This is a genomic window from Streptomyces sp. NPDC032198 (assembly GCF_040636975.1).
In the GTDB taxonomy this organism is placed as follows: Bacteria; Actinomycetota; Actinomycetes; order Streptomycetales; family Streptomycetaceae; genus Streptomyces.
The window spans coordinates 166178-220502 of the sequence record NZ_JBEZVL010000004.1 but is presented as its reverse complement, the minus strand read 5'-3'; the positions used below and the strand labels follow the sequence as shown (position 1 = coordinate 220502).

56 protein-coding genes and 1 pseudogene (2 of these 57 cut by a window edge) are annotated in these 54325 nt (G+C 70.8%); 31 read left to right on the top strand and 26 right to left on the bottom strand.

Annotation, left to right across the window (positions count from 1 at the left end; translation table 11 throughout):
• A protein-coding gene (cynR, locus tag AB0E78_RS11955) for a transcriptional regulator CynR (RefSeq protein WP_361830912.1) crosses the window boundary here: on the bottom strand, window positions 1-645 show its 5' portion. 243 nt of this gene lie to the left of the window's left edge; 645 of the gene's 888 nt are visible here — the first part of the coding sequence; its start codon is at window positions 643-645; the stop codon falls past the left edge of the window.
• 132 nt (window positions 646-777) lie between these two features.
• On the opposite strand from cynR, the gene AB0E78_RS11950 reads away from it, so the two are divergent.
• Together AB0E78_RS11950 and cynS are read left to right on the top strand one after the other, a co-directional pair.
• Window positions 778-1371, top strand: a complete 594-nt coding sequence (locus AB0E78_RS11950) for a carbonic anhydrase (RefSeq protein ID WP_361830909.1) — start codon at window positions 778-780, stop codon at window positions 1369-1371.
• A 55-nt stretch (window positions 1372-1426) separates the two neighbouring features.
• Entirely contained in the window at window positions 1427-1897 is a 471-nt protein-coding gene (cynS, locus tag AB0E78_RS11945; RefSeq protein WP_361830906.1) for a cyanase, read from the top strand.
• Window positions 1898-1907: 10 nt separating this feature from the next.
• Here the strand turns inward: cynS and AB0E78_RS11940 are convergent, their stop codons facing one another.
• Window positions 1908-2447 carry a GNAT family N-acetyltransferase gene (locus AB0E78_RS11940; protein ID WP_361830903.1) on the bottom strand — a complete coding sequence of 180 codons (540 nt, stop codon included), beginning with the start codon at window positions 2445-2447 and terminating at the stop codon, window positions 1908-1910.
• A gap of 82 nt (window positions 2448-2529) precedes the next feature.
• Window positions 2530-3849: an aminotransferase class I/II-fold pyridoxal phosphate-dependent enzyme gene (locus AB0E78_RS11935; protein ID WP_361830900.1), complete on the bottom strand. Its 1320-nt coding sequence runs from the start codon at window positions 3847-3849 to the stop codon at window positions 2530-2532.
• 68 nt (window positions 3850-3917) lie between these two features.
• Between AB0E78_RS11935 and AB0E78_RS11930 the strand changes: the two genes are divergently transcribed.
• On the top strand, window positions 3918-5228 hold the full coding sequence (locus AB0E78_RS11930; protein ID WP_361830897.1) for an MFS transporter: 1311 nt from the start codon (window positions 3918-3920) through the stop codon (window positions 5226-5228).
• A gap of 86 nt (window positions 5229-5314) precedes the next feature.
• On the opposite strand, the gene AB0E78_RS11925 is transcribed toward AB0E78_RS11930, so the two are convergent.
• Window positions 5315-6382, bottom strand: coding sequence for a YncE family protein (locus tag AB0E78_RS11925; RefSeq protein WP_361830894.1), 1068 nt, complete (start codon window positions 6380-6382; stop codon window positions 5315-5317).
• 211 nt (window positions 6383-6593) lie between these two features.
• On the opposite strand from AB0E78_RS11925, the gene AB0E78_RS11920 reads away from it, so the two are divergent.
• Window positions 6594-8096, top strand: a complete 1503-nt coding sequence (locus tag AB0E78_RS11920) for an alpha/beta hydrolase (protein ID WP_361830891.1) — start codon at window positions 6594-6596, stop codon at window positions 8094-8096.
• An 18-nt stretch (window positions 8097-8114) separates the two neighbouring features.
• Here AB0E78_RS11920 and AB0E78_RS11915 read toward each other — a convergent pair whose 3' ends face one another.
• From AB0E78_RS11915 to AB0E78_RS11900, 4 genes are read right to left on the bottom strand one after another with little or no spacing between them, the layout of a single operon-like run.
• A complete protein-coding gene (locus AB0E78_RS11915) occupies window positions 8115-9062 on the bottom strand; it encodes a phosphotransferase (RefSeq protein WP_361830889.1) in 948 nt (315 codons plus the stop codon).
• Window positions 9059-10003 (bottom strand): aldo/keto reductase, encoded by a 945-nt coding sequence (locus tag AB0E78_RS11910; RefSeq protein WP_361830887.1) that lies wholly within the window; start codon window positions 10001-10003, stop codon window positions 9059-9061. The genes AB0E78_RS11915 and AB0E78_RS11910 overlap by 4 nt, the downstream gene beginning before the upstream one ends.
• Before the next feature lie 45 nt (window positions 10004-10048).
• The gene (locus AB0E78_RS11905) at window positions 10049-10963 is read right to left on the bottom strand and encodes an adenosine kinase (protein ID WP_361830886.1); all 915 of its coding nucleotides are present in this window, start codon (window positions 10961-10963) and stop codon (window positions 10049-10051) included.
• Window positions 10964-10984: 21 nt separating this feature from the next.
• Window positions 10985-12025 (bottom strand): LacI family DNA-binding transcriptional regulator, encoded by a 1041-nt coding sequence (locus AB0E78_RS11900; protein WP_361830884.1) that lies wholly within the window; start codon window positions 12023-12025, stop codon window positions 10985-10987.
• A gap of 345 nt (window positions 12026-12370) precedes the next feature.
• Here AB0E78_RS11900 and AB0E78_RS11895 point away from each other — a divergent pair, with 345 nt between their 5' ends.
• From AB0E78_RS11895 to pulA, 7 genes and pseudogenes are all read left to right on the top strand, one after another.
• A complete protein-coding gene (locus AB0E78_RS11895; RefSeq protein WP_361830881.1) occupies window positions 12371-13642 on the top strand; it encodes an extracellular solute-binding protein in 1272 nt (423 codons plus the stop codon).
• On the top strand, window positions 13643-14653 hold the full coding sequence (locus AB0E78_RS11890; RefSeq protein WP_361830878.1) for a sugar ABC transporter permease: 1011 nt from the start codon (window positions 13643-13645) through the stop codon (window positions 14651-14653).
• Between the two features lie 101 nt (window positions 14654-14754).
• A complete protein-coding gene (locus AB0E78_RS11885) occupies window positions 14755-15561 on the top strand; it encodes a carbohydrate ABC transporter permease (protein WP_361831740.1) in 807 nt (268 codons plus the stop codon).
• A 65-nt stretch (window positions 15562-15626) separates the two neighbouring features.
• Window positions 15627-17276: a glycoside hydrolase family 13 protein gene (locus AB0E78_RS11880; protein WP_361830876.1), complete on the top strand. Its 1650-nt coding sequence runs from the start codon at window positions 15627-15629 to the stop codon at window positions 17274-17276.
• The gene (locus AB0E78_RS11875) at window positions 17273-18340 is read left to right on the top strand and encodes a LacI family DNA-binding transcriptional regulator (RefSeq protein WP_361831738.1); all 1068 of its coding nucleotides are present in this window, start codon (window positions 17273-17275) and stop codon (window positions 18338-18340) included. Before AB0E78_RS11880 ends, AB0E78_RS11875 begins: the two co-directional genes overlap by 4 nt.
• A 374-nt stretch (window positions 18341-18714) precedes the next feature.
• Window positions 18715-20112 (top strand): annotated as a pseudogene (locus tag AB0E78_RS11870) (alpha-amylase family protein); the annotation flags it as partial.
• 168 nt (window positions 20113-20280) lie between these two features.
• Window positions 20281-22986: a pullulanase-type alpha-1,6-glucosidase gene (pulA, locus tag AB0E78_RS11865; protein ID WP_361830873.1), complete on the top strand. Its 2706-nt coding sequence runs from the start codon at window positions 20281-20283 to the stop codon at window positions 22984-22986.
• Between the two features lie 26 nt (window positions 22987-23012).
• On the opposite strand, the gene AB0E78_RS11860 is transcribed toward pulA, so the two are convergent.
• Both AB0E78_RS11860 and AB0E78_RS11855 read right to left on the bottom strand, forming a co-directional pair.
• The gene (locus AB0E78_RS11860) at window positions 23013-23447 is read right to left on the bottom strand and encodes a GNAT family N-acetyltransferase (RefSeq protein WP_361830870.1); all 435 of its coding nucleotides are present in this window, start codon (window positions 23445-23447) and stop codon (window positions 23013-23015) included.
• A complete protein-coding gene (locus tag AB0E78_RS11855; RefSeq protein WP_361830867.1) occupies window positions 23444-24400 on the bottom strand; it encodes an MBL fold metallo-hydrolase in 957 nt (318 codons plus the stop codon). The genes AB0E78_RS11860 and AB0E78_RS11855 overlap by 4 nt, the downstream gene beginning before the upstream one ends.
• Before the next feature lie 129 nt (window positions 24401-24529).
• On the opposite strand from AB0E78_RS11855, the gene AB0E78_RS11850 reads away from it, so the two are divergent.
• The 6 genes from AB0E78_RS11850 to AB0E78_RS11825 all read left to right on the top strand — a co-directional run bounded on the left by AB0E78_RS11850 (window position 24530) and on the right by AB0E78_RS11825 (window position 28977).
• Window positions 24530-24739, top strand: a complete 210-nt coding sequence (locus AB0E78_RS11850) for a hypothetical protein (protein ID WP_361830864.1) — start codon at window positions 24530-24532, stop codon at window positions 24737-24739.
• On the top strand, window positions 24726-26114 hold the full coding sequence (locus AB0E78_RS11845) for an amidase (protein ID WP_361830861.1): 1389 nt from the start codon (window positions 24726-24728) through the stop codon (window positions 26112-26114). The genes AB0E78_RS11850 and AB0E78_RS11845 overlap by 14 nt, the downstream gene beginning before the upstream one ends.
• A 54-nt stretch (window positions 26115-26168) precedes the next feature.
• On the top strand, window positions 26169-26729 hold the full coding sequence (locus AB0E78_RS11840; RefSeq protein ID WP_361830858.1) for a TetR/AcrR family transcriptional regulator: 561 nt from the start codon (window positions 26169-26171) through the stop codon (window positions 26727-26729).
• A 208-nt stretch (window positions 26730-26937) separates the two neighbouring features.
• Window positions 26938-27822: an MEDS domain-containing protein gene (locus AB0E78_RS11835; protein WP_361830855.1), complete on the top strand. Its 885-nt coding sequence runs from the start codon at window positions 26938-26940 to the stop codon at window positions 27820-27822.
• The gene (locus AB0E78_RS11830) at window positions 27822-28250 is read left to right on the top strand and encodes an ATP-binding protein (RefSeq protein WP_361830853.1); all 429 of its coding nucleotides are present in this window, start codon (window positions 27822-27824) and stop codon (window positions 28248-28250) included. Before AB0E78_RS11835 ends, AB0E78_RS11830 begins: the two co-directional genes overlap by 1 nt.
• 196 nt (window positions 28251-28446) lie before the next feature.
• Window positions 28447-28977: a GNAT family N-acetyltransferase gene (locus AB0E78_RS11825; protein ID WP_361830850.1), complete on the top strand. Its 531-nt coding sequence runs from the start codon at window positions 28447-28449 to the stop codon at window positions 28975-28977.
• On the opposite strand, the gene AB0E78_RS11820 is transcribed toward AB0E78_RS11825, so the two are convergent.
• Entirely contained in the window at window positions 28946-29614 is a 669-nt protein-coding gene (locus AB0E78_RS11820) for a class I SAM-dependent methyltransferase (RefSeq protein WP_361830848.1), read from the bottom strand. The genes AB0E78_RS11825 and AB0E78_RS11820 overlap by 32 nt on opposite strands.
• Window positions 29615-29697: 83 nt before the next feature.
• On the opposite strand from AB0E78_RS11820, the gene AB0E78_RS11815 reads away from it, so the two are divergent.
• Window positions 29698-30318 (top strand): helix-turn-helix domain-containing protein, encoded by a 621-nt coding sequence (locus AB0E78_RS11815; RefSeq protein WP_361830845.1) that lies wholly within the window; start codon window positions 29698-29700, stop codon window positions 30316-30318.
• Window positions 30319-30326: 8 nt separating this feature from the next.
• Here the strand turns inward: AB0E78_RS11815 and AB0E78_RS11810 are convergent, their stop codons facing one another.
• Window positions 30327-32384, bottom strand: a complete 2058-nt coding sequence (locus AB0E78_RS11810) for a phosphocholine-specific phospholipase C (protein WP_361830842.1) — start codon at window positions 32382-32384, stop codon at window positions 30327-30329.
• A 189-nt stretch (window positions 32385-32573) separates the two neighbouring features.
• Here AB0E78_RS11810 and AB0E78_RS11805 point away from each other — a divergent pair, with 189 nt between their 5' ends.
• Window positions 32574-33740 carry a damage-control phosphatase ARMT1 family protein gene (locus AB0E78_RS11805; RefSeq protein ID WP_361830839.1) on the top strand — a complete coding sequence of 389 codons (1167 nt, stop codon included), beginning with the start codon at window positions 32574-32576 and terminating at the stop codon, window positions 33738-33740.
• 255 nt (window positions 33741-33995) lie between these two features.
• Here the strand turns inward: AB0E78_RS11805 and AB0E78_RS11800 are convergent, their stop codons facing one another.
• From AB0E78_RS11800 to AB0E78_RS11790, 3 genes are all read right to left on the bottom strand, one after another.
• A complete protein-coding gene (locus AB0E78_RS11800; protein ID WP_361830836.1) occupies window positions 33996-34451 on the bottom strand; it encodes an RDD family protein in 456 nt (151 codons plus the stop codon).
• A gap of 137 nt (window positions 34452-34588) precedes the next feature.
• Window positions 34589-35149 (bottom strand): DoxX family protein, encoded by a 561-nt coding sequence (locus AB0E78_RS11795; protein ID WP_361830833.1) that lies wholly within the window; start codon window positions 35147-35149, stop codon window positions 34589-34591.
• Between the two features lie 85 nt (window positions 35150-35234).
• The gene (locus AB0E78_RS11790; RefSeq protein WP_361830831.1) at window positions 35235-35645 is read right to left on the bottom strand and encodes a hypothetical protein; all 411 of its coding nucleotides are present in this window, start codon (window positions 35643-35645) and stop codon (window positions 35235-35237) included.
• Window positions 35646-35765: 120 nt separating this feature from the next.
• Here AB0E78_RS11790 and AB0E78_RS11785 point away from each other — a divergent pair, with 120 nt between their 5' ends.
• The gene (locus AB0E78_RS11785) at window positions 35766-36134 is read left to right on the top strand and encodes a hypothetical protein (RefSeq protein WP_361830828.1); all 369 of its coding nucleotides are present in this window, start codon (window positions 35766-35768) and stop codon (window positions 36132-36134) included.
• A 27-nt stretch (window positions 36135-36161) separates the two neighbouring features.
• Here AB0E78_RS11785 and AB0E78_RS11780 read toward each other — a convergent pair whose 3' ends face one another.
• A complete protein-coding gene (locus AB0E78_RS11780) occupies window positions 36162-37733 on the bottom strand; it encodes an alpha/beta hydrolase (protein ID WP_361830825.1) in 1572 nt (523 codons plus the stop codon).
• An 89-nt stretch (window positions 37734-37822) separates the two neighbouring features.
• Window positions 37823-38662, bottom strand: a complete 840-nt coding sequence (locus AB0E78_RS11775) for an AraC family transcriptional regulator (RefSeq protein ID WP_361830823.1) — start codon at window positions 38660-38662, stop codon at window positions 37823-37825.
• Between the two features lie 125 nt (window positions 38663-38787).
• Between AB0E78_RS11775 and AB0E78_RS11770 the strand changes: the two genes are divergently transcribed.
• From AB0E78_RS11770 to AB0E78_RS11755, 4 genes are all read left to right on the top strand, one after another.
• Entirely contained in the window at window positions 38788-39168 is a 381-nt protein-coding gene (locus tag AB0E78_RS11770; protein ID WP_361830820.1) for a cupin domain-containing protein, read from the top strand.
• A gap of 311 nt (window positions 39169-39479) precedes the next feature.
• Complete coding sequence (locus tag AB0E78_RS11765; RefSeq protein ID WP_361830817.1) at window positions 39480-40751, top strand: aminotransferase; 1272 nt, start codon at window positions 39480-39482, stop codon at window positions 40749-40751.
• A 528-nt stretch (window positions 40752-41279) separates the two neighbouring features.
• On the top strand, window positions 41280-41921 hold the full coding sequence (locus tag AB0E78_RS11760) for a hypothetical protein (protein WP_361830814.1): 642 nt from the start codon (window positions 41280-41282) through the stop codon (window positions 41919-41921).
• Between the two features lie 187 nt (window positions 41922-42108).
• Window positions 42109-42735, top strand: coding sequence for a type 1 glutamine amidotransferase (locus AB0E78_RS11755; RefSeq protein ID WP_361830812.1), 627 nt, complete (start codon window positions 42109-42111; stop codon window positions 42733-42735).
• A 21-nt stretch (window positions 42736-42756) separates the two neighbouring features.
• Here AB0E78_RS11755 and AB0E78_RS11750 read toward each other — a convergent pair whose 3' ends face one another.
• Both AB0E78_RS11750 and AB0E78_RS11745 read right to left on the bottom strand, forming a co-directional pair.
• A complete protein-coding gene (locus tag AB0E78_RS11750) occupies window positions 42757-43365 on the bottom strand; it encodes a GNAT family N-acetyltransferase (protein WP_361830810.1) in 609 nt (202 codons plus the stop codon).
• Window positions 43366-43465: 100 nt separating this feature from the next.
• Window positions 43466-43783, bottom strand: coding sequence for a helix-turn-helix domain-containing protein (locus AB0E78_RS11745; RefSeq protein WP_361830807.1), 318 nt, complete (start codon window positions 43781-43783; stop codon window positions 43466-43468).
• 156 nt (window positions 43784-43939) lie between these two features.
• Between AB0E78_RS11745 and AB0E78_RS11740 the strand changes: the two genes are divergently transcribed.
• Complete coding sequence (locus AB0E78_RS11740) at window positions 43940-44260, top strand: putative quinol monooxygenase (RefSeq protein ID WP_361831736.1); 321 nt, start codon at window positions 43940-43942, stop codon at window positions 44258-44260.
• A gap of 34 nt (window positions 44261-44294) precedes the next feature.
• Here AB0E78_RS11740 and AB0E78_RS11735 read toward each other — a convergent pair whose 3' ends face one another.
• Complete coding sequence (locus AB0E78_RS11735) at window positions 44295-44864, bottom strand: helix-turn-helix domain-containing protein (protein ID WP_361830804.1); 570 nt, start codon at window positions 44862-44864, stop codon at window positions 44295-44297.
• Between the two features lie 70 nt (window positions 44865-44934).
• Between AB0E78_RS11735 and AB0E78_RS11730 the strand changes: the two genes are divergently transcribed.
• On the top strand, window positions 44935-45828 hold the full coding sequence (locus AB0E78_RS11730) for an NADP-dependent oxidoreductase (RefSeq protein WP_361830801.1): 894 nt from the start codon (window positions 44935-44937) through the stop codon (window positions 45826-45828).
• A gap of 82 nt (window positions 45829-45910) precedes the next feature.
• On the opposite strand, the gene AB0E78_RS11725 is transcribed toward AB0E78_RS11730, so the two are convergent.
• The gene (locus AB0E78_RS11725; protein ID WP_361830798.1) at window positions 45911-46795 is read right to left on the bottom strand and encodes an NAD(P)-dependent oxidoreductase; all 885 of its coding nucleotides are present in this window, start codon (window positions 46793-46795) and stop codon (window positions 45911-45913) included.
• Between the two features lie 169 nt (window positions 46796-46964).
• Here AB0E78_RS11725 and AB0E78_RS11720 point away from each other — a divergent pair, with 169 nt between their 5' ends.
• Entirely contained in the window at window positions 46965-47561 is a 597-nt protein-coding gene (locus tag AB0E78_RS11720; protein WP_361830795.1) for a TetR/AcrR family transcriptional regulator, read from the top strand.
• 77 nt (window positions 47562-47638) lie between these two features.
• Here the strand turns inward: AB0E78_RS11720 and AB0E78_RS11715 are convergent, their stop codons facing one another.
• The 3 genes from AB0E78_RS11715 to AB0E78_RS11705 all read right to left on the bottom strand — a co-directional run bounded on the left by AB0E78_RS11715 (window position 47639) and on the right by AB0E78_RS11705 (window position 49318).
• Window positions 47639-48082 (bottom strand): STAS domain-containing protein, encoded by a 444-nt coding sequence (locus AB0E78_RS11715; RefSeq protein WP_361830793.1) that lies wholly within the window; start codon window positions 48080-48082, stop codon window positions 47639-47641.
• A gap of 194 nt (window positions 48083-48276) precedes the next feature.
• Window positions 48277-48540 (bottom strand): hypothetical protein, encoded by a 264-nt coding sequence (locus AB0E78_RS11710; protein WP_361830790.1) that lies wholly within the window; start codon window positions 48538-48540, stop codon window positions 48277-48279.
• 124 nt (window positions 48541-48664) lie between these two features.
• Window positions 48665-49318 carry a hypothetical protein gene (locus AB0E78_RS11705; protein WP_361830788.1) on the bottom strand — a complete coding sequence of 218 codons (654 nt, stop codon included), beginning with the start codon at window positions 49316-49318 and terminating at the stop codon, window positions 48665-48667.
• Window positions 49319-49631: 313 nt separating this feature from the next.
• Here AB0E78_RS11705 and AB0E78_RS11700 point away from each other — a divergent pair, with 313 nt between their 5' ends.
• Together AB0E78_RS11700 and AB0E78_RS11695 are read left to right on the top strand one after the other, a co-directional pair.
• On the top strand, window positions 49632-50141 hold the full coding sequence (locus tag AB0E78_RS11700; RefSeq protein WP_361831734.1) for an N-acetyltransferase: 510 nt from the start codon (window positions 49632-49634) through the stop codon (window positions 50139-50141).
• 149 nt (window positions 50142-50290) lie between these two features.
• Window positions 50291-51253, top strand: coding sequence for a GNAT family N-acetyltransferase (locus tag AB0E78_RS11695; protein ID WP_361830785.1), 963 nt, complete (start codon window positions 50291-50293; stop codon window positions 51251-51253).
• Window positions 51254-51296: 43 nt separating this feature from the next.
• On the opposite strand, the gene AB0E78_RS11690 is transcribed toward AB0E78_RS11695, so the two are convergent.
• Window positions 51297-52235 (bottom strand): oxidoreductase, encoded by a 939-nt coding sequence (locus tag AB0E78_RS11690; RefSeq protein ID WP_361830782.1) that lies wholly within the window; start codon window positions 52233-52235, stop codon window positions 51297-51299.
• Window positions 52236-52322: 87 nt separating this feature from the next.
• On the opposite strand from AB0E78_RS11690, the gene AB0E78_RS11685 reads away from it, so the two are divergent.
• Together AB0E78_RS11685 and AB0E78_RS11680 are read left to right on the top strand one after the other, a co-directional pair.
• Window positions 52323-52943: a TetR family transcriptional regulator gene (locus tag AB0E78_RS11685; RefSeq protein WP_361830779.1), complete on the top strand. Its 621-nt coding sequence runs from the start codon at window positions 52323-52325 to the stop codon at window positions 52941-52943.
• Between the two features lie 67 nt (window positions 52944-53010).
• Window positions 53011-53697, top strand: a complete 687-nt coding sequence (locus AB0E78_RS11680) for a ribonuclease H (protein WP_361830776.1) — start codon at window positions 53011-53013, stop codon at window positions 53695-53697.
• 3 nt (window positions 53698-53700) lie between these two features.
• Here the strand turns inward: AB0E78_RS11680 and AB0E78_RS11675 are convergent, their stop codons facing one another.
• Window positions 53701-54325, bottom strand: partial view of a penicillin-binding transpeptidase domain-containing protein gene (locus tag AB0E78_RS11675; protein WP_361830773.1) — the end only. It continues 1028 nt past the right edge of the window; 625 of the gene's 1653 nt are visible here — the last part of the coding sequence; the start codon falls outside the window, past its right edge; it ends in the stop codon at window positions 53701-53703.

Below are 54325 nucleotides of genomic sequence, written 5' to 3'. Positions count from 1 at the left end.
GTGCGTGGCGAGGTAGCCGTCGATGTGTCCGCGCGTGGCGAAGTCGCCGCTGAGCAGGGCGAGTTCGACGCCGTCCGCCATCTCCCGTACCGGTAGCGCCCCCGCGCGCCCGCTGTGCGGGTGGCGGGAGCCGACGACGAGGCCGAGGGTCTCGGTGAACAGCGCCGTGGCGGCGATCCCGGGGAGGTGGTCCGCGCTGAAGGCGATGCCGAGGTCGAGTTCATCGGCGAGCAGCGCGGCTTCGATGCCGTCCTGGTTCATCTCGCGCACGTCGAGGCTGATCGCGGGATGACGCTCGTGGAACCGCGCGACGAGCGGGCCGATCAGGTAGGCGGTGAACGTCGGCGTCATCGCCAGGCGCAGATGACCGCGGCTCAGGTCCTGTACGTCGAGAACGGCACGTTCGGCGGCGGCGAGGTCGCGCAGGGCGCGGCGCGCGTGCGGGACGTAGGCCTCACCGGCGTCGGTCAGGCGCACGGTGCGGCCGGTGCGGTCCAGGAGCTGGACGCCCAGTGACTTCTCCAACTGCTTGATCTGCTGGGAGAGGGTCGGCTGCGAGATGCGCAGGTCCTCGGCGGCGCGGGTGAAGTTGCCGTGTTCGGAGACGGCGAGCAGATAGCGCAGGTGACGCAGTTCCAGAGCCATGACCCCAACTATAGATGTCATCGATGGCAGGCATGGGAAATGCGTCTTGGACGCTATAGGTACAGGTCATGCATGGTGGATCTCGTCGGACCCGCCGGGCCCGACGCCCCCACACAACTGAAGGGAGTGACCATGCAGGACCTCACCGAGGGTGTCGCGCGCTTCCGGCGCGACGTCTTTCCGGCGAAGGCGGACCTCTTCACCCGCCTCGCGGGGAACCACCGGCCGACGACGCTCTTCATCAGCTGCTCCGACGCCCGCGTGGTGCCGGAACTGCTCACACAGAGCGAACCGGGTGAGCTGTTCGTCATCCGGACCGCCGGCAACCTCGTGCCCGCCTACACGCCCGGTGCGGACGGGGTCGCGGCGAGCATCGAGTACGCCGTCGCCGTCCTGGGAGTCTCGGATGTCGTCGTCTGCGGACACTCCGCCTGCGGTGCGATGACCGCCCTCGCCGAACAGCACGACCTGAGCGGGCTGCCGGCCGTCGCCGACTGGCTGCGGCACGCGGACGCCTCCCGGGCCCGCGCCACCGGGGACGCGGCCGGTCCGGAACTGACGGGTGACCTCGTACGGGAGAACGTGCGCGCCCAGCTGGCCAACCTCGCCACCCACCCCTCCGTGGCCCGCGCCCTGCTCAGGGACGCGCTCACGCTGCACGGCTGGGTCTACGACATCCCCACCGGCACGGTCGAGGAACTCGACACGGCCGCTCGCGCCGCCTGAGCACCACGTCACGAAGTCACCACCTCACCACCCCACCACGTAAGGAAGTCTTCTCATGCAGCACGCCCAGTTCGACCCCGCCGCCCGCCAGACCCTGGCCGTCACCGCCGTCGAGGCCAAGGTGCGCAAGGACCTGTCCTGGCAGCGGATAGCCGATGTCACCGGCTACTCGGTGGCCTTCGTCACCGCCGCCGTGCTCGGCCAGCACGCCCTGCCGAAGCCCGCCGCCGAGGCCGTCGCGGAGCTCCTGGGCCTGGACGCCGACGCGGCGACGCTGCTCCAGACCATCCCGACGCGCGGCTCCATCCACGGCGGTATCCCCACCGACCCGACGATCTACCGCTTCTACGAGATGCTCCAGGTCTACGGCACCACGCTCAAGGCGCTGGTCCACGAGGAGTTCGGCGACGGCATCATCAGCGCGATCAACTTCAAGCTGGACGTGAAGAAGGTCGCCGACCCCGACGGCGGTGAGCGCGCCGTCATCACCCTGGACGGCAAGTACCTGCCGACCAAGCCTTTCTGACGGGCCGGACTCAGAGCTCCGGGCGGTCGATCCGGTAGAGGTAGTGGGCGCGGTCGTCGATGGGGTTGTCGGGTTCCAGCGACACATCGGCGACCCGCCGCAGGCCCGCCTTCTCCAGGATGCGCCAGGACGCGCGATTGCCCACGTGTACGGGTACGAGCACCGTGGTGGCGTCGGGGTGGTCGGTCCAGGTGGCCCGGACGACCTCCTGGATCATGCGGGTGCCGAGCCCCTGACCGATCCGCTGCGGGTCCCCGATGAGGTAGTCGACGGACATGGCTTCCTGAGGGATCTCCGCCTGGTGGGCCAACTCGCGCAGGTCCTCGGCGTAGTCGGCGAATCGGTAGCGCTGGACGAGGCCGAACGGTTCGCCGTCGAGCAGCATGAGCAGGTCCTCCGATGGCTCCTCGCCGCGGGCCGCCGGGCCGAAGTCGCGGGCCACCGCCTCGGGCGAGGTCTCGTGGTGCCACCAGCGCGCGACGTGCGGCTGCCGCAGCCACTGCCGCAGCAGGGGGAAGTCCGTTTCGTCGAGTCGACGCCAGCTGATCATCGGGCACCTCGGGGGTCGGGCTCGGGGGAGTGGAACGGTGGCAGCTGCGTCCATTGTCCCGTCCCCACGGCCCTGACCGCCCTCAACCCCCGTACGTGGCCTCGGACTCGCCGAGTACCGCGGCGAAGTCATCCGCGAAACGTGCCGCTTCCGCCACTTCGAGCGTGGCCGACGTGACCCGTACGGCCGTGGGCGTCGCGATGCGGAAGCGTGAGCCCGCGGCCACCCACCACCCCCGCGAGCGCAGTCCGTTGACCACCGCGGACTCGTCCCGCACCGGCACGGACACGTTCAGCCCGCTCGCGCCGTGTGCGGCGATCCCGCGCCGCGTGAGCTCACCGGTCAGCGCCTCGCGCCGCTCGGTGTAGACACGCGCGGCCCGCCCCACGAGCGCCCTCGCCGAAGGATCGGTCATCGTACGCTCGACCGTCTCCTGCAGCAGATGACTGACCCATCCCGAGGTGAGCAGCATCCGCCCCTCGTGCCGGGCCAGCGTGGTCGCGTCGCACGCCAAGGCCGCCCAGCGCAGGTCGACGCTCAGGTGCTTGGACACGGTCCGCACCTGGGCCCACCGTTCGAGCCCGCCGGACGCCAGCGAGTGCGAGGGCGCCCCCGCGACCTCCGCGTTGTGATCGTCCTCGATGACCAGAACTTCCGGGAAGCCGCCGAGTGCTTCGAGCAGGGCGTCGCGCCGGGCCTCCGAGAAGCAGCCGCCCACCGGGTTCTGACCGCGCGGGCTGCACACGACCGCCCTGACGCCCGCCCGCAGAGCGCCGCGCAACGCCTCCGGCCTGATCCCCTCGTCGTCCACCGCGACCGGCACCATGCGCAGGCCCAACGCCGGTACCAGGTCCAGGAGATGGTGGAATCCCGGGTCCTCGACGGCCACCGCGTCGCCCGGCTTCAGCTCCGTGGAGAGCAGCCGTGCCATGCAGTCGAGGGCCCCGTGCGCGAAGGTCACCCGGCTGTCCGGAATCCCGTCCCGCGCGAACCACTCACGGGCCAGTTCCTCGAGCCCCGCGCGGCGCGGCGAACCGCGGTGCGAACCGCTGACGGGTGCCACTCGCTCGGGCGGCAGCAGTACCGGCATCAGTGCCGGGTCCGGATGTCCGCCCGCCAGATCGCGCACCCCCTGCGGCACCTTCGGCGGCCGGCGCGCCCCGACCGCGGGGGCCTGGGCGACCACCGTTCCGCCACGCCCGCGCGTGACCACGATCCCGCGCTGCCGGAGCTCCTTGTAGGCCGTCGCCACCGTCCCCGCGCTGACCCCGAGCTCATCGGCGAGCCTGCGCACCGGCGGCAGGGCGTCGCCCGGACCCAACCCGCCTTCGGCCACGGCCTGTTCGACCGACGAGGTAATGCCCTTGGCGGTCGCGCCCTTGATCGCATATTGTGCTGCCACGTAACTGAGTATGTATCAATACAAAAGTCGGGTCAAGGTCGGATCAAGTGGGAAACCAAGGGGGAGTGGTGAGCCTCAGCCGTCGGCGGGTCGCACTGTACGCACGCATACCGGGGGGCCTCGACGGGCGCCGCATGCTCTGGATCGCCCTGATCAACAAGGCCGGGACCGGGCTGTGGATGGGCGCGGCCGCCCTTTACTTCACCCTGGTCACCGGGCTCTCCGTCGCCGAGGTCGGCGTGCTCATGGGAGCTTCGGGGGCCGTGGGCATCGCGGGGGCGCCGCTCGCGGGACACCTCGCCGACCGATTCGCCGTCACGCGCGTCATCATCGGCTCCCAACTCCTCCAGGCCGCGGCCCTGTTGGCGTTGCTGACGACGGAGAACTTCTCCCTGCTCCTGCTGTACTCGGCCGTGAACAGCCTCGCCGACCGCGGCGCCAACGTCCTCACCAAGCTGTACGCCGCCCGTATCGCGGGCCCGGACCGCACCAAGTACCAGGCGGTTCAGCGCACGGTGTCCAACGCGGGCTGGGCCATCGGCGGCCTGGCGGGGGCGCTCGCGCTCGCCGTCGGCACCACCCACGCCTACCAGGCCCTGCTCGTCGGGAACGTGCTCAGCTTCCTCGTCGCCGCGTTCCTCACCCTGCGCTGCGCGGAACCGCCTTCGCCGTCCCGGGTGGTCACGGACTCCGCGGCGCCCGCGCTCCCCGCGCCTCCTTCCAACCCGTGGCGCGACCGCCGCTACCTCCTCTTCACCGCCACCGAGGCGGCGCTGTTCCTCGACGACGCGGTGCTCCAGGTCGGCATCCCGCTGTGGATCGTCCACGCCACGGACGCGCCGCACGGCCTCGCGCCGCTGCTCATGGTCCTCAACTGCGTGCTCGTCGTCTGCTGCCAGGTCCCGCTGTCCCGCTTCGGACGTACGCCGGACGGGGCCCGAAGGCTCCTCGTGCCCCTCGCCGCCTGCTTCGTCGTCGGCTGCGCCGCGATGACCGTCTCGGTGGCGGGTGGCACCTGGCCGGCCGTCATCGCGCTCGTGTTCGCGGCGATCGCCTTCACCTTCGCGGAGATACTGCACGCCATCGCGTCCTGGGAGCTCTCGATCGCGCTCGCCCCTGATGACGCCCAAGGTGCCTACCTCGGTGTGCACGGACTGTCGTCGTCGGCCCAGCGCAGCGGGGGACCGCTCCTGGTCACCGCCGTGATCGCCGCGGGGCCCCTGGCCTGGCCGCTGCTCGGCGCGGGTGTGATCGTGACGGTCGCGGCGCAGAGCCGTCTCGTGCGCAAGCGGCCGCTCCGGCCGCGCGGACCGGTGGATGTGCCGCGCGCGCTGCCCGACCGTGAACGCGGTGAACGCGGTCAGCGGCTCGGGTCGTGACCCGCCGTACGCGAAGACGTCCGCCCGCCACGTGATCGTGGCGGGCGGACGAAGAGGTGAGGAACCGTGTTCGGGTCCGCGGAGGCTCAGCGGCCGATGCGGATGCGGTGCGCCTGGTCCTGGCCCTCGGGGCCGGTGCCGGACTTGTCGACGACGAACGCCGTACCGCCCGCCACCTGGATGTGGTTGGGGTTCGCGCCGGTGGCCAGGGTTTCGACGACGGCGCCCTTGGCGGGGTCGACGACCGTGACGGTCCCGGGGGTCCGGTTGGCGACCAGGACCTTGCCCGAACGCCGGTCGGTGGCGACGGACAGGGCGCCCGCGCCGGTCGGCACGGACTTCTTCACAGTGCCCTTCTTGAGGTCGACGACGGAGAGACCGCCCGCGGCCTGGTCGGCGGTGTAGGCGGTGCGGCCGTCCTTGGAGAGCGCGACGGAGATCGGGCCGTCGCCGGTCGGGATGAGGCGGGGGCTCTCGCCCTTCGGGGTGATCTCGATGATCCGGTCGCCGCCCAGGTCGGCGGCGTACGCGGCGCCGGTCCGCTCGTTCACGGCCAGGCCGGCCGGGGTCGACCCCTCGACCGTGACGCGCTTCTTCTCCTTGAAGGTGCGGGTGTCGAAGGCGACGACGGTGCCGTCGCCGAAGCTGCTCGCCCACGCCGTGTTGTGCCGGGTGTCCACGACGACCTCACGGGCGTGGTTCACGCCGGGCAGCGAGGCGAGGTGCTTGCCGGTGCGCTGGTCGTAGACGGCGACGGAGTTGTCGCGGGTGTTCGTCGTCCAGACGGTGTTGTGCTCGTCGTCTACGGCGATTCCGTAGACCGCCTCGACGGCGCCGGTCTCGGCGTTGGTCACCGGCGGCGTGTAACTGTCCTTCACCTTGAGCGTGCGCGGGTCGACCTTCAGGAGGCTGGAGTTGGTGACGGGCGGCCGGCCCACCGCGGAGGTGGCCCACAGCACGTTGTTCCGCTCGGAGTACGCGGACTGGTAGAGACCCTTCACGAGCGGCGCGGACTCGACGGTCGAGCCGGACGCTTTGCCGGAGGACTGACCGGGCTGCGCGGACGCGGTACCGGTCAGGGCCAGCGCACTGCCCGCGGCGAGGGCCACGGCAACTGCGGCGGTACGGCGGATGCGGCAGGTGAGAGAGGTCATGCTGCGTCAATCTCCTTGACTGAGGCGCCTCCAAGAGAGGCGATCACCCGATAACTTAGCTTAGCCTAACCTAAGCTTCGCGCCTTCAATCGTGTGGCCCCCGCCACATCCGACCCTCTCTCCCCTAGGGGGAAGGCAAGGGCAAACCCCCAGCCGAGTAGGCCAGTTGGGAGGATGTGGCGGCCGGGCGAGGGCGGCGAGGATCTTCCCCATGACGAAGATCAAGCGAAACGCCGCCCTGCTCGCCGCCTCGGCGGCCGTCCTCAGCCTCACCGCACCGCTGGCCGCGTCGGCCTCAACTCCCGCCGCCCCCACCGCTCTCTCCACCGCCCAGCCCCTGGACTGGCAGCCGTGCGAGGGCAGCGGCCTCGACCCCCGCCAGGAGTGCGCCACCGTCGACGTCCCGATGGACTACGCCGACCCCACGGGCAAGCAGATCGGCATCGCCGTCTCCCGCATCCCCAGCGAGAACCCCGAGGCACGCCGAGGCGCCCTGTTCCTGATCCCCGGCGGGCCCGGCGGACTCGGCCTCGACACCCCGTCGGGCAAGGGCCGGAAGCTGCCGCAAGCGGTCCGGGACACGTACGACCTGATCGGCTTCGACCCCCGCGGCCTCGGCCGCTCCACCCCGGTGAGCTGCGGCCTCGAACACGCCGACCTCGCCACGTCGAGACTGCGCCCCTGGCCCGCCGCCGACGGCTCCATCAGCGAGAACATGACCACCGCGCAGCGCATGTCGGACGCCTGCGCACGCAACGGCGGCGACCTCATCCGCCACATCACCACCGCCAACGAGGCCCGCGACATCGACCGCATCCGGGCGGCGCTCGGCGAGCGGAAGCTCTCCGCGTGGGGTGTCTCGTATGGCACCTACGTCGGGGCGGTCTACAGCCAGCTCTTCCCGCACCGCACCGACCGCGTCGTCCTGGACAGCAACGACGACCCTGACCCCACACGGGTCTCCCGGGCCTGGGTGGCCGCGCACGAGCGGGGAGTCGAGGACACCTTCCCGGAGTTCGCCAAATGGGCCTCGGCGCCGGGCAATCCGCGCCGCCTGGCCGCAACGGCGGCCGAAGTGCGCCCGCTCTTCCTGGAACTGGCCGCCGAGCTCGACCGCGAGCCGCTCCCCTGGCCCGGCGCCAACCCCGAGGAGCTCAACGGCAACGTCCTGCGCCAGACGCTGCTGAACACGCTCTACGACCCCGATGGCTTCCCCAAGCTGGCCGAGCTGATCCTGGCCGCACAGAAGGGCACGGTGCCGCCCGCGCCGCAGGGACCGCCGGAGGCGATGATGCAGAACGCCGTCGCGGTGGGCTCCGCGGTCCTCTGCAACGACGTCGAGTGGCCCAAGTCGGCGAGCGCGTACGAGAAGGGGGTCGCCGAGAGCCGGGCCAAGTACCCCCTGACGGCGGGAATGCCGCGCAACGCGATGCCGTGCGCCGCCTGGCCCTACAAGCCGAAGGAAGAACCGGTGCGGATCACCGACACCGGCCCGTCCACCATCCTCCTCGTCCAGAACGAGCGCGACCCGGCGACCCCGCTCAGCGGCGCCCTCAAACTCCGTACGGCCCTGGGCAAGCGCGCCACCATGGTCACGGTGAACTCGACCGGCCACGACGCCTACCTCGACAACGGCAACGAGTGCGGCGACCGGACCGTCTCCCGCTACCTGGCGACGGGGGAGCGGCCGGGGCGCGACACCTACTGCGCCTAGCCACCGGACCCGGCAGGGTCAGGCCAGCAGCTCCGCGGTGTCGAGGAACGGCCGGCCGAGCTCCTCCGCCCCGAAACCGAGCACGAAGAGCCCGGTCGACACCCGCTCGAGGAAGCCCCACTCCCAGACCGCCTGCCCGTCCACCCCGGTCCGGTCCGCCAGGAGCGCACAGTACGACCGCAGCAGAGAACCGGCCGCGACCCGGTCCCTGCCCCTCAACTCCGCGCACCAGTCGCGGAGCACGACCCCCAGGTCGTACGCGGGATCGGCGAGGAACCCGTCCGGGTCCACGAAGACGAAGCCCGCATCGGCCCCGGCCCGAGGCGCGAGGACCCGCAGCGCGTTGCCGGGGTGCGGGTCGCCGTGCACGACGACGCAACGGCCGGGGTCGAATGCGGCGGCGCGACGTCCGGCGTACGCCAGCGCCCGGGTCACCACCCGCTCCGAACAGGGGCGGCCGAGGCTCTCCCACAACCGTGCGACCAGATCGCCCAGCGTGCGGGCCTTCTCCTCGGCCGGATCGACGGTGAGCTCCGCGGCGCGGGGCACCCGCCAGGCGCTGCGCAGCATGACGCACAGCGTCTCGATCTGCTGCCGCGGAGCGAGGCCGACGCGGTCCATCGACGGGCCGAGCGCCTCCTGGAGCATCGCGTGACGACCGAGGTCATGGGCAAGGAGTCGCGCGTACCCCCGGCCCTCCGCGAGGCGCAGGGTGCGCACCTGGCCCGCGAAGTCCGGTGCGGGAAGGGAGACTTTGAGCACCGCGTCCCGCCCCTCGCGGGTCCTGGCCCGCGCCACGTACGAGGTGGTTCCGCCGGGCAGCGGCGCCCCGACCCCGATGGACCACCGCCGCTCCAGATCACCGAGGAGAGCGGGCAGCTCGGTCAGCCACCGCTCGCCGAGGGCTCCCATGCTGTGGGCCTTCCGGCGTACGAGCGGCTGGACTTCGACGGCGGGTTCGGTCACGGCAGCGGGCCGCCCCGGGCGGTGATCCACAGGTCGTACCACTCCTCGTGGGTGAGTTCGGGTTCGCGGTGGACGGCGTCCCGGCAGGCGAGGATGCGGTCCGGGCGGCTGGTGCCGATGACGGGGGCGATCCGCGCCGGATGGCGCTGGAGCCACCACAGCAGGATCGTCTCCGGGGTCGTCCGCTTGCGTGCGGCGAGATCGGCGACGAGCCGTGCGGTCGGGGTCTCGCCACCGCCGGTGAAGCGGCCCCGGGCGAGGGCTCCCCAGGCCTGCAGCTGGATGCCGTTGGCGGCGCAGTACTCCAGGGTCCCGTGCGGGAAGCCGCTGTCGGCGGCGGCCGGTGTGTTCACGAGCACCCCGGCCTCGACCCAGTCACGGCTCTCCAGACTCATCTCCAGCTGGTTGGCGACCAGCGGTACGTCGAGGTGCGCGCGCAGGTGCGCGATCTGCGCGGCGCTCATGTTCGACACGCCGAACCGGCGCACCAGACCCTGCCCGTGCAGCGAGGCCAGCGCCTTCGCGATCTCCTCCGGGCCGGTCAGCGGATCGGGCCGGTGCAGGAGCAGGACGTCGATCACGTCGGTGCGCAGCCGGGTGAGGCTCTCCTCGACGCGCTGGACGATGGTCGGCCCCCGCAGGTCGTACAGACCGGGCCGGTCGCCCTCGGCCAGGCGGATGCCGCACTTGGTCTGCAGGACGATGCGTTCGCGCAGTCCGGACGCCCTGGCGAGCACCTCGCCGAAGACCGCCTCCGACTTGCCGTGCCGGTAGATGTCGGCCTGGTCGAACACCGTGATGCCGGCCTCAAGTGCTGCTTCCACGGCGGCCTCGGCCGCGTCGATGTCCTCGGGGGCGTACGGCGTGGTGTCCCAGGTGCCGCCGAGTCCCATGCACCCGTACAGCACACGACCGGTGTGCACATCGGTCCGCGATGCCATGTCTCTTCCTCCGTCTCGCTCCGTGGTGGACCCGGCCATCGTCGCTCAGGCCCGCGGTGGTCCGGCGACCAGGGAGAGGAGTCGCTCCCTGCCGATGACGTCGGTGCGCGTGGCCGGGACGGTACAGGCGTACGCGCCGGCGATCGCGCCGTAGCGGGCGCAGTGCAGGGGTGGCTCGCCGGCCAGCAGACCGAAGAGGTAGGCCGCGGCGAAGGCGTCACCGGCGCCGTTGGAGTCCACCACCGGCGCGGGGGGTGTGGCGGCCGGCACGTGGGACAGTTCGCCGTCGACGAGGAGATGGGCGCCCTCGGCCCCGGCCGTCGCGACGACCGTCCGGGCCCGGCCCCGCGCGGCGATCTGACGCATGGTCTTCTCCGGGTCGGCCAGGGCGGCCGTCGAAAGGAAGACGAGGTCGGCCTCGTGCGCGAAGGCCTCGTGGTACGGCTCGGCTCCGTCCCAGTCGTGCAGGTCGGTCGAGATGCTCACCCCCGCCGCGCGCAGCGTGGGCAGGGCGAAGGCGCAGGGATGGGTGAGGGAGACGTGGGCGTGCCGGCTCACGGCGGCCAGGGCCTCGACCGTCGCCCGGGGCAGCCGGTCGGTGCCCTGCGCACGGCTGTTGTCGTACAGCGAGAGGCGCCGCCCGTCGGGGCCGACGAGGTTCACCGCGCGCTTGGTGCCGTTGCTCTGGAGAGCCTCGGTGAAAGGGATGCCGCGCTCGCGGTGCAGCGCGCGGACCAGGTCGCCCTCGTGGTCCGCGCCGATGAGGTCGATGTGATGCGTGCGCAGCCCCAGCGCCCGTACTCCCATCGCGACGAAGTCGCCGGTCTGCCCGGCGCGCGTCTCGATCGCGGGCACCATGTAACTGTCGGCGTAGGGGAGGGGCAGCTCGGGGACGTACACGATCGAGTCCACGCCCGCGCCGCCGAGCACCAGCACGTCGATCTCGGTGTCAGTGGGCACGGACGCTCCTCGGCGCATTCGTCAGGGCTGGTCCGCGTGCCGGTCGGCGCGGCCCGAGGCCGTCGAGCCGCGGACCACGAGCTCCGGCATGAAGAGGAACTCGCTGTGCGGAGCGGGAGTTCCGCCGATCTCCTCCAGGAGGGTACGCACCGAGGCCTGGCCCATCGCCTGGACCGGCTGGCGGATGGTGGTCAGCGGGGGGTCGGTGAACGCGATGAGGGGGGAGTCGTCGTAACCGACCACCGAGATGTCCTGCGGCACCCGCAAGTCCCGTTCCCGGGCGGCCCGGACGGCGCCGAGGGCCATCATGTCGCTGGCGCACACGATCGCGGTGCAGCCCCGGCCGATGAGCGTGCCCGCCGCGGCCTGGCCGCCCTCCAGCGTGTAGAGGGAGTGCTCGATCAGCTTCTCGGAGTCCTCGGGTGACAGGCCGAGGACTTCGCGCATGCCGAGCTGGAAGCCCTCGATCTTGCGCAGAACGGGCACGAAGCGCTTGGGTCCCACCGCGAGCCCGATGCGGGTGTGGCCCAGCGAGGCGAGGTGCGTGACGGCGAGCCGGGCCGCGGCGCGGTCGTCCGTGGAGACGAAGGGGGCCTGCACCTTGGGGGAGAAGCCGTTGACGAGGACGAAGGGCACGCCCTTGCCGCGCAGCACTTCGTACCGCTCCATGTCGGCGGTGGTGTCGGCGTGCAGGCCGGAGACGAAGATGATCCCGGAGACGCCGCGGTCCACGAGCATGTCGGTCAGTTCGTCCTCGGTGGAGCCGCCGGGCGTCTGGGTGGCGAGGACCGGCGTGTAGCCCTGTCGGGTCAGGGCCTGGGCGATGACCTGGGCGAGCGCGGGGAAGATCGGGTTGTCCAGCTCGGGCGTGATCAGGCCGATCAGTCCCGCGCTGCTGCGCTGGCGCAGGCGCGTGGGACGTTCGAAGCCGAGCATGTCCAGGGCGGCGAGGACGGATTCGCGGGTGGCCGCGGCCACACCGGGCTTGCCGTTGAGCACGCGGCTGACGGTGGCTTCGCTCACCCCCGCCTGCGCTGCGATGTCGACGAGCCGTGCGGTCATGCGGGGACTGTACCGGTGATCCGCCGGATTGCACACCGGTTGTGAAAGCTTGCAGAAAGCTCCGTCCTTGCAAGGAGCTTGCGGTCCCCCCTGGTGCGATGAGGGAGGCCATCTGCCACCTCAGGGGCCTGTCAAGCGCGGCAAGAGCAACCGTAAGGACACATGGCGGTAACGATCAGCAGCTCTTGCAGAAATTTCTCGCAAGCTCTTTCGGGCTCTTTTCAATCCTGTTACGTTCCCTGGCAACCCGGCGCCGCGTCGAGTGCGGCTCGCAGGAGGCAGCTCAGCTGGGGTCCAGCTGGGGTTCCGCCTCCCCTTGTTCCGGGATCAGTTGAAGGAGTTCACATGCGGCGTGGCATAGCGGCCACCGCAATCGTCGCGGCCCTGGCCCTGACAGCGGCAGCGTGCGGTGGCGATGACGGTGACAGCGGCAAGAAGGCTTCGGGCAAGCTGTCCGGGACCGTCACTTTCTGGGACACCTCGAACGATGCCGAGAAGGGGACCTACGAGAAGCTCGCCAAGGGCTTCGAGAAGCTCCACCCGGACGTCAAGGTCAACTACGTGAGCGTCGCGTTCGGCGAGGCCAACGCCAAGTTCAAGAACGCCGCGGGCGGCAACTCCGGCGCCCCCGACGTCATGCGCACCGAGGTCGCCTGGGTCGCGGACTTCGCCAACCTGGGCTACCTCGCCCCGCTCGAGGGCACCCCTGCCCTCGACAAGGCGGACGACTACCTCCCGCAGGCCGCGGCGAGCACCAAGTTCAAGGGCAAGACCTACGCCGCCCCGCAGACCATCGACACCCTGGCGCTCTTCTACAACAAGAAGATGCTCAAGGAAGCCGGTGTCGAGGCGCCCAAGACCTTCGACGAGGTGAAGAGCGCCGCGAAGAAGATCAAGTCGAAGACCGGCAAGACCGGCCTCTACCTGCGCGGCGACGACCCGTACTACTACCTCCCGTACCTCTACGGCGAGGGCGGCGACCTCCTCGACACCAAGGCCAAGAAGGTCACCGTCGACGAGCCCCAGGGCGCCGCGGCCTTCAAGGTCATGAAGGACCTGGTCGACTCCAAGGCCGCCACCACCGACGCCAGCGACGGCTACAACAACCAGCTCAACGCCTTCAAGGACGGCGACGTCGCGATGGCCCTCGACGGACCCTGGTCCATCGAAGGAGCCATGCAGGGCAAGGAGTTCAAGGGCGACAAGGACAACCTCGGCATCGCCCCCGTGCCCGGCGGCAGCGACCGGCAGGCCTCCCCGCAGGGCGGCTGGAACCTCGCGGCCTACGCGGGCTCCAAGAACCTCGACGCCAGCTACGAGTTCATCAAGTACATGAGCTCGGCCAAGGTGCAGCAGCAGACCACCGAGAAGCTGAGCCTGCTGCCCACCCGTACCTCGGTGTACGACGTGAAGTCCGTCAAGGACAACCAGATGGTCCAGTTCTTCAAGCCGGCCGTGGACAAGTCCGTGGAGCGGCCCTGGATCCCGGAGGCCAACGCCCTGTTCGAGCCGATCCGGCTGCAGATGGAGAAGGTGCTCAGCGGCAAGACCTCGCCCGATGACGGGGCGAAGGGTGTCGGCGACGCCTACCGCAAGCTGCTGAAGGACTACAAGTAAATGGCTGTTGACAGCAGCCAGTCGCTGGCCAAGGCCGCGGATGCCCACGGCGTCCGCGGCCGCGGCCCGCGGACCGGCAAGACTCCGGGACGGCTGCGCAGGTCGCTGTCCACCCACTGGTACGCCTGGGCCATGGTCGCCCCCGTGGTGGCCGTGATCGGCGTGATCATCGGATATCCGCTGGTGCGGGGCCTGTACCTGTCGACGACGGACGCCAACGAGGCGAACGTCGAGCGCACCATCGGCGTCAACCACATCCCGGCGACCTACAAGTCCGTCGGCCTGGACAACTACACGGCGGTCCTCTCCGACGGCGTCTTCTGGGACCGGCTGACCTGGACGGTCATCTGGACCGTCTCCTGCGTCGCCCTCTCCTTCGCGCTCGGCCTCGCCCTGGCGAACATGCTCAACCGCAAGCTGGCGGGGCGCTCCCTCTACCGGATGGCGCTGATTCTGCCGTGGGCGGTGCCCGCCTTCGTCTCCGTCTTCACCTGGCGGCTGCTCTTCAACGAGAAGAACGGCATCCTCAACAAGATCCTCGCCGGTGGCGGCATCGACGCGATCCCGTGGCTCAACGATCCCACCTGGGCCAAGCTCTCGGTGATCATGGTCAACGTCTGGCTCGGCGTCCCGTTCATGCTCGTCGCCATGCTCGGCGGACTCCAGTCCATCCCCGGCGAGCTCTACGAGGCCGCGGAGATGGACGGCGCGAACGCCTGGCAGCGCTTCCGGCACATCACGCTGCCGGGCCTGCGCACCGTCAGCAGCACCGTGATCCTCATCAGCGGCATCTGGACCTTCAACATGTTCCCGGTGATCTTCCTGCTCACCCGGGGCGGTCCGGGCGACGCCACCGAGATCCTGGTGACGTACGCCTACCGGCTCTCGTTCGTCGTGAGCCCGCGCGACTTCGCGGGATCCGCGGCCTGGGGCGTCATCATTCTGCTGCTCCTTTCGCTCTTCGCGGTCGTCTACCGCCGCGCGCTCCGCAAGCAGGGAGAAGTGTGGTGACCACAGTGACCGACCCGAAGACCTCGTCGTCTGCGTCCGCCTCGGCCCCCTCGTCCGCGAGCCGGCCCAAGAAGGTCAGGGAGCGCGGCGAACGCGGGCCGCTGGCCTCGGTCGCGCTCCACGTGGGCCTGCTGCTCGCCTCCGCCACCGCGGTGCTCCCACCGCTGTGGCTTCTGATCACCTCGTTCAAGCCGACGAGCGAGGCGTTCTCCACCGACCTGGTCAAGGACTTCACGTTCCGCAATTACGACCACGTCGTCAACGACACCGAGTTCCTGAGCTGGCTCGGCAACTCCCTGTTCGTCGTGGGACTGACCACGGTGATCGGCGTCTTCATCTCCGCGACCACCGGCTACGCCGTCAGCCGCTTCAAGTTCCCCGGCATGCGGCCGCTGATGTGGCTCCTGCTGATCACCCAGATGTTCCCCGTCGCGGTACTCATCGTGCCGCTCTACAACCTTCTCGCCAGCCTGGGCCTGCTCAACCAGCCCATCGGCCTGGTCGTCACCTATCTGACGATCGCCGTGCCCTTCTGTGCCTGGATGATGAAGGGGTACTTCGACACCATCCCGGTGGAGATCGACGAAGCGGGGCGTGTGGACGGGCTCAACCCGTTCGGCACCTTCTGGCGGCTCATCGTGCCGCTGGCCAAGCCCGGTCTCGCCGTCACCGGCTTCTACAGCTTCATCACCGGCTGGGCCGAAGTCGCCTACGCCTCCGCCTTCATGACCGGCGAGGAGAACCTCACCCTGGCGGGCGGCCTGCAGACCTTCGTCAATCAGTACACCAGCGACTGGGGCTCGCTGACCGCCTCCGCCGTGATCGTCGCGGTGCCCGCCGCGGTGATCTTCGGCTTCGTGCAGCGCCACCTCGTCTCCGGCCTCACGGCCGGCGCGACGAAGTCCTGAGCGGCACACGCCTCTTGGAAGCGGCACACCCCCCTCGCACTCGACCTCTCGATCTCAGGGAAGACATGACCCAGCATCTCGCTGCCCCTGCGGCCCCCGCCTCCGGCACCCACACGGACTGGTGGCGTGGCGCGGTGATCTACCAGGTCTACCCGCGCAGCTTCGCCGACGGCAACGGTGACGGAATGGGTGACCTGGACGGCATCCGCGCCCGCCTGCCCTACCTCAGGGACCTCGGCGTCGACGCCGTCTGGCTCAGCCCCTTCTACTCCTCGCCGCAGGCCGACGCCGGTTACGACGTCGCCGACTACCGCGCGATCGACCCGATGTTCGGCAGCCTGCTCGACGCCGACGCCCTGCTGCGGGACGCCCACGACCTGGGCCTGCGCGTCATCGTCGACCTGGTGCCCAACCACTCCTCGGACCGCCACGACTGGTTCCAACGCGCCCTGCGCGAGGGCCCCGGTTCACCCCTGCGCGAGCGCTACCACTTCCGGCCGGGCAAGGGCGAGGACGGTGAACTCCCGCCCAACGACTGGGAGTCCGTCTTCGGCGGTCCTGCCTGGACGCGCACACCGGACGGCGAGTGGTACCTCCACCTCTTCGCCCCCGAGCAGCCCGACTTCAACTGGGAGCACCCGGCCGTCCACGACGAGTTCCGCTCGATCCTGCGCTTCTGGCTCGACATGGGCGTCGACGGTTTCCGTGTGGACGTCGCCCACGGCCTGGTCAAGGCCGAAGGCCTGCCCGACATCGGCCGCGGCGACCAGCTCAAGCTGCTCGGCAACGACGTCATGCCGTTCTTCGACCAGGACGGCGTGCACGAGATCTACCGCAGCTGGCGCAAGGTCCTCACCGAGTACGCGGGCGAGCGGATCCTTGTCGCGGAGGCGTGGACCCCCACCGTCGAGCGCGCCGCCGCCTACGTGCGCCCGGACGAGATGCACCAGGCCTTCAACTTCCAGTACCTGGGCACCCACTGGGACGCAGCCGAGCTGCGCGAGGTCATCGATGTGTCGCTGGCCGCCATGCGGCCCGTCGGCGCCCCGGCGACCTGGGTCCTCTCCAACCACGACGTCACCCGCCACGCCACCCGGTTCGCCAACCCGCCGGGGCTCGGCACCCAGCTCAGCACCGCCGGCGACCGCGCGCTGGGCCTGCGGCGCGCCCGCGCCGCGACGCTCCTGATGCTGGCACTGCCCGGCTCCGCCTACGTCTACCAGGGCGAGGAACTGGGCCTGCCGGACGTCACCGAGCTGCCCGACGAGGTGCGCCAGGACCCCTCGTTCGTCCGCGCGAGCGGCCAGGACGGATTCCGCGACGGCTGCCGGGTGCCCATCCCGTGGACCACCGAAGGCTCCAGTTACGGGTTCGGCGCGGGCGGCAGCTGGCTCCCGCAGCCCGCCGGGTGGGGCGAGCTCAGCGTCCAGGCGCAGACCGGTGACCCCGCCTCCACCCTGGAGCTGTACCGCAGTGCGCTCGCCGTGCGCCGGGAGCAGCCGGGGCTCGGCGCGGGGGACTCGCTGGAGTGGCTGGAGGCCCCTGAGGGCGTCCTCGCCTTCCGCCGGGAGGGCTTCGTGTGCACGGCCAACACCACCGGTGCGGCGGTGCGGATCCCGGCCCCCGGCCGGATCCTGCTGTCCAACGCCGAGGTGGAGACGGCGGACGGCAAGATCGAGCTGCCCGCCGACACCACCGTCTGGTGGGCGGTGTGACCCTCTCCCTGCCGCGGTCCGCCGACCGGGGAGACGGGGGAGACCGGGGCGTCCCGCGGCTCGCGGACATCGCGGCCCAGTCCGGCGTCAGCGAGGCCACCGCCAGCCGCGTGCTCAACGGCAAACCGGGGGTGGCCGCCGGCACCCGGCGCCGGGTGCTCGCCGCCCTGGACGTCCTTGGGTACGAGCGGCCGATGCGGCTCAAGCGGCACAGCGCCGGTCTGGTCGGCCTGGTCATCCCCGAGCTCAGCAACCCGATCTTCCCCGCCTTCGCGCAGGTCGTCGAACAGGTCCTGTCCGGGCACGGCTACACGCCGATGCTGTGCACCCAGATGCCGGACGGGGCGAGCGAGGACGAGCTGGTCGAGCAGCTGGAGGAGCGCCGGGTCAGTGGCATCGTCTTCCTCTCCGGGCTGCACGCCGACACCACGGCCGACCCCGCCCGGTACCTCGAACTGCACGCGCGCGGTGTGCCGTTCGTCCTGATCAACGGCTACAACGAGCACATCCCGGTGTCCTTCGTCTCGCCCGACGACCGCGCGGCCGTACGGATGGCGGTGCGCCACCTCGTCGACCTGGGCCACGAGCGGATCGGCCTGGCCATCGGACCCACCCGTTACGTTCCCTCGCTGCGCAAGGCGGAGGGGTTCACGGCGGCGCTGCACGCGCTGCTCGGCCTGGAACAGGGGGAGGCCGAACAGCTCGTGCAGCGCACCCTGTTCACCGTCGAGGGGGGCCACGCGGCGGCCAGCGCCCTCCTCGACCAGGGCTGTACGGCGATGGTCTGCGGCAGCGACATGATGGCGCTCGGCGCCGTCCGGGCGGCCCGCGAGCGCGGCCTGTCGGTGCCCGGCGACATCTCCGTGGTCGGCTTCGACGACTCGCCCCTGATCGCCTTCACGGACCCGCCGCTCACCACGGTGCGCCAGCCCGTGCAGGCGATGGCGAGCGCGGCGGTGGGCGCGCTGATCGAGGAGCTGCACGGAAATCCCGTACAGCACACGGAGTTCGTCTTCCAGCCCGAGCTGGTGGTGCGCGGCTCGACGGCGCAGGCGCGGCGCTGAGCGGGAGGTCCTCGGTGCCGGCCCCTGGTGGGGCAGCGGGGTGATGACGTGGCGCCGAGGCCTCTCCGTCCCACGCTCCGGTCCGAACGGCCGGGCGCGTGGGGCCCGTTGTACGGGTCCCCCGGCCGTCCGGACCGGAGTCGTGGTTGAACGTAACACCGCCGCAATGTCTTGCGAAAGGTTTTGCGGCGCGTGAACTCCCGGGATTCCGCATCTGACGCGAGAGTGTGCGCGGAGGGTTGACCGGGGTTCTTGAGGGTCGTACGGTCTCGACCGAAAACGGCGTTGAAATGTTTCTGCAACATCCTTCAACGGCCTTACGGGCACGGCGCGTTGCCGGACAAGGTCACACCTCACTCATGCAGGAGGCCCTCATGGCTGGCCGAAAGACCCGAGTCCGCAGACCTGTCGCCGCCGCCCTCGCCCTGGTCGCGGGAGCCGCGGGCGCCCTCGTCGCCGGGGCCCCGCAGGCGCAGGCCGCCCCGCCCGGCGGCAAGGACGTCACCGCCGTGCTCTTCGAGTGGAAGTTCGACTCGGTGGCCAAGGCGTGCACCCAGCAGCTCGGCCCCGACGGCTACGGATACGTCCAGGTCTCCCCGCCCCAGGAGCGCATCCAGGGTGAGGCGTGGTGGTCCGCCTACCAGCCCGTCAGCTACAAGATCGGCACCCGGCTCGGCGGCCGGGCCGCGTTCAAGAACATGGTCGACACCTGCCACGCGGCCGGGGTGAAGGTCGTCGCCGACGCGGTGATCAACCACATGACGAACGCCTCCGGCACCGGCTCGGCCGGCTCCGCCTTCACCAAGTACGACTACCCGGGCACGTACTCGGGCGCCGACATGGACAACTGCCGCTCGGCCATCAGCAACTACCAGGACCGCTGGAACGTCCAGAACTGCGAACTCGGCGGCCTCGCCGATCTCGACACGGGCGAGGAGTACGTACGGGGGCGGGTCGCCGCGTACCTGAACGACCTGCTGTCCCTGGGCGTCGACGGCTTCCGGGTCGACGCGGCCAAGCACATCCCCGTGGACGACCTGAAGAACATCAAGTCCAGGCTCAGCAACCCCGGCGCCTACTTCAAGCAGGAGACGATCTACGGCGCGGGCGAGGCGGTCTCCCCGAGCGAGTACACCGCCACCGGCGACGCCCAGGAGTTCCGCTACGGCTGGGACCTGAAGCGGGTGTTCAACGACGAGAAGCTCGCGTACCTGAAGAACTTCGGTGAGGGCTGGGGCTATATGCCCAGCGGCTCGGCCGCCGTCTTCGTCGCCAACCACGACACCGAACGGCACGGCCAGACCCTCAGCTACAAGGACGGCGCGAACTACACCCTCGCGCACGTCTTCATGCTGGCCCTGCCCTACGGCGCCCCGGACGTGCACTCCGGCTACGAGTTCAGCAACATCGACGCGGGGTCGCCCAACGGCGGCCAGGTCAAGGCCTGCTACAGCGACGGCTGGAAGTGCCAGCACGCCTGGCCCGAGATCAGGAGCATGGTCAAGTTCCGCAACACCGCCCGCGGGACCGGCATGGCCAACTGGTGGGACAACGGCAACGACGCCATCGCGTTCGGCCGCGGCGACAAGGCGTACGTGGTCATCAACCACGAGGGCTCCACCGTCGACCGGACCTTCCAGACGTCCCTCGCCGCGGGCAGCTACTGCGACGTCCAGAGTGGCAGGAGCGTCACCGTCAACGGCTCGGGCCAGTTCACGGCCGCCGTGGCACCGAACACCGCGCTGGCTCTGCACACCGGGGCGCGGAGCTGCTGAGCGCCGCCCCTTCCGCATGACCGGCCGCCCGGCGTTCGCTTCCCCGCCGCCGGGCGGCTCACCCCGAATCGGGATTCCGTTCCTCACCTGCGGACGGGCTGGTTCAGCCTCCGCCGCATTCACTCCCCGCACCCTGGTCCCACCCTTCACAAGGAGAAGCTCCCCTTGACCGGCTCCCCCCGCCGCACCCTCGTCACCACGGCCCTGGCCCTGCTCGCCGCGATCGCCCCACTGACCCCCTCGGCCACCGCGGCGCCCCGAGCACCTGCCGCGGCCGACGCGCCCGCCGCGCTCGATCTGTCCACCTCCCGGGCCCAATGGATCGACAAGAACACCCTTGCCTGGGACGTCCAGGGCGACGCCGCCTCCCAGGAGCTGGTGTATGCCCGCGACGGGCAGCTCACCCTCAAGGACGGCGAACTCGCGGGCAAGGGGCAGCGCATCCGTCTCGCCCCGGCCGAAGGCGGCCTCACCGACGCCCAGCGCAAGAAGTACCCCCACCTGAAGAGCTACGCGGCCTTCACCGTCGACCCGCGTGACCGCGACCGGGCCCGACACGCCCTCACCGGCCAGCTCGTCGCCACCCGCAGCAGCGCCGACGGCACCCTGCTCACCGCCACCGGCGTCCAGACCCAGGGCATCCTCGACGACCTCTATAGCCCCACCGCCACCAAGGCGGCCCTCGGCCCGCGGTTCCGCGACGGCCACCCCACACTCGCCCTGTGGGCTCCCACCGCCCAGTCCGTCAGCCTGGAACTCGACGGCAGGCGCGTGGCGATGCGGCGCGACGACACCAGCGGGGTGTGGTCCGTCTCCGGCGACCGGAGCTGGTCGGGCAAGCAGTACCGGTACGTCGTGAAGGTGTGGGCGCCCAGCGTCCAGAAGATCGTCACCAACAAGGTCACCGACCCCTACTCTACCGCGCTCACCGCCGACTCGGAGCGCAGTATCGCCGCCGACCTCGACGACCCGAAGCTGGCCCCCAGGGGCTGGGAGCAGCTCGAGAAGCCGAAGGCCGAGCCGCTGCGCGACGCGCAGATCCAGGAGCTGCACATCCGCGACTTCTCCGTCGAGGACCGCACGGCGCGGCACCCCGGCACGTATCTGGCCTTCACCGACACGGCATCCGACGGCATGAAGCATCTGCGCGAGCTCGCCAAGGCGGGCACCTCCTACGTCCACCTGCTGCCCGCCTTCGACATCGGCACCATCCCCGAGCGCGCCGCCGATCAGGCCACGCCCGGCTGCGACCTGACGTCACCCGCCCCCGACTCCGACGAGCAGCAGGCCTGCGTCACCAGGACCGCCGCCAAGGACGCCTACAACTGGGGGTACGACCCCCTGCACTACACGGTGCCCGAGGGCAGCTACGCGAGCGACCCCGCCGGGACCCGCCGCACGGTCGAGTTCCGGCAGATGGTCCAGGGCCTCAACGGCTCCGGCCTGCGCACCGTGATGGACGTCGTCTACAACCACACCGTCGCCAGCGGCCAGGCCGACAAGTCCGTACTCGACAAGATCGTGCCCGGCTACTACCAGCGGCTGCTCCCCGACGGCACCGTCGCCAACTCCACCTGCTGCGCCAACACCGCCCCTGAGAACGCCATGATGGGCAAGCTCGTGGTGGACTCGCTCGTCACCTGGGCCAAGGAGTACAAGGTCGACGGCTTCCGCTTCGACCTGATGGGGCACCACCCCAAGGCCAACATCCTGGCCGTCCGCGAGGCCCTGGACGCCCTGACCCTCAAGAAGGACGGCGTCGACGGCAAGAAGATCGTCCTGTACGGCGAGGGCTGGAACTTCGGCGAGACAGCCGACGACGCACGCTTCGTCCAGGCCACCCAGAAGAACATGGCGGGCACGGGCATCGCCACCTTCTCCGACCGCGGCCGGGACGCGGTGCGCGGCGGCGGCCCCTTCGACGAGGACCCCGGCGTCCAGGGCTTCGCCAGCGGACTGTTCACCGACCCCAACGCCTCGAAGGCGAACGGCACACCGGCCGAGCAGAAGTCCAGGCTCCTGCACTACCAGGACCTGCTCAAGGTGGCCCTCACCGGCAACCTCGCCGCCTACACGTTCACAGACTCCGCAGGAAAGCGGGTCAAGGGCTCCGAGGTCGACTACAACGGCGCACCGGCCGGATACGCGGACGCCCCCGGCGACGCCCTCTCCTACGCCGACGCCCACGACAACGAATCGCTGTACGACGCCCTCGCCTTCAAGCTGCCCGCGGACACCACGCCCGCCGAGCGCGCCCGCATGCAGGTGCTCGCGATGGCGACCGCCACCCTGGCCCAGGGCCCCTCCCTCTCCCAGGCCGGCAGCGACCTGCTGCGCTCGAAGTCCCTGGACCGCAACTCCTACGACAGCGGCGACTGGTTCAACGCCCTGCACTGGGACTGCCGGGACGGCAACGGCTTCGGACGCGGACTGCCCCCGGCCGCCGACAACAAGGACAAGTGGCCTTACGGGAAGCCCCTGTTGACGTCCCCGAACCTGAGCCCGGGCTGCGCCGAGATCAACGGAACGTCGGCCGCCTACCAGGACCTGGTGAAGGTGCGGGCGACCGAGCCCGCGTTCTCCCTGGCCACCGCCGGCCAGGTCCAGTCCCGGCTATCCTTCCCGCTCTCGGGCACCTCCGCCGAGACCCCCGGCGTCATCACCATGGAGGCGGGGAACCTCGTGGTCGTCTTCAACGCGACCCCGGAGGCACAGCAGCAGCGGGTGCCGGGCCTAAAGGACACGGCGTACCGGCTGCATCCCGTACAGGCCAAGGGCGCCGACGCGACCGTCAAGTCCTCCTCGTACGAGCGCAAGTCCGGCACCTTCAACGTGCCCGCCCGCACGGTCGCCGTCTTCGAGCGGGGCTGAACCTGGGGCTTAGCGCCGTTTGGGCGTCAGTGGTGCTCGCCGGCAACGGGAAGCTCCACGGAAGGCAGGTGGATCAAGCCTGCCTCCGTGGGGCGGAAGCCGCAGGACGCGAAATAGAAGTCCCGTAGCCCGGGCTCGAAGTCGACATGCAGCCACTCGCAGCCCGACGCCCGCACCTGTGCTGCCGCGAGGCCGACGACCGCCGTGGCGATGCCGCGATGCTGGTGCGTGCCGCGCGTCTTCGTGTCGATCAGGAAGGCGTGAGCCCCGCCGTCCCAGGCCACGTTCACGAATCCGACGAGGAGGCCCTCGCCGTCACGGGCCCCCACCCAGCCGAGACTGTGCTGCTTGATCGTGTCCCACCAGCCGGCGACCGCATCGCCGCCGTGCGACCTGACGAGGTCGCACATCTCTTCATCGGTGATGGGGTCACGCCATGCGTAGGAGATCGATCCGCTCATCGGGCCAGTATCGCCGAGCCGGTGCCCGAGCCCGAGCCCGTGGGTGACGTGGGGGTGAGCCGGTAGGCGTCGCCCTCCCGGATCACGTGGCCTGCGGTGGGGGGCGGGAAGTGGCTGCCCAGCAGGAGAGTTCGGGTGCCGGAGAGTGATGCCAGGAGTTCGTGGCGGGTCCTGGTCGCGGCGGCGGGGTCGATGTCCACGCAGCTGCCCAGGTCGGGGCGGACGAGCTGGACGGGGTGGTGGACGCAGTCCCCGGTGATGAGCGCGCTCTCGCCGTGACTGCTCAGTTCCACCGCCACCTGGCCCGGTGTGTGGCCCGGAGTGGGACGCAGGCGGACACCCGGCGCGATCTCGGCGTCATCGGAAGGGACGTCCACGAGGTCGAGCAGCCCGGCGTCCCTGATGGGGTGCACGGAGTCCCGGAACATCTGGCGCCGGGGTTCGTCCATGTCGACGCCCGCCCAGTAGTCCCACTCGGTGCGGCTCGTGAGGTAGCGGGCGTGGGGGAAGGTGGGCACCCAACTGTCCCCGTCCGCGCGGGTGTTCCAGCCGACGTGGTCGGTGTGCAGGTGAGTGAGGATGACGAGATCCACCGTCTCGGGCGCGAATCCGGCCTCTGTCAGCCGCGCCAGGTAGTCACTGTTCAGGTTGTCCCACGCGGGGTTGGCCCGCTGCTTGCCGTTGCCGATGCCGGTGTCCACGAGCACCCGCAGTCCGTTCACCTCGAAGGCGAAACTGTGGCTTGCCAGCCGTAGGACGTGCTGCTCGTCCGCGAAGTCGGGCCGCAGCCACGGGGATTGGGCCACGACCTCCGGGGTTGCGTCAGGCAGCAGCCAGGGGCCCGTCTGCGGGGGCAGCGGCACCTCGTCGACGCGGTGGACGGTGAGGTCTCCCACGGTCCAGGCCGCCGGGGCGCCGGGGAGGGGGGCGGCGGGGCGTGTGGTCGCGGACATGAGGGGCTCCTTCGGGTGGGTGAGCGAGGCGATTCCGAAGCTAAAAGCAATGCGTTTGCGTTAAGGCAGCATAGGACCTAGGCTCGCTCTAAAGCAAACCGTTAGCTTTTGTATGTCGAGAGGGCGTCCATGAACACCGCCGAATTCACCCCGCGGGAGGCGGCCCGAGGGGCGCTCCGCGCGGGGCTGCCGCTGGGGAGCGACCGTCACGAGGTGGTGGCGGCGACCGCCACGTACATCCAGTCCGTCGTCGCCACGCTGCGCGAACTGGACTTCGGCGACACGCCGCCCGCGATGAACTACACGCCCCGACAGGAGGACGTCGATGCAGCCGTTTGAGTTGTCCCTCGCCGACGCCGCCCGTGCCATGGCCGCGAAGGAACTCTCCCCGGTCGAGCTGACCGACTCGGTGCTCGACCGCATCGGGGCGGTGGAAGCGCGACTCCAGGCCTACGTCGGCGTCGCCGCGGAGTCCGCCCGGAGCGCCGCGGCCAAGGCCGAGCGCGAGCTGGCCGAGGGAAGGTCGCGTGGTCCGCTGCACGGAATACCCATGGGCCTGAAGGACCTGATCGACGCCGAAGGCATGCCCACCACGGCCAGCTCGCGCGTCAGGGAGGGTCATGTCGCCGGACGCGACAGCGTCGTCGCCGCGCGTCTGTCCGAGGCCGGAGCGGTGCTCCTCGGAAAGACCCACACCCACGAGTTCGCCTACGGTCTCACCACCCCGCAGACGCGTAACGCCTGGGACCACAGCCGCGTCGCGGGCGGTTCGAGCGGAGGCTCCGCCGTCGCCGTCGCGGCGGGAGAAGCCACCTTCGCGCTGGGCACCGACACCGGCGGATCGATCCGCGTGCCCGCGGCGCTCAACGGTGTGGTCGGCCTCAAGCCGACGTACGACCTGGTCCCCCGCGGCGGAGTGACCTCCCTGTCCTGGTCCCTGGACCACGTCGGCCCCCTCACCCGCACCGTGGAGGACGCCTCGCTCGTCCTCGCCGCGCTGGTGGGAGGCGCCGCCGCTCCGGACACCGGGACGCCGCCGGAAGGCGACCTCACGGGGCTGCGGGTGGGAGTGCCGCGCAACTACTACTTCGAGCGCGTCGATCCGGAGGTCGAGGAAGGCGTGCGCAGGGCCATCGGGCGGCTCCAGGAGCTGGGGGCCGAACTCGTCGAGGTCGAGATCCCGTTCACGCGCTACATCCTGCCCACCCAGTGGGGGCTGATGGTCCCCGAGGCGTCCGCCTACCACGAGCGGACGCTGCGCTCGGTGCCCGACCTGTACGCGCCGGACGTCCGCGTCCTGCTGGAGGCGGGCGAGCTCGTGTCCGCCGGTGACTACCTCCGGGCCCAGCGTGCGAGGACGCTCATGCGCGAGGCGTGGGCGAAGCTGCTGGGCAGCGTCGACGTGATCGCGGCCCCGACGGTGCCGATGACGGCGGCCGAGGCAGGTCGGGAGAGCGTGGAGTGGGCGGACGGCACGGTGGAGGCCGTCTCCGAGAGCTACGTCCGGCTCTCCGCGCCCGCCAACATCGCGGGGGTGCCGGCGCTGACCCTGCCCGTGGGGCAGGACGATGCGGGCCTGCCGATCGGCATGCAGCTGATGGGGCGCCCTCACGGCGAAGCGACCGTGCTGCGGGTCGGGCGCGCCTACGAGGTGGCCACTGCCGACACCGGCAGGGGTGTCGGAGCGGGGCGGCTGGCTCCGATCGCGGCCTGAGCGGTGGCACCACGTAGAAGCAACGAATGTGCGTTAACGGATTAGGCTGGAGTCATGAGTCCCAAGCCCATGGTTCGGCCAGGAGGGCGCAGCGCCCGCGTTCAGGAGTCGGTCCACGCGGCGGTCCGTGAGCTGCAGACCGAGCTGGGGCGCGAGGCGCTGACCGTTCCGCTCGTCGCGGCTCGCGCGGGAGTGACGCCGTCGACCGTCTACCGCCGGTGGGGAGATCTCCAGGAGCTCCTGTCCGACGTCGCGGTCGAGCACCTGCGCCCCGAGGTGCCGCCGGCCGACCTCGGCAGCCTGCGTGCGGACCTCGTGGCGTGGGCCGAGCAGTTCCTCGACGAGATGGCCTCCCCGCCGGGGCGCGCGTACATCAGGGACGCGCTCCTCGGAGACCCGGACGGGAGCAACGCGGGCCAGTGCTCCGCCTACGCAGCGGACCACCTCGACATCGTCCTGGCCCGTGCGTCGGAACGGGGCGAGGCCGCCCCGGACACGGAACAGATCATCGACCGGGTCGTGGCGCCGATGATGTACCGCATCCTCTTCCGCCCCAGCCGACTGGACGCCGCCTACGCGCGCGCACTCGTGGATCACGCCCTCGCGGAATCGTGACCACGGCGACCGCCGTCAGCGCCGGACATCATCCTGCGAACAGAAGCAGCGGGGAACAGGTCGTCTTCACGCACTCTCGATCGCCAAGAGGGGGCGCGGTGTCAGCTAGCTGTCGCTGTCTGCGGCGAAGCGCCGCCGTGAGGTAGGGACCGCTAGCGTATGGCCCGCACTTGTTCCCGTCGGGCCTTGTCGGCCCCGGAGGTGAGAGATGGCGGATGCCGCCGGCTCGGCGTCGGTCGGTACGATCCCGGTCCAGCATCTCCGGGCGGGCGACCACGCTTTCGTCAGTTACGCCGACGACGACGCGGGCCGCGACGTGGTGTCTGCCTTCGCGTGGGCGGGGCTCGTGAAGCGCGAGAAGGTGATGGTCTTCGCCGACCCGCACATGGACGACGAACAGGTGTGGGCCAGGCTGGACGCGCCGGGGGCCGTGCTGGGATCTGCCCGGGCGCACGGGCAGTTGGTGCTCAGCAGCATGCGTGCCCTCATCCATCCCCAGGACGCGTTCACGTCCCGTCGGCAGTGGGAGCGCATCACACAGGAGACCGACCTGGCCCTGGCCGAGGGCTACACCGGGCTGCGCACCTATATCGACATGCATTGGGTGGGGGAGCTGGGCGCCGATGTCGAGGTGATGATGCAGCGCGAATCCCACGCGGGGCATCTGTTCACCGACCGCCCGTACACCGAGATCTGTGCCTACGACAGCCGGTGGTTCGCCCCCGATGTCCTGATGGCCATGCACGAGGCGCACCCCTGTCGGCTGCTGCCCCGCCCGGGCGCCCTGCACGTGGAACAGGCGGAGGGAATGGTGCAGTTGGCCGGCGAGGCGGACCTTGCCACCCGGGAGCAATTCCTCGGCGCCGTGCGCGACGGGCTGCGCCGCCACGCGGATTCCGGACAGCCGCTGACCGTGGACCTCACCGGCCTCGTGTTCCTCGGCGTCGCCTGTGCCGTGGACCTGCTGCGGCTGGTGCTCGACCATCCGCACGGCCCGGTCCGGGTGAACTGTCCACCCACACCGGCCCGCATACTGCGCGGAGTCGGCGCCGACCAGGTGCCCCACATGGTGATCAGCGAGGTGGGCCGCTGATGGCGACCATGCCCGGCCCTCGCGAGCTGCCTTCCGTCACCCTGCTGGAGTCGCGTTTCACCCAGGACGATCTGCCCCGGCTGCGGATGCTCGTCGATCAGTACGCCGACCACCAAGGACTGCCCGAGCCGCGGCGCAGCGACTTCATCGTGGCCCTGGACGCGGTGGCGGTCAACGCGGTCGAGCACGCGGGCGGTGGTGGCACGCTGGTCCTGCAGCGCAGCGACGGCTGCCTCGCCTGCCACATCCACGACGTGGGCCCCGGGTTCAGCGCCGATGTCATCCCCGAGCTGGCCCCCGGCCTCGACGGCCACGCGGGCGGCCGAGGCCTGTGGCTCGCAGGCCTGCTCACCGATGAGCTCACCATTTCCGCGGGACCCGGCGGAAGCAGGGTCACCCTGACCGTGCATCTGCCCAAGCCCCGGTGAGGCCCCGCGGCAGAGAGGTCCGCGCACCGAGGCCTGTACGATTGATCGACGCGCGAACGACGCGACTGCCGCTGCGACAAGGGAGGTTGATGAATATGGCCCGCCAGACGCTTCATCAGCATGCCCTTGTCCGGGTCGCACCTCGTACACGGTTGGTGTGAGCGGCCCGGTCGTCTGAAACGACCAGGAGTATCGCGTGTCTTCTTCTCTCTCATCGTCCTCGTTCTCGTCGTCCGGCACGGACCTGACCACGGACCGCCTCGTGCTGCGGCCCTGGTCTCCCGACGAGATCACCGCCGTCCTCGGCGACCGCCGCCTGGCGCACTGGGCGGAGGACTTCCCCGCCGACGAAGGCCGGGTCATCGCCGGATTCATCGCCGGCCGGCCGGACGCGCTGGGCCCGTACGGGCAGCGGCAGATCATCGAGCGGGCCAGTGGCCTGGTGATCGGCGCGATCGGGCTGTTCTGGCCGCCGAACGACGGCGCTCTCGAGATCGGCTACGGCATCGTGGCCTCGCGGCGCGGCCTGGGCCACGCCTCCGAAGCCACCCGGGCCCTCACGGCGTACGCCCTGACCTCACCGGACGTGCACACCGTGTACGCCGATGTGGAACTGGCCAACCCGGCCTCGGTCCGGGTGCTGGAGAAGGCCGGACTGCGGCGCTGTGGCGAGGACGCGACCACGGCCCGCTTCGTCACCGGTCGAGGGGACGGCGCCGCAGTTTGACGGTGTAGTTGGTCCGCGTGGAGGGCTCCCCGTCGGGGGCCGTCAGGGCGTGCTCGTGGGTGTCGCACACGAGTACGTCCCACTGCCCGGCCGGAAGATCGAGGGCGGCGAGCACTTTCTGGGGGCTGGGGAAGTCCACGCCGGGGTGCGGCTCGGTCTCCCAGGCCGGGAAGCCCATGTGGCCGACGATCAGGAGGGTGCCGCCGTCGGTGACGGCCGCGGCGGCACCGCGCAGGATCTGCTCGCGCGGCATCTCGTGCAGGGAGTGCAGGAACTGGGCGGAGACCAGGTCGTAGCCGCCGGCCGGAAAGGAGGTTCCCAGGTCGTGCCGCTGCCAGTCGACGCGGTCGGCGACCTGCGCCCGGGCCGCGTGCTCGGCGGCGCGGCCGAGGGCGACACCGGAGATGTCGGTGGCGGTGACGCGCCAGCCCTGCCGCGCGAGCCAGATCGCGTCCCCGCCCTCTCCGCAGCCCAGGTCCAGGGCACTGCCCGGGGCGAGCCCCTCGGTCTCGCGGACGAGGGCGGCATTCGGCTCGCCGCTCCACAGGCGGCCGCTCTGCTGGTAGCGGTCGTCCCAGAACGCCTCGGCCGAATCGGCGGCGGAGGTGGTGTGGGTGCCGTGGGTGTGGTCGCTCATGTGGGCTCCTTCTGCTCTGCGGCAACCCTGCGCGCGGCCGAGGCGGCTTGACAAAGATATTTGCCGCCACAGCAAATAGCAGGATGAGCGACGACCCCGAACTCACGGATGTGCTGACCGCCGTCGGGCCGCGGCTGCGGGCCCTGCGCAAGGCGCGGGGCGCCACCCTGGCCCGGCTGAGCGAGGAGACGGGGATCTCCCTGAGCACGCTCTCGCGCCTCGAGGCCGGGCAGCGGGAGCCCACCCTGAAGCTCCTGCTGCCGCTGGCCAAGGCGTACGGCGTCCCGCTCGACGAACTGGTCGGCGCGCCCCAGACGGGCGACCCGCGCATCCACCCGCGGCCGTTCGTGCGGCACGGCGACACCTGGGTCCCCCTGACCCGCTACCTCGGCGGAATGCACGCCTACAAGCGGGTCATGCCGGTCGCCAGGGACGGCACCCGGTTGACCGCGCGCCCCGAGCAGGGCATGCACGAGGGCTACGGGTGGCTCTACGTCCTCTCCGGCCGCCTGCTGCTGGCCCTGGGCGACCACGACCTGGTGCTCACCGCGGGCGAAGCCGCCGAGTTCGACACGCGCACCCCGCACGGCTTCGCCAACGCAGGTGACATTCCCGTCGAGTTCCTCGCCCTGTACGGGGCCCAGGGCGAGCGCATGCACCTGCGCGTCAGGCCCGGCAGCGGCGAGGAGACCGAGGAGGCCTAGCGCCGTGGTCAGGCGGTGCGCAGCGCGGGGTCGCTGGTGCCGGGCTCGCCCGTCTCGACGTGCCCGGCGAGCCTGCGCAGGTAGGCGCGGTCGCTGTCGGAGCTGACCCGCAGGTCGTACCAGCGCTTGCTGTGGCCGAGGTCGACCCAGCGGGTCTCCCGGCCGCCTGCCGCGATCGTGAGCTCCGTGCTCCTGCCGCCGTAGGCATGGGTGACGGTGAGGCGGCAGGCGGTCTTGGCCGGGTTGGTGAAGGTCAGCCTGATGCGGCCGCTGCTCGCGTCGTGGCGTCCCGTCACCTCCGGGCTCGGGGTCGCGGCGCTGCCTTCGTACGTACGCAGATAGCCGTTGGGGCCGTGCACGGTCAGCTCGTACGTCCCGTCGGAGGCGGCGGTGCTCCAGGTGTCGGAGAGCTTCTTGCCCGCCTCGGCGGTGTAGGTCCAGGGCCCGTCGTCGCGGTTGCCGGAGGTCACGAGGAAGCAGGCCCCGGTCTCGTCGCCCGGCGTGAAGGTGAGCTTGACGGTGCCGCCGGAGGGCTTGACCGCCGCGGTGACGAGCGGCGTGTAGGGGAGGGGCCGGGTGGGCCTTGTGCCCTTCTCCTGCTTGGGCAGGGCGGGCGAGGCCGGCGGCGAGGGGGTGTAGCTGTCGTGCCGTTCCTGGTCGGGCGGCTCATAGGCCTCGGTGCTCGGCAGGTCCGCCCGCCTGGTGTGCTTGAGGCTGAAGTCGAAGGCCGAGGTGAGGTCGCCGCAGATGGCCCGGCGCCAGGGGGAGATGTGCGGTTCGTGGACGCCGAAGCGGCGCTCCATGAACTGGATGACGGAGGTGTGGTCGAAGACCTCGGAGCAGACGTAGCCGCCGGTGGACCACGGGGAGACGACGAGGGTGGGCACCCGCATGCCGAGCCCGTAAGGTCCCGCGCTGTAATCGCTGTCGCCGGGGAAGAGGTCGAGCTCGGTGTCGACAGTGGACGCGCCCCAGGAGGAGTCGGCCGGGGGATAGGGCGGCGGCACGTGGTCGAAGTAGCCGTCGTTCTCGTCGTACGTGATGAACAGGGCGGTCCTGCTCCACACCTCGGGATCGGACGTCAGCGCGTCCAGGACCTGCGAGATGTACCAGGCGCCGTAATTCGCGGGCCAGTTGGGGTGCTCGCAGAATGCCTCCGGAGCGGCGACCCAGGAAATCTTCGGGAGTTTCCCCGCCTTGACGTCCGCGCGGAGGTCGTCGAGAAGATGGCCGCCCTTCTTGACGTTCGTTCCCTTCCGCGCCTTTTCGTAGAGGGGATCACCGGGCTTGGAGTCTCGGAACGTGTTGAAGAACATCAGCGAGTTGTCGCCGTAGTTCCCACGGTAGGCGTCCTCCAGGGCACCCCACAGCCCGTCCTCGGTGAGTCCGTCGCCGATGTCCTGGTAGATCTTCCACGACACCCCGGCCTTCTCCAGGCGCTCGGGATAGGTGGTCCAGTCGTAACCGGCCTCCTCGTTGCCGAGGACCGGCCCGCCGCCCTTTCCGTCATTTCCGGCATGCCCGGAGTAGAGGTAATAGCGGTTGGGGTCCGTCGCGCCCATGAACGACGAGTGATAGGCGTCGCAGACCGTGAAGGCGTCGGCCAGCGCGTAGTGGAACGGAATGTCGTCCCTGGTCAGGTGCGCCATCGTGCCGGAGGTCTTGGCCGCTATCCAGTCGTCGTACTTGCCCTTGTTCCACGCCTGGTGGCCGGTTTCCCAGTCGTGGCTCAGCCCGGCGATGAACTGCATTCCCAGATCGTCGGCGTCCGGGTGGTAGGGCAGGACTTCCTTTCCGCCACCGGACTGATGCCATACGGACTTTCCGCTTTCCAGCATCAGCGGGCGGGGGTCACCGAATCCGCGGACGCCGTTGAGCGTGCCGAAGTAGTGGTCGAAGGAGCGGTTCTCCTGCATGAGGACCACGATGTGTTCGACATCGTCGATCGATCCGGACCGGGCGGAGGCGGGGATGTCGGCGGCGCGCATGATGCTGGCGGACAGAGCCGCGACACCCGCGGTGCCACCCGCTGCCTGGAGAAAGCGTCGACGGTTGAATGCGGGCATGAAGCTGTACCTCTGAAACGTGGGGGGTAGAGGGCCGGTCACCGTAGACCGACCCGCCCGCACGACGTCAAATGGTGCGTGGAAAAGGTGAAGGAACAGGAAGATTTCACCTTCAGGAGCAACGCGGCGGGCCGTTGGGGCATCGCCGCCCGACAGCAGCCGAGTACCGAACCGGAGGATCAGCGAGCCATGTCAGAAGAAGTCGCCCCCGTCATCCTGAGCAACGAGCCCGGCTCCTTCCCCAGGAGCGTGCTCGCCGAGCGGCACCCCGCGCTCATCAAGAAGGTGCGCGACGCCTTCCCCTACGGGCCGCGTCAGCATCGCGCCCTCGACGCCCTGCTGACGCAGGCCACGCAGGGGGTGATCGAACCCCTGGGGCCCGAGGCGCACGACCGTCACCTCTGGGAGGAATGGGGGAGCGAGTACGTCGGCATGTCCTGGTTCGACGTGCCCTTCCTGTGGGCCGAGAGCTACTTCTACCGCCAACTCCTCACGGCTGTCGGCTACTTCGAGGGCGGGCCCTGGCAGGGGATCGACCCCTTCCGACCGTTCAAGCAGGCGGAACTCCACACCGGGGAGGCCGACGAGGAGCTGGCCGCGCTCGACCGGCTGGCCGCGCGGCCCCGCGACGAGCAGCGTCAGGCGCTGCTCCTTGGCTCGCTGTGGGGCAATCGCGCGGACCTGGGCTTCGCCGCGGGCGGCGGCGGAGCCGGGGCCGTCGACTCGCGCCTCGTCGCCGACGACTCGGAGGTGCTGTGGTCCCTGCTGCCCGAGGGTGGCGCGGGCACGCTGTGCCTGGTCGCGGACAACGCGGGGCGTGAGCTGCTGCCCGATCTCATCCTCATCGACCATCTTCTGCTGCGGGAGCGCGCCGAGCGGGCCGTGCTGCACGTCAAGCCGTATCCGTACTACGTATCGGACGCCATGAACGCCGACGTGATCGACTGTCTGCGCCATCTGAACCGTGCGCGAGGTGCCGCGGCAGAGGTGGGCGAACGTCTGTGGTCGGCCATGGGCACCGGACGGCTCGCCGTCCGCAGCCACACGTTCTCCTGCGCCCCGCTGCCGTACGCGCGGATGCCCGACGACCTGCGCCAGGACTTCGCCGAAGCCGACGTGACCGTCATGAAAGGTGACCTCAACTACCGGCGGCTCGTCGGCGACCAACTGTGGCCCGCGACCACGCCGTTCGAGGAGCGCACCGCGTACTTCCCCGGACCGGTGGCCGCCCTGCGGACACTGAAGTCCGACGTGGTCGTCGGACTCGACGAGCGGACCGAGGCGGCCCTCGTCGCCGAGCACGGCCAGGGGTGGCGCACCAGCGGGACCCACGCCCTCATCCAGGCACGGCGGTGACCTGCCGCGAAGCTGCCGCCAGGCATGACCGGCCGGCGAAAGGGGCTCAGCGGGAGGTGGGGGTGACGGCCTCGGTGACCCACGGGAGGTCCAAGTGCCCTGCTACCAGGACGAGATGGGCCCGCGCCTGCTCCTCGGGCACCCGGCCGTCGGGCATGGCCTTCAGCCGCGTGTGGTCCGGGGCCTCTACCGGGCGGCAGCGGTCTGAAGCCGTCTGAAGCCGTCTGCAGCCGTCTGCCCCCGCACGCAGCCGCCTCAGGAACGGGCCGTCCGACGCCCCACGCGCACGCCCACCGCGTCCTGCTGCTCCACATCGCTGTCCGTCGCCACATGGACAGGGACGAAGACGATCATCCAGTAGAAGCCGAACAGCCAACGGCCGGTGAGCCGGACGAGGCCGGGACGCCGGCCGTCGGATGCGCGGACCACACGCAGACCCGCGAGCGCTTTCCCCACACTGGCCCTGACCGCCTGGGTGAGCAGGACGTGGTTGACGAAGGAGACTCCGACGGCCACGCCGAGCGCCAGCCCCCACACCGTGGGGGACTGCGGCCGGAGTTCGACCACTCCAGCACTCACCCGCACACCGGCCGTGGCTCCGGCCGCGATGCCGCACACCAGGGCGACGAGCGCGTCGATGACCGCCGCGGTCACTCTGCGGGCCTGCGAAGGGGGCACTACACGGGTGGGGGCGTACTGCTGATCGATCACGGCTCTGTTTCCCGGCCTCTTTCCCTGTCCTTGGTCCGAACAGGCCGGTCACCACCCGGCCCGGGCTGCACGCTACTGTCCGGGACCGCGTTGCCGCCCAGGGGGGTGGTGCGAGGCTCGGCGTGGTCAGTCGGTGGTCAGTCGCGCAGGGCCACCAGGACGATCGCGGCCGAGACCACGCCGAGGGCCACGGCAGCGACCCCGTGGGACAGACGGTGTGCGCGCGGGATGGGCAGGAGGCGGTCCACGGCGAACCTGCCGGGGCCGGCGAGCGCCAGGCTCACGGCGGCCGTCAGCAGGATCAGGTCGTACTCGATGCCGGCGGGGTTGAAGAAGCCGTTGCCCCACTTCATGGCGATGGCATTGAGCATGATCCCGACGATGCCCGCCCCGGCGAGCGGCGTGAGAAGGCCGATGGCGAGGCCGAGGCCGCAGAACGTCTCGGTCAGACCGGCGATCGTGGCCATGGTCTTCGGCGCGGAGTAGCCCTCGCTCGCGAAGAATCCCGCGGTGCTGTCGAGGCCGGCGCCGTTGAACCAGCCGAAGAGCTTCTGGCTGCCGTGGACGGCCATGGTCAGACCGACCGCGCAGCGCAGCAGAAGGAGGCCGATGTCACCGCCGGGGTGCGCGGAGGCGTAGGGGGAGTGGCCGCCGCCCAGGACGGCGGTGGATGCACGGGTGGAAGCGGAAAGGGGCATGCGGATCTCTCCTGTTGATCGGTGAAGGGGTGATGCGTCACTGCCGACCGGTCCTGTCGGCGGGGTGCGGGTGGAGAGATCCCGTCTACGTTCTGATGACCTGGGTTCTGTAGAGGTCCACGGACGTCGCGTCCGGGGGAGAGGCACCGGGGAGTTCGGGGGCCTCGTCCCGCGGCTCGTACGACGCGGGCGCCGCCTCGAAGGTGGGCGAACTGGTCCGCTCGGGAGCCGGCAACGCCCCGCGCGGGGCCCTGTTCTCGCCCTCGTGGCAGCCACGGCCGCCGTCGCGGGCTCGGTCGCCGTCACGGCTGTGGGTCGCGCCCTCGGCGTACGGGCCGAAGGCGACGGCCCTCGCGCCGCGATCCTCGGCGGCCCTCGTGACAGCGGTGCCCGACGCCCCGTCGATCCCGAGCAAGGGGACAAGGAAGAGGACGGCCATGGCGAACAGGGCGGTGCGCACCGCCCTGCCCCGGATTCGCATCTCCCGCCTGGCCACCGACTGATGGTAGGCCAGAGCGAGCGGCGGGCACAGGAGGGGACTGCGACGAGGCCGAGGTCGGTTCCGGTTGTGCGAGGAGTCGCCGCGCGTTCCCGGTGCGTGCGCGATGCTTGGCGCATGCTGCTGCCGTCCTGTGAGAAGACCGAGCTGATCGAGGTCGTCCGGCTCACCGGCCCTGTGGTGAACGTCGGTTCGGCCGACCTGATCGGCCAGGACGTCGCGCTGTGGGCGGACGGCCAGGCCCGCGACGCACTGGCTCTACTGGCCGGGATCCCCGACGACGAACTGCACCGCTGCTTCTTGCCGGGCTGGGGGATCAGGGCCCACAGCTCCACGGGACTGCTGTTCCGCATGGCGTTCTGCTTCCGGTGCCACGGCGCGCGCCTGTGGGGTCCGGGCGTTCCCGCCGAGCAGGAGGGACTGCGGGGCTTCGCCCCGGAAAGCCCCGCAGCGCTCGGCCTGCTCCGGCGCTTCCGGACGGGCTGACGGTTCGTCGGCCGAGGAACGGGCGGGCTACCGCCGGGCGCACGTGCTGTCATGGGCGGGAAGATCGCCCGTGCGCAGATAGTCGTTGACCGCGCGGTCGGCACAGGGAACGGGGCGAAGGCCTTCGAGGCCGCGGCCGTAGACGCCGTGGGAGCGGATGTCCGCGGTGATCAGCCGGGAGCCGGTCAGCCTGCGGTGCAGGGCAAGCGCCCCGGCATAGGGGACGTTGTTGTCGTGGCGCGCCTGGAGCATCAGTACGGGCACGTTGTTGGCGATGGCCGTGCCCGGTTCGCGGGGCTCGGCGGCCCAGAACGCACACGGGGCGATCATGCCGTTGACGTAGGGGCCGAACACGGGCTGGGTGGTGCGGCTGTGCTCACTGTTCTTCCAGTACGTTTCCGGGTCCTTCGGCCAGCCGCCGGCGGGCCAGCCGCCGTCGCCGCACATGAACAGCGCGCCGCCCACCATGCTGTCCGCCAGATCGGGCGAAGCGAGCAGCTCCAGCATCGCGGCGAGCTCGGGGCCCGGCTCGACCGGCTTCCCCGCCGCCGCGTCGGCCAGGTCCCGGACGATCGCGGCCAGCACCGGATCGTTCTCCGCGTGCTGAATGGGCTGCTTCAACAGCAGCCGCAGGACGGGGGCGTTGAGGCGCTGCCCGTCGACGGTGACCGGGTGACGCTCGGCCTGCGCGAGGAGCCGCTCGACACGCGTCCGTACCTGAAACGCCGTGCGGCCCAGCCGGTACGTCGCGTGGTGGCGGGCGGTCCAGGCGGCCCATGCGTCCAGTGCTTCCTCGGCCGGTTGGCCCGCGCTCCGGAACAGTTCGTACTGGGTGGACGCCGGGTCCGTCGAGGAGTCGATGACCATGCGGTCGGTGCGGCGGGGGAACATCTGGGTGTAGACGGCGCCCAGGTCGGCGCCGTAGGAGATGCCGTAGTAGGAGAGTTTCCGCTCGCCGAGGGCGGCCCTGATCACGTCCATGTCCCGGGCCACGTTCCGAGTGGACGCGTGCGGCAGGAGTTCGGCGTTGTCGCCGTGCTCCTGGCAGCGCCGTGCCGTCTTCCGCGCGTCTCGCACGGATGCGTCGAAGTCCGCGCGGGGTGAGGTCGAGGGGCCTGGCGGGGACGGCGGGCCGGCCGGGCCGCAGGTGATCGGGGAACTCTCGCCGAGGAACCGCGGGTCGAACCCGATGAGGTCGTAGCCGTCCGCCGCTCCCTTCAACGCGGGCCGCAACGCAAGGGTGTTGGCCAGTCCGGTGCCGCCGGGGCCACCGGGGTTGGACAGCAGGATGCCGCGGCGGTGGGACGAGGACGTGGCCTTGACGCGCGAGACCGCGATGTGGAGGGTGCGGCCGCCGGGGGCGGAGTAGTCGAGGGGAACGGTCACCTTCGCGCACCGCGCTCCCGCGGCGTTCAGCTCCGTCTGCGCCTCCGGGCACGGGCCCCAGCTCAGCCGCTGCTGCTCGTAGGCCGGGGCCGGGGCCGGGCGGGTGCCACGGGAAGGGGTCGCAGTCGAAGGCACGGCTCCGGCGAGCAGTCCGGCCAGGCTCAGGCCGACCGCGAGTGAACCGACCGCGAGTGAAGGGGCGACACCGCGCATGGTGCTCCTCTGGATCATGTGGCTCGAAGAAGAGTGACCCGCGAAGACGGGCCGGAGCCGACGTTAGGAGCACGGGCGGTGACAGAACATCAGGTCACCTGGCCGATGCCTGCGGGGGCTACCCCCCCGCCCCGCCCGTAGCGTCCGGGTGTCGTCCCCACGTGGCGCGCGAAGTGCCGGTTCAGGTGGGCCTGGTCGTGGAAGCCCACGGCGGTGGCGACCTCGGCCGGGCGGTGGCCGTCGAGCAGGAGCCGGCGTGCGCGGTCGATGCGCGTGCCGGTGAGGTAGGCGTGCGGCGGCAGGCCGTAGGTCTGCCTGAAGCAGCGGATCAGGTGGGTGGGATGCGCGTGCAGGATGGTGGCGGCCTGGTGCAGCGAGAGCCCGGTGGCTGTCCGCGCATCCAGCAGCTCTCGCAGCCCGGCCGCGAGCCGGTTCGCCTCACGGCCGGGAGCGCGGGGCCGCAGCGCGTCGAGGTGGACGTGGAGCCGCTCACGGATGAGGGCGAGACGTGACTCGGCCTCGAACGCGTCTCCCGCGTGGCCGAGGGACATGTGGAGCTGGTGGATCCGATGGCGCAGCAGGGCGTCGTCCAGGACCGGGCCGTCCACCGCACCGCCGACCAGCCTGTGGGGGAGCACGGAGTCATCGAGGTAGAGCACGCGTTTGCGGAAGCCCGATGCGGTGACCGTCCGCCCGTCGTGCGGCACACCGGGAGGCAGCAGAAGCACACGGGCGGTGCTGGTCACGTCGTGGCGGCGGCGGTCGAGCGCAAAGTCGACCGCCCCCTCGTCGAGGATCATCAGGTCCCACGTGTCGTGGGTGTGCGCCGGATACGCGTGGTCGGTGAAATGCGCGTGGAAGACCTCCGATATCCCCGCGACCGGCGGCCGCCAGGCGCTGACGGACGTGCGGGGGCGCTCTCCGTTCATGCCAGGAACGTACAAGACCGGCGAAGTCCCGCGGCGGGAGGCTCATGGCACAAGCCGGACAGCGCGGGGCCCTCGGATTGACGGGTCCCGGGCCGCCGGTCACGAAGGGAAGAAGCGAGGACCGCATGTCCGAGAAGCCCAAGAAGTCCGTGCCCGTCAACATGGCCGCGAAGCTCGCGGAGTTCAGCGAGCTGTGGTCGCAGAAGACGGTGGCCGTCCTCAACGACTACGAGGTCAAACTGGCCAAGCTGCACGGCGAGTTCGTCTGGCACAGCCACGAGGACACCGATGAACTGTTCATGGTCCTCAGCGGGCGGCTCACCATCCAGCTCAGGGACGGCGACGTGGACCTGGCCCCCGGCGAGCTGTTCGTCGTCCCCCGCGGCGTCGAGCACTGCCCCGTGGCCGAGGAGGAGACCGCCATCCTGCTCTTCGAACCCGCCGGAACGATGAACACCGGTGACGCCGGTGGGCCGATGACCAAGGCGGCCGAGCTCGTCGACTAGGCAGTTCGGGAAAGCTGTGTGCCCGGCATCCCCGGACCATCCGCACTTCGAGCTGCTTCAGTGAGCCTGCGTGCCCTCTGCGTGCCCCCTGCGTGCCCTGAGTGACATGCACGACAGGAGTGACATGTGCGACCACGGGGCAGGCGTCCGGCGCCGGGAGCGGGCGGTACCAGGAGAGTGACGAACGCCACCTGCCCGGACATGGGCAGGCCATCGCTTTGTATCCTCGGCAGGCAGTGCCGATACCTCCGGCGCAGGCACGGGCAGCTCACCGGCCCGGTCGGCGCCGACAACGTAAGGACACAGACACCATGACCACCGAGCTGAGCCCCGACGCCGTGACCGGGCTCCTTGAGCGGGCCCGCCAGGACTACCAGGACCTCGCGGGACGAGGGCTCTCGCTCGACCTCACGCGTGGCAAGCCGGCGCCGGAGCAGCTCGACCTCTCCGAGGACATGCTGAGCCTGCCGGGCGGTCGGCACACCTCCGCCGACGGCGCGGACGTACGCAATTACGGCGGTCTGCAGGGTCTGGTGGAGCTCCGGGAGATCTTCGCGGACGTCCTCCAGGTGCCTGCCGGGCAGCTCCTCGCGCTCGGCAACTCCAGCCTGGAGCTGATGCACGACTGCCTGGTGCACGCCCTGCTGAGCAAGGTGCCGGGAGCCGAGTCGCGCTGGGTGGACCAGGAGCGGATCGCGTTCCTGTGCCCGGTTCCGGGTTACGACCGGCACTTCGGTCTCTGCGAGCGGTTCGGGATCGACATGATTCCCGTGCCGATGACCGCCGAGGGTCCGGACATGGACGTCGTGGAGCGGCTCGTCGCCGAGAACCCGGCGGTCAAGGGCATCTGGTGCGTCCCGAAGTACAGCAACCCCGACGGTGTCTGCTACAGCGACGAGACCGTCGCCCGCCTCGCCTCGATGCAGACCGCGGCGCCCGACTTCCGGATCTTCTGGGACAACGCGTACGCCGCCCACCACCTCACCGCGGAGCCCGTCGAGATCGCCGATCTGCTCACCGCCTGCGCGGACGCCGGTAACGAGGACCGGGTCTTCGTCTTCGGCTCCACCTCGAAGATCACCGTTGCGGGTGCGGGCGTCGCCTTCTTCGGCTCGTCGCCCGCGAACCTGAAGTGGCTGCTCGCCAACAACGCCAAGCGGTCGATCGGCCCGGACAAGATCAACCAGCTGCGGCACGTCATGTTCCTGCGGGACGCCGACGGTGTGCGGGCCCACATGGAGCGCCAGCGCGCCCTGCTCCAGCCGAAGTTCGAGGCCGTGGCCCGGATCCTGGAGGCGGAGCTCGGCGGCACCGGACTCGCCCGCTGGACCGACCCCAAGGGCGGCTACTTCGTCACCCTCGAAGTGGCCGACGGCTGCGCCAAGGAGGTCGTACGCCGTGCTGCCGACGCGGGCATCGTGCTGACCCCGGCCGGTGCGACCCACCCGTACGGCGACGACCCGCGCGACGCCACCATCCGCATCGCGCCGAGCTACCCGAGCCTGGCGGAGCTCGAGCAGGCCATCGCGGGGCTCGCCGCGTGCGTACGTCTCGTGGGGTACGAGCAGAAGGTCGCCGCCTAGGTTCGCGGACGGACCAACGACAGCCGAACCGTCGCGTCAGGCGCGGCGGTTCGGCTGCCGGTCACCGGCTTACCGGCTTATGGGTCTGCCGGCCTTCGGCCGCGATCCGCGAAACGCGCATATCGGAGCAACCGGCCGACGTATGCCCCGCGTTCCCGTTCCCTCTCCTCTGCCCGGTGACGGAGTTCCGGTTCCGGCCAGTAAACTGCGCCCGCTCAGAAGCGTCGCAGGAGGCAAGGGGGAACCGTGGCACACGGGGGATATCAGGGCTGGGGACCAGGGAACGGCCAGCCGCAGGGCGGTGGTCCGAACCCGTACGGACCACCGCAACCCGGTCAGCCCGGTCCGTACCTGCCTCCGCAACCGCAGCCGTATCCATACCCGCTGCCGCCGCAGCCCGTCCGGCGGGGGCGTTCCGGATGCGCGCTCTTCTTTGTCTCGCCGCTCATCCCGTTCATCCGTTCCGCCCGCCGCCGGGCCGAGGCGATCTTCAACCAGCCCGGTGCCGGCCGCGTCGAGGATTCGCTCGTGACGAAGGTGCAGCTGGGGCGCGCGATCGCCGGTCTATCCGCAAGCCTCCTCCTCGTCTACACCTACGGGGCGGACGAGGGCTGGAGCGGGGTCGCCAATGACGGCGTCGTGAAGCTGATCCTCGCCCCGCTGCTGCTCATCTTCACCGGGCCGCTCGTCGTCTTCGGCTTCATCCGCTACGCGCCCGCAGCTCACCGGAGCGTGCTCCGCTCCCGGCTGCGTGCGCCGCTCAAGGCCGTGGGCTGGTACATCGGCATCTTGGTGGGCGTCGGCCTCGTGCTCGCGGGCAGCGCCCTGGTGCTCAAGCAGAACTACGGCACGCTCGTGAACGGCCTCATCGCTCTGGCGCTGCTCATCGGGCTCGTCTGGCTGCTGCCGTTCCTGCTCTTCGCCTCGGCTTTCGCCGCCCGCTATGCCTTCAACACGTCGAACGTGCACGCCGCTCTGCCGGCCGCGCTCACCGTCGTACTCGTCTGGGAGCTGATGCTCTCCAGCCTCGCGCTCGAAGGCGGTTTGCCGCACGGGCCTCCCCTCGCGCAGTGGTGCGCGGTCCTCGGCGGGCCGATGTCCGTGACCGCGGTGGCCCTGTGGGAACTGCACCGCATGCGCACCCGCCACGGCGTCCGCGTCCGCCACTAGACCGAACCGCACTGGGGCCGCTGGGCCCGTTCGACTCCGCTGAACCCCGTTGGAGACCCCCCATGCTCGCGCGCACCGTCCTGATCCTTCAGCACGTCGAGGTCGAGAAGCCCGGCCTCATCCTGGAAGCCCTGGACGGCAGCGGGCTCCACGTCGATGTCCTGACCTGATCGACGCGCCGGGCGCCTTGGCCCGCGATCTGCCGCCGGTGACGGAGTTGGCGGGCCTTGTCGTGATGGGCGGCCCCATGAACGCCGACGACCTGGCGGCGCACCCGGCGCTGAAGCTGGAGAGGGACCTCCTGGCCGACGCGCTGCGGGCCGGGGTTCCGACCCTGGGCGTGTGCCTGGGTGCGCAACTCCTGGCCCGCGCCCAGGACATGCCGGTGCGGTCCGGTGCCGCTCTTGGCCGGGGGAGCGAGATCGGCTGGGCTCCGCTGCGCGACGTGGACCGCGACGATCCGGTCGTCGGTCCGCTGGCCGACGCCCCTGGCGTGCTCCACTGGCACGGCGACCGGATCATCCCCGCCGACAGCACGCGCGTCCTGGCCTGGACCGACACCACGGAGTGTCAGGCGTTCCGTGCCGGGCCTGCCGCCTGGGGGCTCCAGTTCCACCTGGAGGTCACTCCGGAGCTCCTCGACGACTGGCTCGCCGACCCGTCGTTCGCCACTGAAGCCGTGGACGTCCTCGGTGCCGGTGCCGAGGACCGGCTGCGGGCCGACGCCCGTGCCGTCGTCGCCGACCTGCGTCCGCGGGCCGAGCGGAGCCTGGCCCATCTGAGGGGCCTCTTCGTGGGACGCGCAGGCCTTTAGGAACTCTGCACCTGCTGGGAACTACGGCAACTGCTGCCCGGCCGGAAAGCCGTGGGCGGAGTCGGACGCACCCGTCCGCTCACCGAGAACCATCTCGCGCTCCAGCTTGGAGGGATCGCCCTTCATCGGGACGGTCACCCCGGAGCGCGCGAATCCGAACCGCCGGTAGAACGTCTCGGCCCGCGCGTTGTCCTCATGGACGAACAGGCGCACCCGCGCCACGTCCGGCACCGACCGTGCCCACTCGACCGCCGCCTCGAAGAGCGCATCGATCACTCCGTTTCCGCGGTGCTCGGGGCGGACGAAGACGCCGACGACATGCGCCTGGCGCCGCTGAATCGCCCCGCCGAACACGTCGTCGCTGTCCGGTTCCTCGATGAGCACGCTCACCGTGCCGCTCCAGGTCCCGTCCGGGCCCTCGGCCACGAACTGGCGCACTCGCGTCCCGTCGGCTGCCCCCTCGGCCCGCTCCTGCCAGAAGGAGTCCGGCTTCGCGGCGGCCTCTTCGTACGTTTCGAGAAACGCGATCGGAGCCACCGGGTCCTTCAGCGCGGCGAGCCGCAGTTCCTTCACCTGGGGCCACTCATCGGCACGTATCGGACGGACGGCAGCACGGGAAACCTGGTTCATGCTGCCGCACCCTACGTGAACGCCGCCCCAGAGGTCTGCTGCATTTCCGCAGGTCCCCGGGATGGAGAGCGGTGCGTCGACGGGGTTGGTCCCGCGCGGCTCACTCCTCCGGCTCGGCCGCCACTACCTCCAGGAGCCCGGGGAACCGCTGCTCCACCTCTGCCCTGCGCAAGGTGGCCATCCGGCTGTTGCCGCGCGAGACCTGCTGGATAAGACCGGCCTCGCGCAGCGCGCGGAAGTGATGTGTGACGGTCGCTTTGGAGACCGGCAGCGCGAAGGAACTGCACGTGCGCGCCGTGCCGTCGGGCGCGACGGCCAGCTCGCGCACCACGCGGCGGCGCAACGGGTCCGCCAGCGCGGCGAGCACCGGGCCGAGCCGCATCTCCTCGACGGTCGGATGACCTTCGTCGTCGGGCATGCCGGGCGCCTCCCTTTGAATGCGGCTGTTAGGTACGGCTTGCATCGTACCTGCGAGCCCGCTAGCGTCCGTCCGGCATCGAGGTACGAGATAATTCGTACCTACCTGTCGGTGCGTCTACCGACGTCTGTCGAGGAGAGAACCTGCATGGGCCAGATGGAAACGCCGTTCACGCTCGTCGGCACCGCCCGCCCCAAGCCCGAACGCGCCGCCGAACTCAAGGAGCTCCTGCTCTCGTTCGTCGAGCCGACGCGGCAAGAGCCCGGCTGCCTGGAGTACCACTTCCACGAGGACCGGGACGAGCCCGGCGTCTTCGTCTTCTACGAGGCCTGGCGCTCCCAGGCCGATCTCGACGCCCACCTGGCGCTCCCGCACATGCGGGCCTTCTGGGAGCGGCGGATGGACTACCTGCGGTCCGACCTCGACATCCGCTTCCTGACCATGCACAGCCCCTACCGGCCCGCTGTCGAGGCCTGAGCGCGGGGGCGGTTCCTTGCGGGTGCCGGGATGGTCAGGTGGCCTTCCAGGCCGCCTCGACCATCAGAAAGATCTCGTCCACCGCGGCCTCCGGGTCGGGCGCCTCGCGGGCCAGCGAGAACGCGTCGATCGCGAACCTCGCGATCGCCCGGCCGGCCGTCGTGGACTGCGACAGGGCGGGATCGGCGGCGATGGCCGCGGCCAGTGACTCCGCGTGGCGCAGCCTCATCGATCCCTCGTACTCCCGCAGGGCGGGCGTTTCGTCGATCAGGCGCCAGATGGGGGCCGCGCCCTCCGCCGTGCAATGTCGCACCAGGGCGAGGATCTCGCGGTGCAGTGCGGGGATGAGCGGCTCGCCCGCCGCCCGGTCGGTGGCCGCCTGTACGAGGCGCTGCTCGAAGTCCGCGTCCAGGTCGAACACCAGGGCCTCTTTCGAGGCGAAGTGGGAGAAGAGCGTGGTGACGGCCACATCGGCCTCGGCGGCCACGTCGCGGATGCCCACCGCGTCGTACCCGCGCTCCAGGAAGAGGTGCAGGGCCGTGTCGGCGATCTTCTTGCGGGTCGCGGCCTTCTTGCGCTCGCGGCGCCCGGACAGCTCGGTCATGCCCGCACGCTAGCAAATACAAAATCAAAACGGTTATGAAAAACTAACGGTTAGTGTTACGTTCGCTCACATGAAGAGAGTGAGCTTCGCCGAGTTCGGCGGTCCGGAAGTCCTGCACCTCACCGACGCCGAGGAGCCCCACGCGGGCCCCGGCCGGATACGCATCGCCGTGCGGGCGGCGGGAGTGAACCCCGTCGACTGGAGAGTTCGTGAAGGCCAGGTCCTTGGGGCCCATCCGACCGTGTTGCCCGCCGGGGTCGGCCTGGACGCCTCGGGGACGGTGGACGAGGTCGGTGAGGGCGTCGAAGGGGTCGCGGTCGGCGACCGTGTGTTCGGTGAAGGGGCGAGCACCTACGCGGAGTTCGCCGTGCTGTCGGCCTGGGCCCGTATGCCCGAGGGCCTGACGTTCGAAGAGGCGGCCGGTTATCCCTCCGTGGTCGAGACCGCGCTGCGCATCATCCGCGAGGTCGGAGTGCGGCCCGGGCAGACGCTGCTGGTCAGCGGCGCGTCCGGGGGAGTCGGATCGGCCGTGCTGCAGATTGCCCGCGACCGCGGCATCACGGTGATCGGCACGGCGGGGGCCGCGAACCAGGACTACCTGCGCAGCCTGGGCGCTGTGCCCACCACGTACGGCGAGGGCTGGGTCGAGCGGGTGCGGCAACTCGGCCAGGTCGACGCGGCGCTCGATCTGGCCGGCTCGGGAGTGATCCGCGAGCTCGTCGAGCTGACCGGAGACCCCCAAAAGGTGATCACCATCGCCGATCTCGGTGCGCCGGAGTTCGGTGTCCGGTTCTCCGGCGTGGCCGGGAGCGTGCCCGACGCGCTCGCCGAGGCCGTCGGCCTCATCACGCGGGGAAAGCTCCACATCCCCGTCGAGAAGTCCTACGCCCTCGCCGACGCCGCGGCGGCGCACATCGACAGCCAGGCCGGTCACACACGCGGGCGCCGGGTCATCGTCGTCTGAGCCGTTTGCCGGGCGCTCGCAGGGCTCCCGCGCGTGCGGGCTCCCGCGTACTCGCAAGGGGGGGCGCGGACCGCAGTGGTGATCAGTCGCAGCGCGCCCCGTCGGTCCGGGCCTCCAGTGCGCGCAGTACGGCCACCATGTCCTCGCCGCCGTGGCCCTGCGTCACGGTCTCCTCGAAGAGGGCGTGGCAGACGTCGAGGAGGGGAGACGCCAGACCGGCCTTGCGGGCGGCCTCCGCGATCAACTGGTTGTTCTTCAGGACGTCTTTGGCCGCCGCCTGGACGGCGAAGTCGCGGGCGAGCAGTTTCGGCGCCTTCACGCGGGACACGGGGCTGGCCATCGGGCCCGCGTCCAGTACGTCCAGGAAGCGGCGCCGGTCGAGTCCGTGCCGGTCGGCGAAGTGGAAGGCCTCGGCCAGACCGGTCACCAGCGTGATCAGGAAGAGGTTCACCGAGAGCTTCATCTGCAGGGCGCCGGGAACGTGTCCGCAGTCGAACGTCTCCCGGCACATGGGCGCGAGCAGGGGCCGTAGGGCGTCCACGGCGTCGGAGTCACCGGCCAGCATGGCCACCAACTGGCCCTGCTCCGCCGGGACTCGGGAGCCGGAGACCGGGGCCTCGACGTAGCGCCCGCCCGCGGCGCGGATGTCGTCCTGGAGGCCGCCCGAGTACGCCGGTGACGTCGTGCCCATGTGGACGATGACGTGCCCGGCGACGCGCGCGGCGAAGTCCCGTGTCCCGCGCCCCAGGACCGCGTCGACGGCGCTCTCGTCGGCCAGCATGAGGATCACGACGTCGGCCCGTTCGAAGACATCGGCGGGGCAGGCCGCGATGTCGGCTCCGGCGGCGCGCAGGGGTTCGCAGCGGGCCGGGGTGCGGTTCCAGACGAGGAGGGGTGTTCCCGAGCGGGCGAGGTTGAGTGCCATGGGCTGGCCCATGACTCCTAGTCCGACGAAGCCTGCGTGCACGACGTACCTCCGCTTCCGGCCTGCTTCCGGCTCACGCGGAGGCGTCACCGACTATGACAGTGGTCATAGTAGTGCACTCTATGACGGTGGTCATAGAGTGAGTTCCTGAAGTCAGTGAAGTCAGTGAAGTCAGGCACAAGGTGACGTCGGAGAACGGTGGAGGTCGGGCATGGCGGTGTCAGGGCGTGGGCCCCGCGAGCGGATGGTCTTCAGCGGGGCCCAGCTCATCCGGCGCGACGGGGTCGCCGCCACGGGGATGCGCGACGTCGCCGCTCACGCCCAGGCGCCGCGCGGATCGATCCAGCACCACTTCCCTGGGGGCAAGGAGGAGTTGGTCAACGAGGCGGTGGGCTGGGCGGGCCGCTACGCGAGCCGCCGCATCGGCCGTTTCCTCGCTGCCCTGCCCGAGCCGACGCCCAGCGGGCTGTTCGCCGAGATGGTGCGCCAGTGGACCGATGAGTACCAGAACGCTGGGTTCGAGGGCGGCTGCCCCGTCGCCGCCGCGACGGTCGACTGCGCGGAGTCCACCGAGTCCACGCGGGAGGCCGTGTCCGCCGCTTTCGCCACCTGGAGCGGCTCGGTGGCCCGAGCCCTGACGGACATGGGCGTCCCGGAGGCGCGGGCCGACGCGCTCGCCACCCTCATGATCAGCTCCCTGGAGGGGGCGATCCTGATGGCCCGGGCCGAACGGGATGTCCGTGCGCTGACCGCCGTCGCCACGGAACTCGGGCCCCTTCTCGACGCCGCCATGACCACGGCCGACTGACCTTCCCCGCCGCCCAGTTCGGCGAAGAGAGTTCGTTCCCCTCCCTTGACCCGTGCCCTGGCCCGGGCGGAGTAGCGTCAGTCGCGCTGCGGGGTGTCGGTCGGCTTGCTGTCCGAGTGGGCCGTGGGCGCCGACGAGGGCGGCCAGACGGGGCGGTGCGAGGGCGGCAGGGTCAACAGGGCCTGGCCCACCGTGAGGTAGCGGGGGAAGGCCTCCGTGCTGCCGGTCAGCGTCAGCAGTTCGGCCAGATGTCTGCCCGCTCCCGCCAGCAGAAGCTGGCCCTCGCGGCGCCGCAGCAACCACCGCACCCCCAGCAGGCAGTTGAGTCCACGCGAATCGCAGAACACCAGCGCCGTCACATCGAGTACGAGATGCCGATGACCGGCCATGACGGCGGCACCGAGGGTGCGCAGGAAGAACTTCTCGCCGCTCCGGTCGAGTTCACCGCTCACACGCAGCACAGCACACTCGTCGCACCGTGCGAGCTCGTGGATGATGAGGCGATGGGTCTGCGTCGACATCGCGCCTCCCTGTGATCGTCGAACGGAAGCCCGGGTGCATGCCGCTGCGTGGTCTGCGTTGCTCCCGGGTCCCCCGTTCCCGCCGCCCTACGCCTCGCTGCTCCCATCGGGACGGGGACTTGGCGCTGCACGGTGATCCCCGTGTGAAAGGCCTTCGATCCGATCAGCCTCAGCCACGAACTCGCACACCGGCGTCACGGGTTCGCTTCGTCGGTGACGTCGTTGGCCCGGCGGATCGTGGGCCAGCAGGAGGAGCACAGGTCCAGCCAGCGGTCTCCGGCGGGGGAGTGGACGATGACGGCGCAGCTCGCCGTGTGTCCGCAGCCCAGGCAGGGGTGGTGTTCGTCGTGGACACGGCGCAGCAGGGTGTCGCCCTCCGCGTCCTGCGGCGCCGCGGGGAGCAGCGTCGGCTCGGCGGCGATCAGGTGGAGCAGGCCGGTGGCCGCCGCGGTGTTCACGGCTGTACCACCCGAGCCGGGGCGGCCTGCGGGGTGCCCAAGGTGTCTGTCCCTTCTGCCGTGGCCCGCCTCGGTCGAGGGGCAGGCTCATGTTCCTGCGCGTGCGGAAACTCCGGTAGCAGTCTCAGGCGAGGTCCTCCAGCGTGACGCGATGACCCGCCCGACGCCGTACGAACCCGCGTCGTCCCGCAAGCAGCGCGATGCCCGTCCATCCGGCGACGCCCACGGCCAGAGTGCCGAGTTGGCCCCCGGGGTCGACGTCGGATGCGGCCTCCATCGGGACGACGCCTTCCGGGTCAGTGATGACGTCGAGCCGCTCGCCCACCTTCCAGCCGGGGTTGTCCCCGCTGTAGGTGAGGGGCTCGTCGAGCCTGCCTTCCGGGCCGACGAGGGTGAAGCGGTGGTTGTTCGAGCCGTCGGCTTCGGCGCTGTCGGCCGTGATGCGGACGCTCGTGCGCACGCCCCGGGCGTCGAGCGCTGCCTCGGGCGCGTGCTGCACCGAGCCCACGAGGACGCCGATCGCCGGCAGGAAGGAGGCGAGGGCGAGCCACCGGGCGTTGTGAAGGAGGGCCACGGGGACCGCGAAGACGAAGCACCCGATGACTCCGGTCGTGATCGGGATCCAGTCCGTGCCCACCGCGAGATAGGAGATCCCGGTGTTGGCGGCCGCGAGGGCCCAGCCGACTGCGATCACGAGGAGGGTGAACACGAAGTACATCCCCCGGGTCACGGTTCCGCTCGTCCCGCTCGTTGACTTCTTCATGTCCACAACACTCATCCGGGCACCTTAGACAGTCCCCGCGCAGGGCGTGGCGGGCGGGGCGCATGCCGCGCGCACGAAAGCGGCCCGATGGTAAAGTCGTCGGCGTTCGTGTGATCCGGATCGAGGATGTTGGGGGGTGGGGTTGATGACCGCGCTCGAGGCCACTGCCGTGCGCACCGCCCGGACCACCCTCACGTCCCGGGTTGTGGCCTGACCTCAGTCGGATCGGATTCGCCCCGCCGGAAGCGTGAGCCCGCGGGGCCCCACCCACACGAACCCACCATGAAACGGATCTCCATCCATCATGAGCAACGCCATGAGCAACAGCATGGGCAACTCGTGGATCACGCGCGCCGAGACCAGCGCTGACATCCCCGCCGTCCGCTCCGTCGTCGCCGCCGCGTTCGACACCCCGGCGGAAGCCGACCTCGTCGACGCGCTGCGCGCCGACACGGCGTGGATCGACGGGCTGTCCGTCGTCACCACCGACCAAGCGGGCAAGATCGTCGGCCACGCGCTGCTGACCCGCTGCCACATCGGGGACACCCGGGCCCTGTGCCTGGCCCCCGTCGCCGTACTCCCCGAGCATCAGAAGACCGGTGCGGGCTCCGCGGCGATCCGTGCCGCGCTCGACGTGGCCACGGACAGGGGTGAGCGCTTCGTCACCGTCCTCGGGCACCCGGCGTACTACCCGCGGTTCGGCTTCACCCGTGCCTCGACGTACGGCATCGGCATTGGCATCGACGTCCCGGACGAGGCCATGATGGCGCTCGCCCTCGACGCCGGTCACCCGCTGCCCAGCGGCATGGTGCGCTACGCCGCGCCGTTCGGTATCTGACCGCCCGGCACAGCCGGAACTCTGCCGTGCCGGGGCTCTCGTGGCCCCGGCACGGCCCCGGAAGGCCCGAGCATGGTCCCGGAAAGCCCCGGCACGGCCGCCGGAAACGTCCGTTGCGGACCCGGCTCCCGGCATCGGAGAGTGGCTCCATGACCGTGCCCACCACCCTCCCGCCAGGCCTTGCCGTGCGCCCCGCGACGGTCGACGACGCGGCGGCGGTGTGTGCGCTGCTCAATGAGATCGACCTGCTGGAGGTCGGTCGCGCGGACACCGAACTCGGCGCTGTCCAGGCAGACTTGAAGCACCCGGAAGTTGACCTGGAGCACGACTCCTGGCTGCTGTTCGACGACGGGCGGCTGGTCGCGTACGGCCTGCTGTGGGACGAGTCCGGCGGTCAGCAGATCGACCTGGAGTGCTGCACGCTGCCCGGCCGGCCCCAGGCCTCCCAGCGCCTGCTGGACCTGATGGAGGCGCGCGCCGCCGAGCGGGCCGCCGCCAACGGAGCGGACCGGGCCGTGGTGCACCTGCACCTCAACATCGCCCCCACCATGGATCTGCGCGCGCTACGCGGACGAGGCTGGACGCCGGTCCGCCGCTACAACTCGATGGTCCGCCCCCTGTCCCGGGACGCGGACCGGTTGCCCGAGCCGCCACCCGGTGTGACCCTGCGCCCCTGCCTGGCCGAGCCGGACCGCCGGCGCGCCCACGCCCTGCTGCAGGAGACCTTCGCCGACCACTTCGACTTCCACCCGCGCACGTACGAGCAGTGGCTGGACGACCTCGACGCCGAGCGCGCCGACTGGTCCCTGATGTGGATCGCGCACCTCGACGGCCTGGGTGACGCGGCGGTGCTTCACACTCAGAACGACCGCACCGCGATGGCCTGGATCGGCCACCTCGGAGTGCTGCGCAAGGCCCGGGCGAACGGCCTGGGCAGCTACCTCCTGAGTCATGCCTTCGGTCACTACGCGGCGCTGGGGCGTGAGCGGATCGGCCTGGCTGTGGACACCGACAACAGCAGTGGCGCCCTCGCCCTGTACGAGCGCCACGGCATGACCCTCGACTTCGCTGTTCAGGCCTGGGAGTTGATCCGCCCCGTGGCGGCCCGCTGACAGGGCGGCTGGGGAGGCGGCGATCCGGCGGGTCCCTATACGGCTATACGGCGGCCGGGAAAGCGAACCGTACGTCGGTCAGTTGCTCCGACAGCTCCCACAGCCGCCGCCCGGTCTCCGTGTCTGCCGCCACGGGGGCCAGCTGCACCCGGGTCGGGGCGCCGCGCAGTTCGGCCAGGCCGCCGGGGCCGATGAACTGGCCGCTCTCCACCTCAGGGTCGGTCGCCGCGTACAGCTGGGGGAGCGCGCCGTCGGCGGGCCGCTGGGCGAACAGCGGGTTGCCGATGCGGCCGAGCAGCACCCGCCACAGGCCGGTCGGCGTGCCCATCTGGAGGTTGGTCGCGGTGTAGCCGGGGTGGGCGAGCACGCTGCGTATCGGGCTGCGGGAGTCGGTGAGCCGCAGGTGGAGTTCGCGGCCGAAGACGGCGTTGGCCAGCTTCGACTGGTTGTAGTGGCCCATGGGCTTGTAGCCGCGCTCGCCGGTCAGGTCGTCGAAGCGGATGTGCCCCTGCCGGTGGTTGATCGAACTCACCGTCACCACCCGGGGGTCGCTCCCGGCGGCCAGCAGGTCGAGCAGCAGTCCGGTGAGCGCGAAGTGGCCGAGGTGGTTGCAGGCGAACTGCAACTCGAGGCCCTGCCTGCTCAGCGTGTGGGGCGGCGCCATCACCCCCGCGTTGTTGATGAGCACGTCGACGTGTGTGTGGTCGGCGTGCAGCCGATCGGCGAAGCCGCGGACCGATGCGAGGTCGGCCAGGTCGAGGCGGCGCACCTCCAGACTCGCGTCCGGGTGTGCGGCGGTGATCTCCGCTGCCGCCCGGTGGCCCCTGGCCTCGTCGCGCACCGCGAGGATCACATGCCCGCCCTTCGCGGCGAGCGCCCGGGTGGTCGCGAGACCGAGGCCGCTGTTGGCTCCGGTGACGACGAACACCCGCTTCGTCTGGTCGGGGATCTGCTCGGCTGTCCAGCGCTGTAGCTGCGTCATGCGGCACATGTTGTCGCCCGTGGCACTCAGTGTCAAGAGGTGCCTGGAGTGTCATGGAAGGCATGGTGTGTATGGCTGGCGTGTAGCATGGCCAGGGTGAGCTCCCGCCCCGAAGTGACCATGGCCGAGCGCAAACGACAGCTCGTCTCGAACGAGTTGACCGAAGCGGCGCTGCAACTCCTTGCCCGGAAGGGGTTCGACGCGGTCACGATCGACGAGATCGTGACCACCGCGGGGGTCTCCCGCCGGACGTTCTTCCGGTACTTCGCGTCCAAGGAGGACGTGGTCGTCCAGTTCCTGGCGGACATGGGCGTCGGCATCCACGCGGAGCTGGCGGCCCGCCCCGCCGAGGAGCGGCCCTCGGTGGCGCTGCGGCACGCGGTGTGGGTGCCGCTCGCCGCCTGCGGCGACCACTCCGAGCGGGTGCTGCCCGTGGTGCGGCTGATCCTGCGCACCCCGGCCCTGCGCGCACGCTTCCTGGAGCACCAGGCGCAGTGGGGCGACGACCTGACGGGGGAGGTGGCGCGCCGTCTGGGGCGGGACGCGGGCGTGGACCTGTACCCGCGGCTGGCCGCTGGAATGGCGTTGTGCGCCTTCGACACCGTCCTGCAGCGGTGGAGCGACAGCGACGGCGTCGAGGATCCCGCCGAGCTGACCGACCGGGCCTTCGCCGTCATCGCCCCGGCGCTGGACGCCCCCGGAACCTAGGGTCCGGCGGGCAGGCGCCGGAGGGGCGGTGGCCTTCGGAGCACTCCGAGGCTGGCATCATCGAGGGATGTCTGACTTGATCATCGCCGCCTGTGACGGAGCCGCGAAGAAGAACCCCGGTCCTGCGGCCTGGGCCTGGGTGGTCGCCGATGCCGACGAGCGCCCGCAGCGGTGGGAGGCGGGACCGCTCGGCGACGCGACCAACAACGTGGCCGAACTGACCGCGCTGGCTGAGCTGTTGGAGTCCACGGACCCGGCCGTCCCGCTGGAGGTCCGCATGGACAGCCAGTACGCGATGAACGCGGTCACCAAGTGGATCGCGTCCTGGAAGCGCAACGGCTGGCTGACCGCGTCGAAGAAGCCGGTGGCCAACAAGGACCTCGTCGTGCGCATCGACGCACTGCTGCAGGGCCGGACGGTCACCTTCCGGCATGTCGCCGCCCACCAGGCGGACGGCGACCACCTCAACGCGATCGCCGATGTCGCGGCGAGCGACGCCGCGACGACGCAGCAGCCCGCCGGAACCGTCCACGGGGCGCTCACGATCCCCGAGCCGCGGCCCGAGCGCATGACCGCCTCACCCGCCGCCCGGCCGCGCAAGAGCTCGACGGCGCGGACGGGCAAGGGGAGCTCGGGCGGGGTCATCAAGGCCAAGTTCCCCGGCCGCTGCCACTGCCAGAAGTCGTACGACGCGGGTGAGAAGATCACGAAGAACGCACACGGCTGGGGCCACGTGGAGTGCAAGGACTCCTGAGTCTCAGGAGGGGTCGTCGGGCACGGCGCCCAGCAGGCTGCGGACGACGGGACCGGCCGAGGCGCCGCCGGTGACGCCCTTCTCGACGACGCAGGCCACGGCGACATTGCCGCGGTGGGCGACGAACCAGCCGTTGTTGGGCGCGTCCTCGGAGACCTCGGCCGTACCCGTCTTCGCGCCCACATCGCCGGGCAGGTCGGCCAGGATCGAGGCCGTCCCGTCGGTGACGGTGGCGCGCGTCAACTCGCGCAGCTGCGTGACGATTTCACGCGGCAGCGGCGTGGTCCTGGTCGTGTCCTTGCCGCCGCTCGCCAGGGTGGGCTGGTGGAAGGTGCCGGACACCGCCGTCGCCGTGACGGACGCCATGATCAGTGGGTTGGCCTGCACCCTGCCCTGCCCGATCATCGATGCGGCCTTCTCGGTCTGGTCACGCGGGGTCGGGACAGACCCGTCGTACGACGGAATGCCGACGCTCCACTTCTGCCCGACCCCGAAGTACTTGCCGGCGACATCGCCCAGTTCCTCGTCACCGACCTTGTCGCGCAGGCTGATGAAGGCGGTGTTGCACGAGGTGGTGAAGTCTTTCCGGAAGGTGGCGCCCCGGTGCTCGGAGGTCTCGACGTTCTGG

What these genes read in the sequence shown, in the direction of transcription:
- AB0E78_RS11950 (WP_361830909.1), top strand. Translation starts at nt 778, where the DNA reads ATGCAGGACCTCACCGAGGGTGTCGCGCGCTTCCGGCGCGACGTCTTT.
- cynS (WP_361830906.1), top strand. Translation starts at nt 1,427, where the DNA reads ATGCAGCACGCCCAGTTCGACCCCGCCGCCCGCCAGACCCTGGCCGTC.
- AB0E78_RS11940 (WP_361830903.1), bottom strand. Translation starts at nt 2,447, where the DNA reads ATGATCAGCTGGCGTCGACTCGACGAAACGGACTTCCCCCTGCTGCGG.
- AB0E78_RS11925 (WP_361830894.1), bottom strand. Translation starts at nt 6,382, where the DNA reads ATGACCTCTCTCACCTGCCGCATCCGCCGTACCGCCGCAGTTGCCGTG.
- AB0E78_RS11920 (WP_361830891.1), top strand. Translation starts at nt 6,594, where the DNA reads ATGACGAAGATCAAGCGAAACGCCGCCCTGCTCGCCGCCTCGGCGGCC.
- AB0E78_RS11910 (WP_361830887.1), bottom strand. Translation starts at nt 10,003, where the DNA reads ATGGCATCGCGGACCGATGTGCACACCGGTCGTGTGCTGTACGGGTGC.
- AB0E78_RS11900 (WP_361830884.1), bottom strand. Translation starts at nt 12,025, where the DNA reads ATGACCGCACGGCTCGTCGACATCGCAGCGCAGGCGGGGGTGAGCGAA.
- AB0E78_RS11895 (WP_361830881.1), top strand. Translation starts at nt 12,371, where the DNA reads ATGCGGCGTGGCATAGCGGCCACCGCAATCGTCGCGGCCCTGGCCCTG.
- AB0E78_RS11890 (WP_361830878.1), top strand. Translation starts at nt 13,643, where the DNA reads ATGGCTGTTGACAGCAGCCAGTCGCTGGCCAAGGCCGCGGATGCCCAC.
- AB0E78_RS11880 (WP_361830876.1), top strand. Translation starts at nt 15,627, where the DNA reads ATGACCCAGCATCTCGCTGCCCCTGCGGCCCCCGCCTCCGGCACCCAC.
- AB0E78_RS11860 (WP_361830870.1), bottom strand. Translation starts at nt 23,447, where the DNA reads ATGAGCGGATCGATCTCCTACGCATGGCGTGACCCCATCACCGATGAA.
- AB0E78_RS11855 (WP_361830867.1), bottom strand. Translation starts at nt 24,400, where the DNA reads ATGTCCGCGACCACACGCCCCGCCGCCCCCCTCCCCGGCGCCCCGGCG.
- AB0E78_RS11850 (WP_361830864.1), top strand. Translation starts at nt 24,530, where the DNA reads ATGAACACCGCCGAATTCACCCCGCGGGAGGCGGCCCGAGGGGCGCTC.
- AB0E78_RS11845 (WP_361830861.1), top strand. Translation starts at nt 24,726, where the DNA reads ATGCAGCCGTTTGAGTTGTCCCTCGCCGACGCCGCCCGTGCCATGGCC.
- AB0E78_RS11840 (WP_361830858.1), top strand. Translation starts at nt 26,169, where the DNA reads ATGAGTCCCAAGCCCATGGTTCGGCCAGGAGGGCGCAGCGCCCGCGTT.
- AB0E78_RS11835 (WP_361830855.1), top strand. Translation starts at nt 26,938, where the DNA reads ATGGCGGATGCCGCCGGCTCGGCGTCGGTCGGTACGATCCCGGTCCAG.
- AB0E78_RS11830 (WP_361830853.1), top strand. Translation starts at nt 27,822, where the DNA reads ATGGCGACCATGCCCGGCCCTCGCGAGCTGCCTTCCGTCACCCTGCTG.
- AB0E78_RS11820 (WP_361830848.1), bottom strand. Translation starts at nt 29,614, where the DNA reads ATGAGCGACCACACCCACGGCACCCACACCACCTCCGCCGCCGATTCG.
- AB0E78_RS11815 (WP_361830845.1), top strand. Translation starts at nt 29,698, where the DNA reads ATGAGCGACGACCCCGAACTCACGGATGTGCTGACCGCCGTCGGGCCG.
- AB0E78_RS11810 (WP_361830842.1), bottom strand. Translation starts at nt 32,384, where the DNA reads ATGCCCGCATTCAACCGTCGACGCTTTCTCCAGGCAGCGGGTGGCACC.
- AB0E78_RS11805 (WP_361830839.1), top strand. Translation starts at nt 32,574, where the DNA reads ATGTCAGAAGAAGTCGCCCCCGTCATCCTGAGCAACGAGCCCGGCTCC.
- AB0E78_RS11795 (WP_361830833.1), bottom strand. Translation starts at nt 35,149, where the DNA reads ATGCCCCTTTCCGCTTCCACCCGTGCATCCACCGCCGTCCTGGGCGGC.
- AB0E78_RS11785 (WP_361830828.1), top strand. Translation starts at nt 35,766, where the DNA reads ATGCTGCTGCCGTCCTGTGAGAAGACCGAGCTGATCGAGGTCGTCCGG.
- AB0E78_RS11780 (WP_361830825.1), bottom strand. Translation starts at nt 37,733, where the DNA reads ATGCGCGGTGTCGCCCCTTCACTCGCGGTCGGTTCACTCGCGGTCGGC.
- AB0E78_RS11775 (WP_361830823.1), bottom strand. Translation starts at nt 38,662, where the DNA reads ATGAACGGAGAGCGCCCCCGCACGTCCGTCAGCGCCTGGCGGCCGCCG.
- AB0E78_RS11770 (WP_361830820.1), top strand. Translation starts at nt 38,788, where the DNA reads ATGTCCGAGAAGCCCAAGAAGTCCGTGCCCGTCAACATGGCCGCGAAG.
- AB0E78_RS11765 (WP_361830817.1), top strand. Translation starts at nt 39,480, where the DNA reads ATGACCACCGAGCTGAGCCCCGACGCCGTGACCGGGCTCCTTGAGCGG.
- AB0E78_RS11750 (WP_361830810.1), bottom strand. Translation starts at nt 43,365, where the DNA reads ATGAACCAGGTTTCCCGTGCTGCCGTCCGTCCGATACGTGCCGATGAG.
- AB0E78_RS11745 (WP_361830807.1), bottom strand. Translation starts at nt 43,783, where the DNA reads ATGCCCGACGACGAAGGTCATCCGACCGTCGAGGAGATGCGGCTCGGC.
- AB0E78_RS11740 (WP_361831736.1), top strand. Translation starts at nt 43,940, where the DNA reads ATGGAAACGCCGTTCACGCTCGTCGGCACCGCCCGCCCCAAGCCCGAA.
- AB0E78_RS11735 (WP_361830804.1), bottom strand. Translation starts at nt 44,864, where the DNA reads ATGACCGAGCTGTCCGGGCGCCGCGAGCGCAAGAAGGCCGCGACCCGC.
- AB0E78_RS11730 (WP_361830801.1), top strand. Translation starts at nt 44,935, where the DNA reads ATGAAGAGAGTGAGCTTCGCCGAGTTCGGCGGTCCGGAAGTCCTGCAC.
- AB0E78_RS11720 (WP_361830795.1), top strand. Translation starts at nt 46,965, where the DNA reads ATGGCGGTGTCAGGGCGTGGGCCCCGCGAGCGGATGGTCTTCAGCGGG.
- AB0E78_RS11715 (WP_361830793.1), bottom strand. Translation starts at nt 48,082, where the DNA reads ATGTCGACGCAGACCCATCGCCTCATCATCCACGAGCTCGCACGGTGC.
- AB0E78_RS11705 (WP_361830788.1), bottom strand. Translation starts at nt 49,318, where the DNA reads ATGAGTGTTGTGGACATGAAGAAGTCAACGAGCGGGACGAGCGGAACC.
- AB0E78_RS11700 (WP_361831734.1), top strand. Translation starts at nt 49,632, where the DNA reads ATGGGCAACTCGTGGATCACGCGCGCCGAGACCAGCGCTGACATCCCC.
- AB0E78_RS11695 (WP_361830785.1), top strand. Translation starts at nt 50,291, where the DNA reads ATGACCGTGCCCACCACCCTCCCGCCAGGCCTTGCCGTGCGCCCCGCG.
- AB0E78_RS11690 (WP_361830782.1), bottom strand. Translation starts at nt 52,235, where the DNA reads ATGACGCAGCTACAGCGCTGGACAGCCGAGCAGATCCCCGACCAGACG.
- AB0E78_RS11685 (WP_361830779.1), top strand. Translation starts at nt 52,323, where the DNA reads ATGGCCAGGGTGAGCTCCCGCCCCGAAGTGACCATGGCCGAGCGCAAA.
- AB0E78_RS11680 (WP_361830776.1), top strand. Translation starts at nt 53,011, where the DNA reads ATGTCTGACTTGATCATCGCCGCCTGTGACGGAGCCGCGAAGAAGAAC.